Origin of the sequence: Peptoniphilus sp. HMSC062D09, from assembly GCF_001811425.1 — a bacterium.
Taxonomy (GTDB): domain Bacteria; phylum Bacillota; class Clostridia; order Tissierellales; family Peptoniphilaceae; genus Peptoniphilus_A.
Genome location: NZ_KV804745.1, coordinates 82,365 through 140,035, shown reverse-complemented (window position 1 = coordinate 140,035; position 57,671 = coordinate 82,365). Strand labels below are relative to the sequence as shown.

Here is a 57,671-nt window from a genome sequence, read left to right as displayed (position 1 = left end):
AACAGATTTCTTCTTAGCTTTAATTATGGTTATAAATTTAATCGTGATATTATTAAAGAGTAAAGAAATATTTGATATAAGCAATGATTACTGGAAACAGAATGGTGAATAAGGAGAACTTAAATATGAAGAAAATTTTAATTATTAATAATGAAAAGGATGCTGAAGATTATGGTTGGATACCAACTATTAAAGAGGCTATATTAAATATCGGGAATTTTAATTTTTTTGTTTTACATCATAAAGAAATAAATAGTGAGATTATTAAAAAGATAAGCCCAGATTTTATTTATTTAACTGGAAGAGTTACTTTTGACTGGGACATTGAGGAAATAACTAGAGATTATCAAAAAGAATTAGAGTTAATTAGAGAAACTACCATCCCTACACTAGGAGTATGTGCAGGTCATCAACTAATTGCCATAGCATATGGTGCTTCTTTCGGAAAAATGATAGAAGTAGAACCTGGCGAAAAAGATATAAGAGAAGAAGGTTTTATAACTTTAGACATTATTAAAAAAGACAAATTATTTAAAAGACTTGAAAAAATAATTACAGCATACGAACTTCATAGAGATGAAGTTAAAAGTATTCCAAAGGAATTTGAACTGCTAACATCATCCAAAATGTGTAAAATACAAGCTATGAAACACAAGGAGAAAGAAATTTATTCTTTACAATTTCATCCAGAAAAATATAATGAAAAATATATAGATGGAAAAGTTATTTTAGAAAACTTTTTAAGTATATAGTATTTAAAAATAAACTTTAAAAATACAATAAGAACCCTACAACTAGATAATATCTGGGATTTCTTTAAGGCTTATTTCAAATATTTATAAGACCCGTTAATTCAAGTATTATTCTTTATGTAATCATGAAAAAGATTCATCTTCTATGAGGTGAATCTTTTTTTCTTGTTTTTAATTTTATTTCGCAAATCTATAAATCTTTATTTTCAAACTAGCAAGGCTTCCATTACAGCTTCGTATGAATCTACAACTTTTTCAAGTTCAGAAATTTCTATATACTCGTTTACAGTGTGTGCCAAGTTTTCTCTTGATGGTCCAATGCCAAGTGTCTTTATCTTTGCTTCTCCTGCATAGTGACTACCATTTGTACAGAAATTATATTGAGTTATTTCTGGAGTTTGTCCCTTGTCCTTTAGTTTTGCAACAACTTTTTCAACCCAATCTTCGTCTTCATCAAAGATCCATCCTGGGAAAAATCTCTCTCCCTCAATAATTTCATTAGTGAAACATTTTTCGTCTGCCTTTGTATGGTAAGCTCTAACCTTAAGTTCACTGTCTTCTTTCATTAATTTTTCTAAAAGTTCATTTATTGGAGCTAAAACTGACTCTTTAGTTTCATTAACCAAAAGTCTTCTGTCATATGTTGCCACGCATTTTTCTGGCACAACTGATGCTCCTGGGAATGGACTTGATTTAATGTCAACAAGTTCTAAAATTCCATCGCCAAGTCTATCGTGATGAGTTGGTTTTAAAGTTTTTATTGCTTCAATTACCTTACACATCTTATAAACTGCGTTGATTCCCTTTTCAGGATTTGCTGAGTGAGCTGGCTTTCCTAGAACTTCAATTTTGATTTCAGCTCTTCCCCTTTGTCCAATCTTAACATTGCAGTTTGAAGCTTCACCAATGATTACATAGTCAGGTTTTGCATAGGCACTCACTTCTCTTGCAGCAACACCTTCGAAACATTCTTCGTGTACAATTCCTGCAACAAAAATTTCTCCAGCAAAATCTCCGCCTGTCTTTTCTTTGAAATTGCTTGCTGCAACTGCCATTGATGCCAGCGCACCCTTCATGTCACTAGTTCCTCTTCCATAAATCTTTCCGTCGTGGATTTCTGCTTCAAAAGGTGGATATTGCCACTCGCTTTCGTCAGTTACTGGAACTGTGTCCATGTGTCCGTCGAATACAATTTTTGGTCCCGGTTTAGATCCCTTAATATGACCAATTGTGTTTCCATACTTGTCAACATGAATATCATCAAAACCATTTTCTTTAAAGAATTTTGTAAGTTCTTCTGAAACACCCTTTTCATTACCTGAATAACTTTGTCTTCTTACTAACTTTTGTGTTAGTTCTACTGCATTTACCTTGCTCATTTTCTGCCTCCTGTACTTTCATATTTTCCATCCCATACAATGTCTAAATAATTTTTAGCATCTGTATCGCCTTCTGTTGAAACAAATATTAAATTTGAATCTTCATTAATGTTTAATTTCTTTCTTTCATCTTCATATCTATCGTCAGTTAGTATTTTTAAAATTGCGCCAAAAGGAGCTGCTCCACTTTCTCCAGAAATAATTTTTTTATCATCCTTATAAGGGTTTCCTAGAACTCTCATGCCAAAGGCAGCAAATTCGTCTGATGCGCTTATAAAATGTTCACAATTATCTAAAAGAACTTTTAGCCCAAAAGTATTTGGTTCGCCACAAGCAAGACCAGCCATTATTGTCTTATGGTCTCCACCAACTAAAACTCTTTCATTTGCTTTTGCTGACTCATAAATACAAGCCACTGTATCTGGTTCAACTATTGTAATAATTGGCTTGCCATCCTTATACATATTTGTAAAGAATCCTGTTGTTGCAGCGGCAAAAGACCCAACGCCTGCTTGTAAAAATACATGAGTTGGTTTTATATTCTTCTCTTGCAAACTTTCGTACATTTCCCAAGCAAGAGTCATGTAACCTTGCATGATCCATTTTGGAATATCTTCATAACCATCCCAAGCTGTATCCTGAACCATGATATAGCCTTTTTCTTCTGCCAGTTGATTAGCTTGTCTAACACATTCGTCGTAATTTAAGTCTAAAACTTTTACTGTAGCGCCTTCTTTTTCAATATTCTTAACTCTTTCTTCGGCTGAGCCCTTTGGCATATATACAATTGATTTTTGATTTAATTTATTTGCAGCCCATGCAACTCCACGACCGTGGTTACCGTCAGTAGCCGTTATAAAAGTTACATCGCCTAATTTATCTTTTACCTCTTGTGATGTAAGCTTTTCAAAAATTAAATCCTTAATATCCATATTTAACTTTTCTGCAATTACCTTTCCTATTGCGAAACTTCCACCAAGAACTTTAAATGCATTTAATCCAAACCTATAAGATTCATCTTTAACTAAAATATTTTTTACACCAGTTTTTTCTGCAAGATTTTTTAATTCCACAAAGGGAGTTTCTTCATACATAGGGAAGCCATTGTGATAATCATGAACCTCTCTTGCTCGCTTTTCATTTAAGAATCTCGTATCGTATTTCTCTCTCTTGTCATCTTTAAGTCTCGTAAAAATTTTTAACATCCTGTATCTCCTTTAATTAGTAAAAACATCTAATAACCTGTATGTCTTTATCTTAAGTTATTAGCCCAATAAAAAGCAAGACAAGATTAGAAAACAAATTATTATGGCCTACAAGCTTAGTTAAAATCCACTGGACCTATTTCATTTCAAGTTTTTCTTCAATAAAAAAGATTCACCCTAAGGTGAATCTCTATTCTTAATTCTTATTTAAACAAGCCAACTATAAAGTCTATTAACTTTTCCAAGAAGCTCTTTGTATTCTCTACTGCCTTTTCCCCTTCAGGTGAGTTTAAAAATTTTGATGCCTGGTCCTTATATTTTACTGCTGTGTCTGCCACTCTATTCCAATCTACATCAGCATCTTTCATGTTGTTAAAGAGGCTAACAAGCTTGTCTTCTTGGCTTTCTGTTAAATTTATATTGTAATTATTTGTCACAGTATTTATTATAAATCTAACTTCCTCTTCGTTCTTTGGCATATTATTTGCCATGGCATCTTTGATTTCGTAAATTATGTCGTTAGTTTTTTCGTCGCCGAGTTCTTCAGAAAGTTTTGTCTGCACAACTAATTCTTCGTTGGCAACTTTTTTCAAATTTTCTGGAAGTTTTTTGCCAGTGTTTTCTTCATAAGTTTTTAAAATTCCTGTTAGGGCAGCTGTGCCGCTTACCTTTCCTGGTGCTGTTACATAAATGTCGGCGTCTTCTATTCCTACAGTGTTTAGGGCATTTAAAAAGGCATCTTCACTTACAACACGAATGTTGTCTGAAAGCTCAATATTTATTCCACTGCCTGTCTTTTTGTATCTTACTATGGCAGAAGATATTGCCTTGTTTCCAATTTCCTTTGAGGAAAGGACATCGCCTAAGTACTTGTACTCTTCCTTGTTAGTGACTTCAATTATCTTTGCCTTGTCATCAGCCTTCATCTCGCGAAGCATTTCACTTTTTTGCTCTTCACTTAAGTCTGCGCCAAGTGTTACTATTTCATCTCCTGCACTAGCAAAAACTGCACTTGGAAGTAACAAGAGTGAAAGGGCCGCAGTCATAATTTTATTTTTTATCTTCATAATCTCCTCCATTTTTCTATATCTTAACATAAGTTTATGTTTAATTTTTTAAAACTGTGTGAAATTTACTTTTCACACACTCATGTCACAATAAAAAAGAACCTTGAAGGTCCTTCTTTACTTTATTTTTCCTTGTGAAATCTCAATATGTCTTCAAAGATAAACCACATGTCCTTGACTTCATCTTTTTCTGATGAAGAGAAGGGAATTATATTTTCTCTGTGTTCTACGCCAAGTTTTTTTGCTATGACAGAAATGTGCTTATCTACTTGAGATTTTTTTATCTTGTCCTTTTTTGTGGCAATGACTATGCCAGAAAAGCCTGAGTGAAGGATGTAGTCATACATCTGCTTGTCTAAATCTGTTGGCTCATGCCTAATGTCCACCAAAAGAATTGTCTCCAAAAGATTTTCTCTATTTTCAAGATACCTATTGATTATGCCTGCCCACTTTTCCTTTTCAGTCTTTGCAACTTTTGCGTAGCCGTAGCCAGGTAGGTCCACTAGGCGAAGGTCGTCATTTACCTTGTAAAAATTAATTGTCCTAGTCTTTCCTGGCGTTGATGAAGTTCTGGCTAGATTTTTTCTATTAAGCATGGCATTTATAAAGGATGACTTGCCCACATTAGACCTGCCTGCAAAGGCAAATTCAGGAAGATTTGCCACAGGATATTGCTTTTCCAAAACTGCAACTTTTTCCAGTTCTGCCTTATTTATCTTCACTAAAATCACCTATCGCAATCTCTGCAACTTCCTTGAAGTTTGAAACAGTTTTTATCTCCAACTTTTCAACAGCCGCTTCTTCGATTTCCCTTAAGTCCCTCTTGTTCTCTTCAGGAATGATTACAGTCTTAACTCCATACCTTTCTGCCGCCAAAAGTTTTTCCTTAAGCCCCCCTATTGGAAGTACTTTGCCGCGAAGGGTAATTTCTCCAGTCATGGCAACATCACTTCTCACTGATTTTTTTGTAAGGGCTGATAAAACTGATGTGGCAATTGTAATTCCTGCTGAAGGCCCATCCTTTGGCACTGCACCTTCTGGCACGTGAATGTGGATGTCCTTTTCACTTCTAAAGTTTGGGTCGATTTTAAAGTCTTCTGCATTAGATGCAATGTGAGAAATGGCAGCTATGGCTGATTCCTTCATGACATCTCCAAGAGAACCTGTAAGTGTTAGTTTTCCCTTTCCCGGCATAACCGTTGTCTCAATGACAAGTGTAGTGCCGCCCACCTCTGTCCAGGCAAGTCCATTAACTGAGCCCACTTCAGAATTTTTTTCTCTTTCATTTATTAAATAAATTTTTTCGCCAAGGAAGTCTGAAATATTTCTCGTGGAGACAGAAACTTTATCTAAATCTTCTTCCACAATTTTTAGGGCAGACTTTCTCACGATTTTTGAAATTTGCTTTTCAAGACCTCTAACGCCAGATTCACGAGTGTAGTAATCTATTATGTCCCTTAGGGCCTTTTCAGAAATATTAATATTTTCCTTCTTCAAACCATTTTCAGAAATTTGTTTTGCAACTAAATATTTTTTTGCAATATTTAATTTTTCATTAGGCGTGTATCCACCAATTTCTATAACTTCCATTCTGTCAAGAAGGGGTCTCGGTATAGTCTGCCTTGTGTTTGCCGTCGCTATAAAAAATACATTGGATAAGTCAAAGGGAAGCTCCATATACCTGTCCGTAAAGGAATTATTTTGCTCTGGGTCAAGGACTTCTAAGAGTGCTGATGCAGGATCGCCCTTAAAGTCATTTCCAATTTTATCTATCTCGTCAAATAAAAATACTGGATCATTTTTGCCAGCTTTTTTCATTAGAGAAATAATTCTGCCAGGAAGGGCGCCGATGTAAGTCCTTCTGTGTCCTCTTATTTCTGCTTCGTCAGTTACACCGCCAAGGCTCATGCGGACAAATTCCTTGTTGAGGGAATTGGCAATGGACTTGGCAATGGAAGTCTTGCCCACTCCTGGAGGTCCCACAAGGCAAAGTATGGGTCCCTTGTTTTTGTCGCCAGATAAAATTCTCACGGCAATAAATTCTAGTATTCTTTCTTTTACATTTTTAAGTCCGTAATGTTCTTCATTTAAAACTTTTCTCGCGTCACTTAATTTTACTTTTTCCTCTCCAGCATCAAGCCAAGGAAGGTCAATTATCCAATCAAGATAATTTATGAGCATGGAATAATCTGGTGACTGTGAATTTAAGTTGCCAAGTTTTTTTATTTCACTTAGGGCTTTTTCCCTCACTTCATCAGGAAGGTTTTTTTCTTCGATTTTTTTCTTGTAAACTTCTGTGACTTCGCCCTCATCTTCGCCATCGCCAAGTTCCTTGTGGATGACGCGAAGTTGTTCCTTTAAATAGTACTCCCTTTGGATGTCATCCATTTTCTTTTTCACTTGGTCGTTGATATTTTTTTCTATGGAAAGAATTTCTATTTCCTTTTTCATTATCTCGTGGAAGGCAACAAGTCTTTCGTAAATATCAGTTGTCTCAAGTAACTTTTGGTACTCTTCAAGTTTAAAGTCAAGATAGCCAACAACAGTGTCGATAAACCTTGATGGGTCGTCTGTGTCTGCAATGTTAGATAAAAGTCCTGGGAAGAATTTTTCATCAAGAGAGGCGTAGGATTCCAAGTCATTTAAGGCAAGTCGAAGTGCTGCCTCAATTTGGTCGTCTTCTGTGTAGTCAATTTCCTCTTCTTCTAGGATTTCTATGTCAGCCTCAATTATTTCGTCACTAATATCAAGGCTTGAGATTCTTGCCCTCTCTTCACCTTCAACTAGGACCCTGACAACTCCACCTGGGAGTTTTAAAATTTGTTTTATAGTTGCCACTGTCCCAACATCAAAGAGGTCTTCTCTCTTTGGGTCTTCAACTTCCAGTTCTCTTTGCGCCACCAAAAATATTTTTGAGTCCTGCATTTCCGACCTTTCAATTGCGTTTACAGAAATTTTTCTGCCGCAATCAAAGTGCATGACCATGTGGGGAAAGATTACTAAGTCGCGAAGAGGGATTAGTGGTAATTTTACTTTTTCCATTTTTCACCTTCTAAAAAAGCCGTGTCAACCACGGCTAAATTTATTTTTATTTTTTTATTAATTCAGCAGATGCTGTGCCTTCTACTGATTCCTTAGTTATTTTTACTGCCTTGATGTCATCTCTTGAAGGAATTTCGTACATGACATTCATAATCGTGTTTTCGATAACTCCTCTTAAGCCTCTAGCTCCTGCCTTCTTTTCTATTGCCTTCTTTGCAATATAATTTAGGGCTTCGTCGTCAAAAATTAAGTCAACATCGTCAAACTTTAATAGCTCCTTATATTGCTTTACAAGGGCATTCTTTGGCTTAGTCAAAATTTCTACTAGAGCATCTTCGTCTAATTCTTCAAGAGTTATAGTTACAGGAAGCCTGCCTATGAGTTCTGGTATAAGTCCAAACTTTAACAAGTCTTCAGTTTCAACTTTTTTAAGAATATTTTCTCTATTGGCCTTCTTGTCAATAATTTCAGACCCAAAGCCCATAGAGGACTTGGCAGTTCTATTTTCAATAATTTTGTCAATTCCGTCAAAGGCACCACCAACAATGAATAAAATATTTGTGGTGTCAACTTGAATAAATTCTTGAGAAGGATGCTTTCTGCCACCTTGTGGTGGAACATTGGCAACAGTGCCTTCGATAATTTTTAAAAGTGCTTGTTGCACACCTTCTCCACTTACATCTCTTGTAATAGATACATTTTCAGATTTTCTGGCAATTTTATCTATCTCGTCAATGTAAATTATTCCCTTTTCTGCCCTTTCAATGTCGTAGTCAGCATTTTGAATTAGCTTCAAAATAATATTTTCAACATCTTCGCCAACATAGCCAGCCTCAGTTAAAGTTGTGGCATCGGCAATGGCAAAGGGAACATTTAAAAGTCTGGCAAGAGTTTGTGCAAGTAAAGTTTTACCTGAACCAGTAGGTCCAATCATTAAGATGTTGGACTTTTGAAGTTCAATATCTGGGTCAAGTTTTTTGGAAGATGAAATCCTCTTGTAGTGGTTATATACGGCAACGGCAAGGGCACGCTTGGCATCCTCTTGCTTCACCACATATTGGTCCAAAATCTCTTTGATTTCAGCTGGTTTTTTTAGGTCGAAATCCTTATTTATCTCATGGGGAATTTCTTCTTCTAAAATTGCGTGACATCTCTCGATGCACTCGTCACAAATATTTACATTAGGTCCGGCGATTAATCTATTCACTTGGTTTTGCGTTTTGCCACAGAATGAACATCTCAAAATTTCATCTGTATTTGACATATCTCACCTCAAACCCTTTTTTCTATAACTTTATCTATTAAACCATATTTTTTTGCTTCTTCAGAATTTAGCCAATAATCTCTATCTGTATCTCTTTCGATTTTTTCAAGATCTTGACCAGTTCTTTCAGCTAAAATTTCATTTAATTTGTGCCTAATTTTTAAAATCTTTTCTGCATTGATTTGAATGTCACTAGCTTGACCTTGTGCACCACCAGAAGGTTGGTGAATCATAATGTCAGAATTTGGAAGGGCAAATCTCTTTCCCTTAGCTCCAGAGGCAAGCAAAAATGCTCCCATAGATGCAGCCATTCCAATGCAAATTGTAGAAACATCTGGCTTAATATAATTCATAGTGTCGTAAATGGCAAAGCCTGCAGACACAGAACCACCAGGTGAATTTATATAAAGTTGGATGTCCTTATTGGGATCTTCAGATTCTAAAAATAAAAGTTGGGCAACGATTAAGTCTGCCATGACATCATTTACTTCGCCACTTGCAAAAATAATTCTATCCTTTAAAAGTCTTGAATAAATGTCATAGGACCTTTCGCCCCTATTAGTTTGTTCTACTACCATTGGCACTAATGCCATGTAATCACATCCTCTGATTATTTATCTTCTTCTTTGTCTTTTTTTACTTCTTCTTTAATTTCTTCTTCAGTAGTTTCCTTTGGTTCAACAAATTTTGCCTTTTCAACAAGAGTGTCAATTGCCTTTCTCTTTTCAAGGTCGTCTCTTACAACTTCCTTGTTTTGATTTAGCATGTAGTCTCTCATCTTTTCCATGTGTTCTTTGTCGTCTTTGAAGTATTCTTCAACTACCTTATTTACTTCTTCTTCGATTTCTTCGTCAGTGATTTCAATTGCTAAATCTTTTACAAGAGCTTCAAGGGCAAGATCGTTTTTAACAGTTCTTTCTGCTTCAGGTCTCATAGTGTTTTTGAAGTCGTCAAGACTTTGACCAATCATCTTGATGTAATCTTCAAAGCTAATGCCTTGAGCTCTAAGACTTTGGTCGTAATTTCTAATCATGTCGTCGATTTGAGCATTGATCATTGCTTCAGGAATTTCAACATCTACCATTTCGCCGATTTTGTCAATGGCTCTTCTTTGTTTTTCCATTTCAGAAGTTGTCTTGAATTCTTCTTCCTTCTTCTTTCTGATGTCAGCTTTAAATTCTTCAAGTGTGTCAAATTCAGAAATATCTTTTACAAATTCGTCATCAAGTTCTGGAAGTTCTTCATAAGAAATGCTGTTTAATTTAATTTCAAATTTTGCATCTTTTCCAGCTAAATCTTTTTGGTGGTAATCTTCTGGGAATTTAACAGTGATGTCAAATTCTTCATCAATATTGTGACCAATTAGTTGTTCTTCAAAGCCTGGGATAAATGTGTTGGAACCAATTTTAAGGTCTTGGCTTTCAGCTTCGCCACCTTCAAAATATTCTCCATCAACAGAGCCCTTGAAGTCGATGTTTACAGTGTCGCCATCTTCTACAGCTCTGTCGTCAACATTTATAATTCTTGCATTCATGGCTCTTTCGTTTTCAACTTCAGAATCAATAAGTTCGTCAGTTACTTCAAGAGTTGGGTCTTCGATTTCAATTCCTTCGTAGTCCTTAAGTTCAACTTCAGGTTTAACATCAACAGATACCTTAACAACAACATCATTGTCATCTTTTATGCTTTCTTCGTCAATGTCAATATTAGGTTGGTCAACTACCTTTAAATCTAATTCCTTAATAGCTTTTTCATATTCAGCTGGAAGAAGTTCGTTAATAGCATCTTCAAAGAATACATCTTTGCCGTACATATTTTCGATCATCTTTCTAGGAACATGACCCTTTCTAAATCCTGGTAATTGAAAGTGCTTTTTGTTTTTCTTGTACACTTCTGTTTCAGCATTATTTATATCTTCTCTTTTTAAAACAAGGTCAAAAAAGACAGTGTTTTTTTCTTTCTTTTTAATTTCCATTTTAATAGCCTCCTCGCTCTATGGCGTTTTTTTACATCTCTACATTATAACATAAGTTATTTTAAAAATATATTAAATCCCTCTGTCCTTTAGGATTTTAGAGAGAATTTCCATCTCTTCGTCATTAAGTGTGACACCCTTTGACATTTTTTCGTGGTTGGGGTCCCACTCTCTCAAGTCGTACTTAGCTGGTCTGTCGTTAAAAGAAACCTTGTTAAGCTCCTTAGTCCAGCCCTTGGCACTTTCAGATAAAACTCCCAAGTGCTCAGTAATTTCAAATTTAAAGTCGCTCATACTATCTAACCTTTTCTACTTCCTTTAAAACATTTTTTACTGCATCTTCAGAAGAAATTTCAGAATTTTCCATTTCTCTTCTAGTTGAATACTCAACTAGGCCTTCAGAAGATTTCTTGCCGCAAGTAATTCTTAGTGGAATACCAATTAAGTCTCTGTCCTTAAACTTAACTCCAGCCCTTTCCTTTCTGTCGTCAAGAAGAACTTCGATTCCCTTAGCCTTTAAGTCTTCGTAAATCTTTTCTCCAAGCTTAACTTGGTCTTCATCCTTGACATTTACTATTGTGACAATTGCTTCATAAGGTGCAACAGCCATTGGCCAGATGATTCCATTGTCGTCGTGGTTTTGTTCTATGACTGCCGTTACAGATCTTGTAACACCAACTCCGTAAGAGCCCATGTAAAAATAGTTTGCCTTGCCATTTTCGTCAAGATAAGTTGCGTTTAAAGCTTCTGAATATTTTTTACCCAATTTGAAAATATTTCCCACTTCAATGCCTCTGGCGAATTTATATTCTTCGTCAGTTCCAGGAACCTTGTCACCTTCAGCAACAAGAAGAAGGTCATCTACAACTTCGCCCTCAAAGTCTCTGCCATAATTTGCATTGATGTAGTGGTACTCATCAAGGTTGGCTCCAACAACTAGGTTATCCATTTCTGTAAGTCTCTTGTCGAAGATCATTCTAACATCAAGTCCAATAGGTCCTGTGTAGCCTTTTTTAGTCTTAATAGCCTCAATGTCAGCTTCTTCCATCATTCTTATGTCGTGTTCAGCAGTACCAGTATAGGCTACAAGCTTTGCCATATTTAATTCTCTGTCGCCAGGAATAAAGACTAAAACTGGTTCGTCTCCTAGCATTAAGTCAATTGCCTTGGCGCACTTCTTTGGGTCAACTTTTAAAAAGTTAGAAACTTCTTCGATTGTGCTTGCATTAGGCGTATGAACTTTTTCTAAGTCTTTTTTATCTTCTCTTTCTGGAAGGATATATTCAACAGGAGCCTTTTCTTCAGTTGCTCCAAACTTTCCAGACTCAGCATAAACAATTACGCCTTCTCCAGTTTCAGAAAGGGCAATAAATTCGTGGGAGCCAGTGCCGCCCATGGCGCCATTGTCACCTTCAACAATTTTATAATCAAGCTCTAATCTGTCAAAGATTCTTTCATAAGCCTCATACATATTCATGTAAGCCTCGTGAAGTGTTTCTGGTGAAGTGTCAAAGGTATAGGCATCCTTCATAGAAAATTCTCTTGCCCTATTTATTCCAAATCTCGGTCTCTTTTCGTCTCTGTACTTAGTTTGAATTTGGTATAAATTTAGGGGAAGGTCCTTGTAAGACTTAACTTCATCTCTAATAAGAGTGGTAAAATATTCTTCCGCAGTTGGTCCAAGGCAGAACTCTCTGTCATTTCTGTCCTTTAACTTAAACATTTCGGGACCAAACTTTTCCCATCTACCAGACTCTTTCCAGATTTCAGCAGGTTGAATAGCTGACATTAAAATTTCCATTGAGCCAGCTCTATCCATCTCTTCACGAACTATATTTTCAATTTTTCGAATGGATCTATAGCCAAGTGGCAAGTATGTATAGATACCACTAGCAGATTTTCTAATCATACCAGCTCTTAGGAGAAACTTGTGTGATGCAATCTCTGCATCTTGTGGATCCTCCCTAAGAGTAGGCATATAAAGTTTTGATAATCTCATATTACCTCCATAATAAAAGTATTATAATAAATAAAATAAATTTCCACAAGTTTTATGAAAAAATCTCGTGGCACGCTATTTTTATTATACTATAAAGCTTGTAATACTTCACATTTTTGTGGAAAATTTTTAGATTTTTAAGGCTTAAATCAATTCTTTTGCAAAAGTCACAAAAATTTTTCCCCTTTTAATGTATAATAGATAATTGTTTCATAAAATATAAATAGGAGGACCTTATAATGAAGAAAAAAGATATAAGTGGAATTTTATTTTCAGCTCTCATTGCAGCTTGCGCCTATTTTTTTGGCAAAAAATTTCCTGTAATTGGTGGACCTGTCTTTGGAATACTCTTTGGAATCATCTTAAATAATTTCAATAGACCAGAGTCTCTTGAATCTGGCATAAAATTCACATCAAAAAAAGTTTTGCAACTTGCCGTAGTTCTCTTGGGCTTTGGACTAAACCTTAGTGAAATAATAGTTGTTGGTAAGTCATCTCTACTTATTATTCTCTCTACAATTTCCACTGCACTTATAATTGCCTTTGCAGCAGCAAAAGTTTTAAATATTGATTCTGACATTGCCACCCTAGTTGGCGTTGGCTCATCAATTTGCGGCGGCTCTGCCATTGCTGCAACAGCACCAGTTATTAATGCCAAGGACGAGGACATTGCCACATCAATTTCTGTAATATTTTTATTTAACATAATTGCTGCACTGATCTTCCCAACTCTTGGCGTTAAGCTTGGCATGACTCACACAGGCTTTGGCATGTGGGCAGGCACAGCCATTAACGACACATCATCAGTTGTTGCAGCATCAGGCACTTGGTCAACAATGTTTAATGACGACACTGCCCTTAACTACGCAACAATTGTAAAACTAACTAGAACTCTTGCAATTATTCCTATTACCCTTGTCCTTGGAATAATAAAATCAAAGGACAGCGTGGAAAAAGTAAACCCACTAAAGGCTTTCCCAACATTTATTTTATTTTTCCTACTTGCATCAATCATCACGACACTTTTGCCCCTTCCAGAAACTTTCTTGTCAAGCATGAAATTTTTGTCAAAATTTTTCATCATAATGGCAATGTCAGCAATTGGACTTAACACAGACATAAAAAAATTAATTTCCCAAGGTGGCAAGGCAATCGTGGAAGGTGCCCTATGCTGGATAGGAATAATTTTTGTCAGCCTCTTGATGCAGCACATACTTAGTATTTGGTAAAAATTAAAATTGATAAAAGAAAAAGAAGTTTAACTTGTAAAAGATAAGTCTAAACTTCTTTTTTTGTGGTAATTTTTATTTTTTAAGAAAAAATAAAAGCCCTCGCGGACTTTTACTTTTCACCTTTTATATTTTTATGAATTAAATTCTTTGTACTCTCTCTTTGCCTCTTCTTGTTCTTCTGGTATGACCTTGATGCTTGCCTTGACTATTCTCTTGTCTGCCACTGCAAGTTCTGTCAAGATGCAGCCTGAAGTCTTTACGCTAAGCTTTTTCTTTTCATTTTCTTCTGGTATAAATCCAAGCTTTTCAATTATAAGCCCAGAAATTGTCTCGTGGTTTTCTGAATAAAGTGATGTGTCAAGTTCATCGTTTATGTCTTCGATATCCATGGACCCGTCAACTATATATTCGTTGTCAGAAATTTTTTCTAGGGAGTGGTTTTCCTTGTCGTACTCGTCTTCAATTTCACCTACGATTTCTTCTACTATGTCTTCCACTGTAACCATGCCTGAAAATCCACCGTACTCGTCAATTAGTATTGCCACATAATTTTTGGAAGATTGAAGTTCCTTTAAGAGCATGTCAATTTTTTTGGTTTCAGGCACAAAGTAAGGTGCCTTTATGCACTTGTCCAAGTTTATAGACTCATAATCATTTTTTGCATATTCTACAAAAAGGTCTTTTATATAGACTGTTCCCAAAATGTTATCTGTGTTTTCTCTAAAGACTGGCATTCTTGAATAGCCCTTCTTTAAAATTTCTGTAACTGTGTCTGTGTTAAATTCGTCATAGTCCACCATGTAAATTGATGTCCTTGGCGTCATTATTTCGTATGCCAACTTGTCGTCAAAGTCCATTATATTTACAATCATTTCTTCACCAGCTGAGTTTATTACTCCTTGCTGAGTGGAAACCTTTATATAGGATTTTAATTCTTCTTCTGAAATTTTTTCTTCAACATCTTCAGAATACTTGCCCATCATCTTTAAAACTAATGCTGTTGAGAAAGACAATAGCTTTACAAAGGGATAAAATATTTTTGATGCAAAGGCAATTATATTGCTGGATTTAAGGGCAACTTTCTCTGAATTTTGAAGTGCTATTCTCTTTGGCACAAGTTCTCCAAAGACAAGTGTTATATAAGATAGTAAAAATGTCACTAAAATAAAGGACACTGTAAATCCATAAGGTAAGCCCATCTTACTTAAGTAGACTCCAAAAACTTGTGAGATACTTGTAGCTGCAGAACCAGATGAGAAAAATCCCGCTAGAGTTATTGCAACTTGTATTGTAGATAAGAATCTCGTCTGGTCAGATGAGATAGATAGTAGGGTCTTTGCCCTCTTGTCTCCCTCTTCTGCCAATTCTTTTATTTTATTATTATTAACTGAAACCATTGCCATTTCTGCTGAGGCAAAAAATGCGTTAATTCCTGTAAGTATTGCGATTAATATTAGCTTAGCCCACAAGGCGCCATCGTCCATTAACATCTTCCTCCATATCTTTTAGACTAATTATATCAAAGAATTTGTGATTATAACAGAAAAGATTGTCCATAAGAAACTTTTTATTGAAAATTTTTATGTTATAATTATTTCCATGATGGAGGTGTATAATGAAAAAATTTAAAAGAATAATAATTTTGGTTCTCCTACTTGCAGTGGCACTTTTTGCAACTTTCTTTGCTGGCAAAAAAACTATGAAAGCTGAAATGGAACCAGACATCACTTCGACTTTAATTTTTAATAAATTAGTTGGCGCCAAGGAACTTACAACATTAAAATATCACTACACAAATATGGGACAATTTGAAAATCAAAATACTTTTTACGGCTATAAAATTCCCTTCACTTCAAAAAAATTCATAGTCTCCTACGATGGAGTCATAAGCGCAGGTCTTGACCTGGAAAAAATGAAGGTGGACCTTGAAGGCAAAAGCATTGAAATAAAAATTCTACCGGCAAAAATTTTGAGCCACGAAATTTACGAGGACTCATTAAAGGTTTTTGACGAGAGAGAATCTATTTTTAATCGAATTGACATTGAGGACTACAACAATTTCTCCAAGGATCAAAAGAAAGAAGTGGAAGAGACTGCCATTAAGAGAGGTCTCTTAAGAGACGCTGACGAAGAATCTAAGAAGGCAATAGAAGAAATCCTCTTGTCTGACACTCTTTTAAGTGACTACAAAATCAAGGTCACAAGGGAGGATTCTTTAAAATAAATTTAATAAGTCAAAATAAAAAGGGCATTCTTTTTCGAATGCCCTTAATTTTTTTATATATTTTTTCTCTCTTTATAAGTTTTTTCTATGCCCAGCAAATTTTTTACTTGATCCATGTCCACATCTTCTAGGGACCTTGCACTCCACTTGGGTTGGTAGTCCTTTTCTATAACTTTTGATCTTACGCCTTCATGCATTTCCCCAAGATCAACTGAGTGATTTAAAACCTTTAGGTCTAGGTCCACAGTTTCATGGTAGGTCAGATTTTTGCCATGGAAATATTTTTCAAATTGGACTGCAAGCATAAACTGTGACCTGGACTTTAAGTCATAGTAGATTTCTCTTGCAAATTCATCTTCAAGATTTTCTTCTAAGACCTTATAAATTTCTTCTAGGCTATCCTTATTAAAATATTTTTCGATTTTGTCAAAATTTTTATCTACAAAAGTTTCTTTTAAGGGCAAATTATATTTCTCGCCATAGATTTTTAATTTTTCAATTAATTCTTCTCCCTCATAAATTTCTGAAAACTCAAAAAGTTTTTCAATTATTTTTTCATAATCCTCTGAATTTATATAGACATGGGCAAAATTATATTTAATTAAATCTGAAGCTTCAAGGCTTCTTCCGAGAAGGCCCACATAATGACCCAAAGCCCTTGGGAGTTTAGAGATAAATTTTCCCACACCAACATCTGGCACAAAGCCGAGACCAGTTTCTGGCATGGCCCAGTTTACAGAGTCATGGCAAATTATATAATCGGAGTTTATGCTAAGGCCAAGACCGCCGCCCATGACTATGCCCCTCCAATTGCTTATTATTGGTTTTTTGTAGGAGGCAATGTACTTGTCTAGCTCAAATTCTGTGGCGAAAAACTCATCTTTTTTCTGGCAAGAATCATTATTAATATAGTTGTTGTAAAGGTCCTTTAAATCTCCGCCAGCACAAAAGGCCTTTTCACTTAAGCTGTCAAATAAAACCGCCCTAATATTATTATCATCTTCCCATTTTTCTAAGAACTCTCTAATTTTTATTATCATTTCAAAATTTAGGGCATTTAATTTTTCAGGTCTATTTAAATAAATTACGCCCAGCTTATTTATAACTTTTGAAATAACTAATTCCTTCATTTCATCACCATCTTTTCCTTATAAGTATTTTTACCCAAAGAATAAAGAATAACAAAAAAAATAGATCTCAAAGGTGTGAAATCTATTTTCAAAATTTTATTTTTTAAAATTATTTTCCAAGAAAAATTTTAGAATTAAATAATATAAGACATAGGAGACGCCTGCCACTGGCCAAATTATCCAAGACCTGCCCCAATTATTTGTGGCAAAGGAATATCCAATATAAATTGCCACCATGAGAATCCAATAGGCGCTTATAAAGGGATCAGCCTTCTTCTTAAGCTCCTTGTTTGCTCTAGTGAAGTCCTCCTCTTCCAAAAGTGCTTTTAAGGCGCCCATAGGAATATTGGCTCTCAGCAAAAAATTTACGCCAAGGGCAACAAGTGCCAATAAAAAGGCCGTTGATATTGCCATAACCATGTCTTCAGCTGAAAAAATCATGCCAATAAAAAGTGGAAGGACTGAGGCGACTATAAGTAAGATGCCAATTATGTTGTTCTTGACAAAAGAATCGTGAAACTTTTCCATTCTATCCCTCGCCATGCCGTCAACTCCATAATCAGTATCAATGGCTTCACTTTCTATAAATTCATATTTTTTTAAGGTCATCCCTTCTCTTACAAAAATCCCAACTGCAGCAATTATAAATAAAAATAATACTGTAAGAGAAAGTCCAACAACTACATTTTCTGACACTGGCAAAAGTAAGCTTTCATAGGCCTGTGAAAGAATTACTAATAAAATTGGAGAAATTATGCAAAGAGAAACTCCAAGGGCAAGGTTTTTTGCTGAAATTTCCTTTAAGGCTAAATAATCACTTGCCATCTCCATGGAAACTTTTCTCGTCTTGCTTTCTTCATAGTCCTCATCTAAAAATTCTGGGTCTTCTATTTCATCCTTGATGAGATAATCTGTCGTCACGCCAAAAATTTTGCTGAGCTTTAAAATTTTATCCATGTCGGGAATGGATTGTGCTCCTTCGTACTTTGAAATAGATTGTCTGCTTACGCCAAGTTTTTCTGCAAGTTCTTCTTGTGACCAAGAATTTTTCTTTCTAAGATTTATAATTTTGTCTGCTAAAATCATAGCCTTACCTCCTTTTCTGAATAAATTTTATAAAAATTTATGGTGGCAAGCCATAAATAGTGCTTGTCAATTTGTAAACTCATGGTTGCAAGTATGCTAATTTTCAAATTTTTACCTTTTGCCTTTATTTTACAAAGTATTTTTCTATGAAATATATATTTTATTTAAAGATAGTGTAAATTTTTTATAAATTTTTCCCATAAAAAAATCCCGACTCTCGTCAGGATCTTATTTTTTATTTTGTGACATATCTACAATTAAATTTGCCACGCTTTCGAAGTCAAAGGCAGATGAATCTATTAAGAGGTCGTAACTGGCTCTGTCGCCCCAAACTTTTCCAGTGTTTCTGCCGTAATGGTTCGCCCTTCTGTTGTTTTCTCTTTCAAGCTTTAGCTGGAGCTTGTCTTCTTTTACCTTGTAAGTATTTAAAATTCTCTCTTCCTTAAATTCTTGAGAAGCATAAATAAATACAGATAACTTTGGGAAATCTTCTAAGACAAAATCACTGCACTTGCCAAAAATTACAGCCTTTTTATTTTTTGCAATTTCTCTTATAGTTCGTGAGTCCAAGAGAAAGGCTGCGTCATTTGTTGCAATGTCCTCTTGGGAGTAGGAATAATTTTGTCTATATAAGTCGTAAATAGTTCCCTGCAAGAAGGAATCGTCTTTCTTTATCTCATCAGGTTTTACCTTTCCTTCAAGGCTCATGAGCTCAATTAATTTTTCGTCGTATAGTTCATAGTTTAATTTTTCGGCAACTTTTTTTGCAATTTCGTTAGCACCGCTGCCATACTCTCCGTCAATGGTGATTATCTTCTTACCAGCCTTTTGGAAAATTTTTTCAAATAGTGACATATCTTCACCTCTCAAAGATTGTATATCATAAATGTGAAATCTATTTTAATTAATATAAAATTCTTGTGAAAAATTTTAGCGCCCTTCCAGTTTTTTCTGCAAATAAACTTCTATTGGCAGTTGGGCAATAAGTGTGGCAAGAAAAATAATTATGGCGCCAATAATTTCTCTCTCACTCATGCTTTGTGAAAGAATGAGCCAGCCAAAGACTGCTCCAAAAACTGATTCAAGGGAGGAAATCATAGAGGCAACAACTGGGTCCAGTTCCTTTAGTGCCATTAGCTGAATTGTAAATCCAACGCCTGATGACAAGATCCCCACATACAAAATAGCTAGGTAGGACTTTAAAATTGCACTCATATCTATTCCCTCAAAAATAAGAGCAGCTATTAGGGAGAAAAATCCACAAACTGCAAATTGAATTAAGGAAACTAAAACTGCATTAGTGTCCTTGGAAAACTCTGATAGCATTAAAATGTGAATGGCAAAAACAATTGAACCAAAAATTGTAATCAAATCGCCAATATTCATGCTAAGGCTTCCCTTTACTGACATGAGATAAGTTCCAATCATGGCAAGAACTATACACAATTGAAGTTTTTTATTTATTTTCTTTCCATAAAAGAGTCCAATTATTGGAATGAATACAATGTAAAGGGCTGTGAGAAAACTTGCCTTGCCTGCAGTTGTATAAACTAGGCCAATTTGTTGAAAGTTAATGCCAAAAGTAAAGACAAGGCCACAAAGGACTCCACCCCTTATGGTTCTCTTCATGTCAAATTTTTGCTCTCTATAGGATTTTGATGTTTTATTAAAAAATACATAGGTTAGGTACAAAAAAATTATAGCAACAAGAGACCTAGCTGCTGTAAAGGTAAAGGGCCCTATATGTTCCATGCCCTGAGCCTGTGCCACAAAGGCAAGTCCCCAAATTATTGATGTGATAAATAACATTATTGAAGCTTTTAATTCTTTACCCATTAAAACACCACCCAAAAAAACACCAATCCAGCGTTATCAACTAAATTGATGCTATTATTTTATAATTTAATAATATCATAATTTATCCCGAAAAAACAGTGATGTATTAAGTATATTTTCCTCTTATCTTTAATTATTTAGATTAGACCTTTTGCAAATCTCATGTATAATTAAGGTAGAGGTGAAATATGATTAAATTTAATTTGTATAAAGAAGGGGGACTCAAAGTCCACTTTGTAAAAAAAGATGGGGAACTTCCAGAAGAGATTAAAGAATATCTCGAAAAGAAAAAATTTTCTTATAAGTTTAAGGAAAATTTATACCTTCCTAGTTTTCTTGAAGAATCAGAAATTTTTATGGGATTAGGTGAAGATGAACTTGACCTTGAAGATGTGAGAAATCTTTTCTTTGAGCTGGGAAATATTTTAAGAGACAATGAAGAACATGAAGTTGAAATTAAAATGCCAGACCTTGGTATGTGCAACAGAAAAACTATAATGGCAGCCTATGAAGGTCTTCGCCAAGGTGAATATGAGTTCACTAAAAAAACTGATGTGAAAGAAAAAAAGGCTGACTTTGAACTTACAGTGAACTACTCTGCCTTTAAGGGCCCTGAAGAAAAACTTCGTGCTGGCTTAAATAAAATGGAAAATATTATGGATGGAGTCTTTCTTGCAAGAGACCTTGTAAATGAAAGGGCCAATGTAATTTATCCAGAAAGTCTTGCTAATATTGCAGTTGAAAAATTAGAAGACCTTGGTGTAAAGGTAAGGGTTTATGAAGAAGATGAAATCGAAAAAATTGGCATGAAGGCCTTTTTAAGAGTGGCAGCAGGTGCTACTAACCGTCCAAGACTTATTGTAATGGAATATAAAAATGCTGAGACAGAAAAAATTGCCCTAGTTGGCAAGGGACTAACTTACGATTCTGGTGGCTACAACATAAAATCTCCAGCTGGCATGAACTATATGCACTGCGACATGGGTGGTGCAGGCACAGTTATTGGGACAATCTATGCCCTTGCAAAGAACAAGGCCAAGGTAAATGTAGTGGGAGTAGTTGCCGCTTGCGAAAATATGATTTCAGGCACATCTTACAAGTCTGGCGATGTAATTGACTCCATGAAGGGACTTACTATTGAAGTGGCAAACACTGACGCCGAAGGAAGAATCACCCTTGCCGATGCAGTCCACTATGCCACAAATGATCTTGGAGCAGAAAAAATTATTGACCTTGCAACACTTACTGGCGCAGTTACAATTGCCCTTGGAGAAGTTTACACAGGAGCTGTTACAAATAATGAAGACTTTTACAAGGAAATCCTTGATGCAGCAAAATTATCTGGCGAAAAAATTTGGGCCTTCCCTTATGATGAAGACTACAAAAAATTAAACAAGTCAGAAGTTGCAGACATCAAAAACACTTCAGGTAGAGATGCAGGCTCTGTTACAGCAGGGCTATTTGTTGGCGAATTTGTAAAAGAAGGTACGCCTTGGGTCCACCTTGACATAGCAGCAACAGCCTATAGAAATAAAAAATCAGGCTACCTTCCAAAGAATGCAACGGGAATTCATGTAAAGACATTAAACAATTTACTGGACCCAACAGATTGCTAAAATTTTTAAATCACAACCACTGGTTAAGGTCAGTGGTTTTTTTCAATTAAAAAACTCATCTTATTTCTAAGACGAGTTCTCATATATCTTCTATATTTATTTCACCGTGCAAGCTATAAATTTCCGGACCATTATTTTCTGATTTTCCCATATTTTCCCTTATAGAATAAGTAAGATAAAAGCTAAAGCCTTCTATACCTTTATAGTCTTTAGCCAATTCAAAATCTTCTGAAAGAATTTCATATTCATAAAATTCTTTATTATTTTCATCTTCCAATAATCTAAAATTAATTTCATAATCTTTAGGGTCTTGGAATTTTATTTTATCATCTTTATCCAGTAATAATGTAAAAGAAAACTGGCTATTCAATTTTCTTCCATGAAAGTCGTTATCTTTACTAATGATTACATCTCTATAAAGGTCATTAGAATTTTTATTGATAATATTTGCTTTTACTTCTTCGCTCATAACATTGGAATTATTCTTATCATCTATTTTTTCATTATTAGTTTTATTTCTAAAGTATATTAACAATGATAAAGATAAAATAATTATCAAAGCTATTCCTACTTTTTTTCGCATCAATAATACCTCCATTAAAAATAGCAAGCTGTCTTATCTCTTTATCTAATTAAACTATATATAGTAGCCCTCTGCTTGTCAAATTTATTCTTATTCTTATTTATTAATCTAATTTAATTTGTATTTTTAAGAATTTAAACCACAAAATTTTTATTTTTATGAAATTGCTGGTGCTATAATATTTGGAAAAGGAGTGATTTTTATAAATAAGATACATATTGCAAGAAATTCCATCCAAGAAACTTTAATTGTTCCCTTGTATGGTAGGAAAATTTGCTCTGAAAAGTTTCCAGACCTTTATTCGGATCCTTCTGCTAATCAATTATGTAATAGTTTGGACTACGATTTTTCTGAACTTGAAAGAAAGAAAAATTCTCTTTTATACGAATTTGGTGCTTTAGAAGCCGCTATGCGTCAATTGGATTTTATTTGGGAAATTAAAAAATATTTAGAAAAATATCCTTATGCAACAATTGTCAATTTAGGCTGTGGTTTAGATGAAACAGGAAAATTTTGCGACAATGGTCTTTGCAAATTTGTAAATATAGATTTCCCAGATGTAATTTCTCTTCGAAATAAATTAATCCCTTCAGGTCCTAGAGAAGTAAATATGTCTTGTGACTTAAAAAACTTTTGCTGGATGAATAAACTAAATAATAAAGATGGAATTATATTATTTGCAGCAGGAGTATTTCATTATTTTAAGAGAAGTGAAGTAGAATATTTATTACTTGAGCTGTCAAAAAAATTTAAAAGCGCTTGTATTATTTTTGACACTGTTGGAAAGTTTGGAATAAAGCTTGTGAAAACAACTTTAAAAAATGTGAATATTTCAAATGTAAATGGACTATTTTATTTAGATAATCCAAAAAGAGAGCTGAATTTTTCTACTAATATAAAAGTTTCATCAAGACCTTATATGTTGGGATATTATAATATGAAATGTAAAAATATAAAAATATATCACAGAATTCTTGCTAAATTCTGTGACAGCATCCTTAAAATGAATATAGTTAAAATTGATTTTATTTAAAAAAACCTCTCGAAGATAATCTTCAAGAGGTTGATTTTTTTATAGGAATACTCCGCCGTATGCAACAAATAGTGGTGCGAATACAAGGGATACAACAGTAATAAGTTTAATTAGAATATTAAGAGAAGGTCCTGATGTATCTTTGAATGGGTCACCAACAGTATCTCCAGTTACAGCTGCCTTGTGAGCTTCTGAACCCTTACCACCGTGTGCTCCACCTTCGATGTATTTCTTTGCATTGTCCCAAGCTCCACCAGCGTTTGACATAAAGATTGCCATTAGTACGCCTGTTACAAGAGCTCCTGCTTGAAGTCCACCTAGGGCTTCAGTTCCAAGTAAAATTCCCACTACTATTGGAACTACTACTGCTATAAGTCCTGGAACGATCATTTGCTTTAGGGCTGCTCCTGTTGAGATATCTACACATCTTGCATAGTCAGGAGTTCCTGTGCCTTCCATGATGCCAGGTATTTCTTTAAATTGTCTTCTTACTTCGTCGATCATTTCTGATGCTGCGTTACCTACTGCTGACATTGTTAGTGCAGAGAAGGCAAATGGTAGCATACCACCGATAAATGTTGCAGCTATAACTTCTGGCTTAGAAATATCAATTCCACTTAGTCCAGTTGCGTTGATATAAGAAACGAAAAGTGCAAGGGCAGTAAGTGCTGCTGATCCAATTGCAAATCCCTTTCCTATTGCTGCTGTTGTATTACCAACAGAGTCAAGTGAGTCTGTTATTTCACGAACATCTTCTGGTAGGTCGCACATTTCTGCAATACCACCAGCGTTATCAGCGATTGGTCCGTAAGCATCTACGGCAATTGTCATACCAGTTGTTGAAAGCATACCAACAGCTGCTAGTGAAATTCCGTAAAGTCCAATAATTGGATCTGCGCTTCCGCCAGCTCCAAGGAAGGATGCTATAATTCCAATAGCGATAACAATAATTGGTCCAACTGTTGACATCATACCAACAGAAAGTCCAGCAATAATATTTGTAGAAGCTCCAGTTTGTGATTCTGCGCCAATTCTCTTTACTGGTGCATAGTCATCAGCTGTGTAATATTCTGTGAATTTAGAAATAATAAGACCAACTGCAATACCAATGATTACTGGTGCAAATGGTGCAAAGCTTCCGAAAATTACATTTGATAAAATAGCTGAAGCAACCATAGTAACAGCTGCTGCTACATATTCTCCTGCGTTAAGAGCCTTTTGTGGGTTCTTGTCTCCCTTTACAAAGAAGGCAGCTACAATTGATGCTAAAATACCAACTGTTGCAACAAGAAGACCAAATTTAACTCCATCTTCTCCATAAGCTACTACTCCAAGAGTGATAACTGATAGAAGAGCTCCTACATAAGATTCAAATAAGTCAGCGCCCATTCCAGCTACGTCCCCAACGTTATCTCCTACATTATCAGCGATAACTGCAGGGTTTCTTGGGTCGTCTTCTGGGATTCCAGCTTCAACCTTACCTACAAGGTCAGCTCCAACGTCTGCTGCCTTAGTGTAAATACCTCCACCTACTCTTGCGAAAAGTGCAATAGAAGATGCTCCAAGTGAAAATCCTGTAATAATTTCAGTTTGTCCATTTGTAAGGAAGTATGCGCAAGTAATACCAATGATTCCTAAACCAACAACGCACATTCCCATTACAACTCCACCTGAAAAGGCTACATCAAGTGCTTTACCTAGTCCACCCTTCCATGCTGCATTAGTTGTTCTAACATTTGCCTTTGTGGCAACTTTCATACCAACATAACCAGCAGCTACTGAAAAGATAGCTCCAACAACGAAACAAATAGCAGTTGGGATTGATTTAAGTCCTACTGCCAAGATAATTGCAAGTACAATGACAAAAACAACAAGAGCCTTATATTCCCTTGTTAAAAATGCCATAGCTCCTTCTGAAATGTAAGAAGAAATTTCCTTCATTCTTTCATTTCCGGCATCTTGTTTTGACACGAAGCTTGCCTTATAAAAAGCAAATAGTAGTGCCAAAACGCCGACTATAGGAGCTAGATATAAAGTATTCATTATAATCCTCCTTAAATTTTAATTGCAATGTATTTATAAAACACTCGCCAACAAAAATACAATTGCAATAAAGACCACTATAGGAAGTAGAAAAAATATCATTTCTATTTTCTTCCTAATTTTAATTAAATTGCAGCTAAAATAATAAGTGCAAGTGCAAAAACGATGCTTGAAATCATTACAATTTTATTTTGGATGTCTTTTTTACTAGAACCTTTATGTGAGCCCCACATAGTAGTTTCTTCACCTTGAAGTGTTCCAAGACCAGCTTGATCTGATTCCATTTGTGCCACTACAGCTATTATAATAATGCTTGAAATAATAATTATAATAGATAATAAAGTTTGCAAACAACTACCTCCCTTAAATTTCTATAACATATAAATTCTAACACAGCAAGCCATTCTTATCAACGAATTTATACGATTTTTGACGATTTTTGGCAATTTTTTAAGATCTTATCTCATTTTTTAAAGAATTTTCAATTAAATCTTCCCTATCTTGCATGGCAAGAAGAGTTTTTTCTATTAACTCATCAAGTTCCCAGCCTAAATTTTCTGCTCCCTTTTTAATAACATCGCGAGAGCAGCCTTCAGCAAATTTTTTGTCCTTAAATTTTTTCTTCACACTTTTTAAATTCATGTCCTTAGTGCTCTTAGATGGTCTCATGAGAGATGCAGCGTAGATTAAACCTGTAAGCTCGTCTACTGCAAAGAGGACCTTTTCCATAAAAAGTTCTGGCTCCACGCTTGAACATAGACCGTGACCGTGAGATAAAATTGCGTGGACTAATTCATCACTTCCACCTGCACCCCTTAAAATTTCCGGTGTATTTTTGAGATGCTCTTCAGGATATTTTTCATAATCAACATCGTGAAGGAGACCTGCCATTTTCCAAAAGTCCACATTGTCCTTGTCAAATTCCTCTGCAAAATATCCCATTACACTTTCAAGAGTTAGGGCATGTCTTATGTGAAAGTCTTCCTTGTTATATTCCTTTAAAAGTTTTAGGCCATCTTCTCTACTTATTCCACTATTCATATCGCCACTTCCTTTTTACCTATATTATCACAATAATTTTTGAATTTCACTTTTTTCTACTTGTGTTATAATGAATATAAGAATGCAATGATTACGGAGGTTTTTATGAAAAAAAATGTTGGCATAATGGGATTTGGAAGAATTGGTAGAGATGCTCTTAGAATCTGGGCTCTAAGAGAGGATTGTAACTTCGAAGTTACTCATGTAGCCGTTAGAAATTTAGACAAAACTTTAAAGGAAAGAACTCACTTATTTAAATTTGATTCTATTTATAGAAGATTCCCTGGTGAAATTGAATTTACTGATGACGGAATGATTATAAATGGAAAGAAAGTTACTTTTGTTGAATCAAAAACTCCAGACCAAATGAATTGGAAGGAACTTGGCGTTGACATTGTCATCGACTCTTCAGGTGCCTTCAAGGACGAAGACAAGGCTAGAGGACATCTAACAAGCGGAGCAAAAAAAGTTGTCTTAACTTCTCCAGGCAAGGGCGACATGCTTACTGTTGTAATGGGAGTTAACGACGACAAGTATGATCCAGCTGCCCACGACATTATTTCCAACGCATCATGTACTACAAACTGTCTTGCTCCAGTTACAAAGGTTATTTTAGAAAACTTTGGCATCAAGAAGGGACTTATGTCTACAGTTCACGCCTACACTAATGACCAAAATATTCACGATGGCGTTCACAAAAAGGACATGCGTCGTGCAAGAATGGGCGCTGAAAATATTATTCCTACTTCAACTGGTGCAGCTAAGGCTGTTGGAAAAGTTATTCCAGAAGTTGACGGAATTTTAACTGGCTTTGCCCTAAGAGTTCCTGTTCCAACTGGCTCTCTTGTTGATGTTACTTTTGAACTTGAAAAGGAAGCTACTGTTGAAGAAATCAATGCAGCAATGAAAAAGGCAGCTGAAAATGAATTAAAGGGCATCCTTGAATATTCTGAAGACGAACTTGTTTCATCTGACATCATAGGCAACACTCACTCTTCTATTTTCGATTCACTTCTTACAACAGTTAACGGAAAAATGGTTAAATTAATTTCTTGGTACGACAACGAATGGGGTTACACTGAAAGAGTTATTGATTTGACAGAAAAAATTGCAGAATCTCTATAATTTTTAAAAAGGCTTGCTGGAGCCAGCCTTTTATTTTAAAAGGAGCCAAAGTTTTTACACTCTGGCTCCTTTTTTAGTCTTTAATAACTGTTCCGTGATTTCTAGGATTATTTGTGTTTAAAATTTTTATCATAATATTTTTTTCTTCAACGGGCTTTATGGCATCGCCTTGGTAGACCTGGGCGCCCTTATCTATTATTTCCTTTAGCTCCTTAAAATTTAGCTTGTCAATTGTCTTAGCGTTAGGATCCTTATTGGGGTCTGATGTCATTATTCCATTTACATCAGTCCAGTTTTCGTAGACCTTGGAGTCCAGCGCGTAGGCTATAAGGCTTCCTGTGTAGTCGCTGCCGCCCCTTGTGAAAGTTACAATGTCGCCATTGTTGTCGCTGCCATAAAAGCCTGGCACCACTGCCTTTTGGTTGTCTCCAATGTGGATTCTTATTGCCTCTCTTGATTTTTTTAAATCAACTTGTCCTTCCTCGTCAAAAATTATTATGTCCTTGGCATCTATGAAGTCGTAATCTAAATATTTTGACAGAAGTTTTGCATTTAAAAACTCGCCCCTGCTGACGATGAAGTCCTTGTTATTTGAATTTTTTATCTGGTCAAAGACAAATTTTAGTTCCTCGTCCCAAAATTCTTCAAGCTTCAAATCCTCTGCAATGTCAGAAAATCTTTTTTCAATTTTTTCCAGTTGGGTGTCCCTATAGGCTCTTTGGGCAGCAAGCTCTTCTTCAAGAGACTTTATAATTTTTTCAAGGTCCTCAATTTTTGAATTTTTATCAGATAGAGAAATTAATTCGTCTGTGACCTTTGTGTCTTCTTTAAATCTTCTTCCCGGTGCAGAAACTACAATTACATCTCTGTCTTCCTTGGAGAAAATAATTTTTTTCACCTTGGCAAATTGTCCCGCGTCCTTTAAGGAGCTGCCGCCAAATTTTGAAACAGACTTGCCTTCTATTGTTTCAATGGCAAAAGGTGTCTCTTGATATACGCAGTAGTTTAGCCAGTTGGAGAAGAACAAGTTTCCTGCAGACCTCCACCTAATTTTTATTTCTTTCTTAGGGTCATTGTCCTCATAATAATTTTGTGGTGGGGCAATTTTCTTGCCCTGAGAAATGTCTCTGATGTATTCACTGTGTAGGGTGTCCTTGTCGTATTCCCAGTGGCCAAAGTTAAATACAAAGCGGTTGTCCTTTGTAGTGGCAAGGGAAACTCCAGTGTCAGGTCTTGCTGCAAGGACTTCTAAGTCTTCTATGTCCTCCAAATCTTCTGCCTTAACATAAGTGTGCCTTGATGTAGGAACTAAAAATGTGTCGTCAAAGCCCTTGACGATTTTATTGTCCTTTAGCTTGTCAAATTCAAAGACACCAAATATTTTTCCATCAGCCACCTTGTGGTCAATCTTGTAATAGTGATAGAGGGCTGCTTGAGCTGACCAGCATATAAACATTGTGGAGTAGACATTTTCCTTGGCAAATTCAAAAATTGTCTTTAATTCCTCCCAATACTTTATTTTTTCATAGGCAATAGTTTCAATTGGGGCTCCAGTTATTATCATTGCGTCGTACTTCTTGTGCTTAATGTCCTCATAGGTTTTGTAGAAGGCCCTTAGTCTTTTCAAATCGCTATTTGCTGGATTGTAGGACTCCATTCTCACAAGGTCAATATTTATTTGAAGGGCTGTGTTAGATAACATTCTCAAAAGTTGAAGCTCTGTCTCTTCCTTTTTTGGCATTAAATTTACAATGGCAATTCTAAGGGGTCTTATGTCCTGCTCCTTGGCAGATGAATCTCTCATTGTAAAAATATTTTCTCTCTCTAAAACTTCTTCAACTATTAAATCTTTAGGTATTATTAAGGGCATTTTTTATTCCTCTCCTCTATAAAATTTGTACTTGTGAGTAAATTTAATTTTTTAGGTGCCTTTATAAAATAAAAAAAGCTCTCGTCCCATAAGGACGAAAGCTTCGTGTTACCACCTTAATTCTCCCTTATCTCGCAATAAGGGACTCTTCAAGTACTGCCATACTCTATCGCTATAACGGGCGAGCCCGTACTCATCTAAATATCGACAAGCACTCGAGAAAGACCATGTTCACTTATTTTTCTTCTACTTCTTTCACCAAACGAAGCTCTCTGTAATCAGTCCAACAAGTTACTCTTCTCTCTGTTGAGTTTAAATTTTATACTATGATAGCATCTAATATTATTTATGTCAAATAATTTTATTTAAAAAACAAATATACATAAAATCTTATTTAAAGATTTTATAAAACCTCATTAAAAAAACCGAGGTCGCCCTCGGTCTTAAATTATTCTTTTTAGATTATTTATGAATATTCTAATTTGTACTTTTCAAGTTATAATTTTTTTTAATTTTTATAAAAGATTATTTGATTTCAATCTTTTTATTTTTCTTTTCTTCAGTTTTTTTAGGAATTGTAATTTCTAGAATTCCACCTTCAAGTTTTGCAGACATATTTTCTTCGTCTATATCTTTAAAGAACATCCTTCTCATCATCTTTGATGACTTTCTTTCTCTGTGAATGTAATTTTTTTCCTTGTTTTCTTCATTAACTTCTTCATTTTTTTCAGCTGAAATTGTAAGTTTGCCTTCCTCAAATTCTATGTCGATTTCATCTTTAGAAAATCCAGGAAGTTCAGCTTCAACTTTGTAGTCCTTGTCTTCGTCAATAACATCAACCTTAAAAGTTGCAGCTCTCATTGCCTTTTGAGGTGTGAAGTCGTCGTTAAAGAAAGAATCTATCATGTCATAAAAATCATCAAATCTTGTATCTCTCAAATTATTTTTTTCATATGGTCTAATACTCATTTAAAAACTCCCCTTTGTATTTAAATTATTAGCAGCCGATGAACTCATCTGCTAACTATTTATAGTATAAGACATTGGTCAAAGAATGTCAATGGCATTTTTGACTTTTTTTGACCTTTCTTTAAAAAATTTTTTAACTTTTGTGCAAAAGAAAAAAGAGGGCGAAGCCTCTTTCTCTTTAAGCTATTTTATTTAAAATTGTGTGTCGTTATAATTTGCCTTAAATACATAGAAGTCTTGGTTTAGGGCTGTTATTATTTGCTCTTGATGTGCCTTGTCCTTTGTGTCAATAACTATGCTAACTATCATAGAATCAATTGTATCTCCAACTACATCTATGTTTTGACCAATTTTAACTATATTTGCTCCTTCTCTTTCAAGAAGTTTTGTCATGCGAGTCATTTCTCCTGGTTGGTCATTTAATTTGATCTTAAGTTCCATTCTTCTGTTAGTCTTGTAAAGACCCTTTTCTATAACCTTTGAAACTCTTGTTACATCAATGTTTCCGCCAGAAAGTACGCAGCAAACTTTTTTGCCCTTGTGGTTAAATTTCTTATACATCAAAGCTGCTACTGTTGATGCAGCTGCTCCTTCTGTTATAATTTTATTTTTTTCAAGAAGGGTAAGAATTGCGGATGAAATTTCTCCTTCAGTTACCAATACTATTTCATCAACATATTCCTTAACTATGTCAAAAGTAAGTTTTCCTGGAGTTTTTACTGCAATACCGTCGGCAATTGTTGAGCCGCCCTTTACTGTTAAAATTTTTCCCTCTTTAATTGATTCATACATGCTTGGAGATATTTTTGTTTGAACTCCAATAATTTTTATGTTAGGATTGATGCTCTTCGCTGCTACTGCGATACCAGAAATAAGTCCGCCGCCGCCGATTGGCACGACTATTATGTCTGTGTCAGGAAGTTTTTCCAAAATTTCAAGTCCAATAGTTCCTTGTCCTGCAATAACTTTTTCGTCGTCAAAAGGTGCTATAAAAGTGAAGCCTTCTTCCTTGGAAAGTTTTGCTGCATAAGCTGCTGCATCGTCAAAGGAATCCTTAACAAGTTCTACTTCTGCTCCATAGTTTCTTGTTGCTTGAACCTTGGAAAGTGGTGCGTGGTATGGCATACAGATGATAGATCTTATTCCTCTTTCAGTTGCTGATTTTGCAACACCTTGAGCGTGGTTACCTGCAGAGCAAGCTACAACACCTTTTTCTGCTTCTTCATCAGTAAGTGTTGCAATTTTGTTATAAGCTCCTCTTAGTTTAAAAGAGCCTGTGTCTTGCAAAACTTCTACTTTTAAGTAAACATCTTCTCCTAGATTTGGGGCATAAACTACTGGTGTTTCCTTAATGTGACCCTTTAATCTTTCTTTGGCATCATAAATTTCTTTTACATCCATTTTTATTCTCCTTCTTTCTTGTGATGGATTATGCTAACAAATTTATCATCTTCTAAAATTTTTCTAACCCTTTTTTCAAAATCCATTCGGCTCATCCAAATGATTCTTTCACAACCTAGGCACTTCAACTTTATGTCGGCGCCCTTTCTTACTATCTCCCATTTATTTTCGCCACAGGGATGTCCCTTTTTTAGCGTAACGATGTCACCCAAGTTATAGTATAGCATCACTGTCCTCCCTTTGTATCAATTTATTTCTAATAATTGGCATTTTTATTTTTTCTCTTTGCATAGTTTTTAAAATCTCTGCCCTTATTGCATATTCAAGGTCGTATTGGTCGCCCTGCCTTGTATAGTAGACAAGACTCATCATGTAGGCATCCTTGCCATTTTCAGTAACTCCCCAAAGGTTTGGTCCCAGGACCATGTCCTCGTGGTCCCTATATTTTTCTAGGGCTTTACTTATTTTCTCACTTACAAAGGATGGGTCGCAAGAATTGTCCACATAAAAATCAATTCTCGTCCTCACATTTGCCCTTTCCTTGTTGGATACAATGGAGATATTGCTGTTGGGAATTATGTGAAGAATCTTATTGAAGTCGCGAATTTTTGTAACCCTAAGGCCCACATCTTCAACTACACCTTCAATGTCTCCTATCTCAACTAAGTCGCCAACAGAATACTGGTCCTCAAATATAATAAAAAATCCATTGATGAGGTCCTTGACAAGGTTTTGGGCGCCAACACCTATTGCCAGTGAAAAAACACCTAGAGTTGCAAGTATGGGCGCAATGGAAATTTCAAAGACGCTCATGATTATTGTTACGCCTATAAAAATTAAGACAACTTTGATTATTCTCTTTATTAAATTTGCAACTGTGACAATCCTGTTGTAGGATCCCTTTTCCTTTATCTTTCCCGAATTTAATTGTCTATTAATAAAACCATCTATAATTTGTAAAATTATAAAAATTCCAATAATTATGGCGGCAACTACAGCAAACCTCTGCCAAGAGCCCAGACCTCCAAAGGTAGACTGAAGGGCCGCGTCAGCTTCATTTGCAACAGTGCTTGTATTTTTCTCTAAATTCACCTTACACCTCTTTATAAGTGGTTTCTATTCTATTTTCATCTTCTCTCACTGCATTTGAATTGACAACGGAATAAAGATTTAGCTCGCCATTTCTAAGGGCGCCAATTAAAAGTCCGTTGATTTTAATCTTGTCAAGAGAGTAGCCAAGTCTCGTGTAAAACTCTCCACGATTTCCTATTTCTCCACCAACATCACTAGGTCCATAGACATAAATTGAGCCAGAGACATTTTCCATTTTGTTTACATTGGCTGCAATTATTTTTTTCTCGCCAGGCTTTAGAGCATAATCATACTTGGTGATAATGCCTGAGTGAAGGAGATAAGTGTCCCTGCCTTCCACTAAAACATCGGAGACATTGGGGATCTTCCCTTCATACTTTTTGCCTGCGTCCATAAACCTATAAATCGCCTTATCTGTAAGGGCGAGGACAGACCTCTTGTCCTTTTTCACAAAAAAGACTATCTCGTGATTTAGGACCTGGCTCTTTTTATTTCCCTTGTGGAGAGAATAAAGAAGAGAAGAGTAGCCACTGGCGTCATTTTTTATCTCAGCAACAGAAAGATTTTTTGAATCTAAAATGTCGTGAGTTAAAATTTGATTTCCCGTCCTGTAAATTTCTGTGAGAGTGGAGTCGTTGCCCATTAAGTATAAAATTTCATTATTCTTATCAACTACATGAAAGATAATATTTGCATTTTCGTAGGAAATGTTAAAGACCTCTCCCTTTACATCTGTTGTGGAAAGGAGCTCGCCCATTTCAGAATACATGTGGACCTTGCCCAAGTCCTTCTCATACAAGAAGGCGTAGTTGTTGGCAAAAAAGGCCTCAATATTTTCGTCTTCTCTCTGAATTTTTTTTATTATGTTGCCGTCTCTATCTGTTATGTATAAAACAGGATCAGCCCACAAAAAAACTGACTTTGATGAAATGGAAAAGTCCTCTATGGGCTCATTGACACTTACACCCTTAAGCCTAACAATGGTTCTGTCCTTGGAAAAATTTTTGTGGTTAAAATATATAAATCCAAAAAATATTAATAATAAAACTAAAATAATTGTGTGATTTTTCTTTAATTTCAAAATATCACTCCCGACTTAATTATAACATTTATAAAATTATTTTTACATTTTTTTGCAATTAAAAAGAGATGCCTTAAACATCTCTTAATCCTTTATTTTTTATTTAAGACCACTGCGCCAAGTAGGACAAAGATTAGTCCAAGTATTATATATATTGTGAGCTCTTCGCCGAGGACGAGGACAGATAAAATTGTTCCGAAAATCGGAATAAATAATTTGTAAATCCCAAACTCACTGGCACTGTGGGCCTGAAGGACTGATGTCCAGATTGTAAAGCTAGTTGCTGAGATAAAAGCGCCGTAAGACAGCATGATAAAGAGCTTAAGGTCAAAGTTCACAAGGGATGTGTGAGTCAAGGCACCAATTATTATAAGTGGAGTCGCCCCAATGAGAAATTGTGTCCCCGTCATCAAAAAGGAATTTTGATCTCTTCCATATTTTCTTATTAAAACTGATGCAAAGGCGTTAAGTGTTGTGGCGATTAAAATAAATCCTTCACCTGTTAGCTTAAAGTGAAAGCTCCCTCTATCCTTTAAGTTTATTATTATTAAGCCAAGAGAGCCAATAATTAGGGCTGCAAGCTTTCTCGCCGTAAGTTTTTCGTCGGCAATTAAAATTACAGAAATTATTACAGTTATAAAGGCATTGGATGCCTGGATGACTGCTGCGAGTGAGCCCAGGGTGTTGGAAAGACCGATGTAGTAGGTGCTGTACTGCAGTGTGGTCTGTATTAACGCCAAAATTATTATGAATTTGAAATTTATTTTGTCCCTCTCAACTTTTTCCTTGTTGAAAAGAAAAAAGTATATATAGGTCAAGAGCCCCGCCATAAAAAATCTAATTCCTGCAATAAAAATTTTTCCGCCAGGATCATCGGGGAGGATGCCTGCATGAAGGTAGGTCAGCTTTATGAGGGGAATGGCTGAACCCCAAAGGAGCATGGCCATAAGAGAAAAAATTATCGCCCATCTTTTTTCTTTAATTAAGTTCATCTTTACCTCTCAGTTTTTCCTAAACAAAAAAGGAGGTCGCCCTCCCTTTTATTTTTTATTTTAAAATTCTTCTATCTTTCTCTTAATATTTTCTGCTGTGAAGCCAAATCTTTCAAAGACTTCTGATCCCTTGCCACTTGCGCCAAAGGTGTCAATGGAAATTGCCATGCCCTTTGTGCCAATGTACTTGTGCCAGCCAAAGGATGAAAGTGCTTCAAGAGAAATTCTCTTTTCTATTTTTGAAGGTAATATTTTTTCCTTGTAATCAGAGGATTGCCCATCAAAAAGTTCCATAGAAGGCATTGAAACCACACGCACTCCCTTAAGTCCTTCTGCTGCTTTTAGAGCAAGAGAAACTTCAGAGCCTGTTGCAATTACAATTTTTTCTAGTTCGCCCTCTTCTTCTTTAATTATATAGGCGCCCTTCATAATATCCCTTGATGAATTTTCAAGTTGTGGCAAGTTTTGTCTTGAAAGGGCAAGAACAACAGGTGTGTTCTTAGAATTGAAGGCAAGATTAAGTGCCGCTGCAGTCTCTCTTCCATCAGCTGGTCTCAAAACAATGATGCCAGGAATTGATCTTAGCATTGCCAAGTGCTCAATTGGTTCATGTGTTGGGCCATCTTCGCCAACTCCAATGGAGTCGTGAGTGAAGATATAGACATTAGGCAAGTTCATTAGGGCAGCAAGTCTAATTGTTGGCTTTAAGTAATCGCTAAATACTAAAAAAGTTGCAGCATAAGTCTTTAATCCGCCGTGAAGGAGGATTCCATTAGTGATGGCTCCCATGGCATTTTCACGAACGCCAAAAGTTAAGTTTCTGCCAGATCTATTTTCTGCTGAAAAATATTCTTCGCCCTTTAACATAGTCTTATTTGATGGACCTAAGTCTGCAGAGCCGCCAAAGATGTGGATGTTGTCTTTTGCAATTTTATTTAAAACTTCTCCAGAAACGCTACGAGTTGCCATGTCCTTAGTGAAAGAATCGTAATAAGAATCTTCTAATAATTCCTTCTTTTCTGGATTAAAGGAAGCCCTGTAGTCCTCATATTCCTTTGGATATTTTTTAGCATACTCTTCTTCAATTTTTTTCTTTTCAGTAGCTTTTTTTGTATTTTCTTCCACGATTTTTTTGAAGTGATCTCTCACATCATCTGCTACATAAAAATCTTGGTCAGGAAGTTCAAAAAATTCACGAGTTGACTTTCTATTTTCTTGACCAAGTGGTTCGCCGTGAGCCTTTGCAGAGTCTTCTCTAGGTGAGCCGTAGCCAATTTTTGTCTTCACTTCAATAAGTGCAGGCCTTTCTGATTTTTTTGCTTCTTCAATTTTTTCATTTATTTCATCTAAATTATTTCCATCTTCTACAAGGAAAGTGTCCCAGCCAAGGGCCTCATATCTCTTTCTAACATCTTCTGAGAAGGCAAGGTCAGTTGAGCCTTCAATGGAAATTTTATTTGAATCGTAAAGAACAATTAATTTACTTAATTTTAAGGTGCCTGCAAGGGAAGATGCTTCGTTGGAAATTCCTTCCATTAAACATCCGTCGCCAACTAGGGCATAAGTATAGTGATCTACAAGTTTTAAATCATCTTTGTTGTAAAGGGCTGCAAGTTTTTCTTCTGCAATAGCCATACCAACTGCCATGGAAATACCTTGACCAAGGGGACCAGTAGTTGCTTCAACACCTACTGTGTGACCATACTCAGGATGACCTGGAGTCTTTGAGTCAAGTTGTCTAAAGTTTTTTAAATCATCAAGGCTTAGACCGTAATCAAATAGATAGAAAAGAGAATATAAAAGAGCAGACCCATGTCCTGCAGACAAGATAAATCTGTCCCTATTTTCCCAATCTAGGTCCTTAGAATCTCTCACTAAATGATTTTTAAAAAGTGTATAAGCCATTGGGGCAGCACCTAGTGGAAGACCAGGGTGACCTGAGTTTGCACTTTCAATTTGATCCACTGACAGCATTCTTATAGTATTAACTGCTTTATTTTCGATATTCAAAATTCCACTCCTCACTCAACTGAATTTTTATCTCTCATAACTGCTAACAAAAACTTTGGCAAATCAATTTGCCTCTTTAACCTAGATGGGTTTTTTATAAGCCTGTAGAGCCACTCCAGCCCAAGCTTAATAAAAATCTCTGGCGCCCTATTTGCCCTGCCAGATAAAATATCAAGGACGCCACCATTTCCAATAATAACTTTTGCCTTTAAATCATCTTTAAATTCGTCAATCCACTTTTCCTGACGGGGAAAACCAAAACCCACGAAGATGATGTCAATGTCCTTTGAATTTATCTCTTCAATTATCTTTTTTTCTTCCGGCGAAGTTTCGCCATCTATCCTAGAATTGAAATAACCATTGTGATAACCTGCCACATGAAGATTTTTATACTTTTCATTGACGGACTTTGCGGCATCCTCTGCCACACCTTCCTTGCCACCTAAAAAATATAAATTAAGTCCCATCTCATCTGCCAGCTCAAGAAGTTTAATAGAAGTATCAAAACCTGTGACCCTTTCCTTTAAAGGCTTCTTTCTCATCTTTGATGCGTGGATGAGACCAATGCCATCAGCCAAAATTAAATCGCCAGAATTAATTAGATGCCTAAGCTCTTCGTCTCTCTTGGCTGCCATGACAATCTCTGTGTTTGGCGTGTAAATTTTTTTAAGATCCTCTGCCTTTAAGAAGTCCCTTAAAATATTTTCACACTCTTTATTATCAATATTAAAAATTTCAACTCCAAAAATTTTTACTTTTTCCATATATCTCTCCGCTAATAAGTTTATCACATAGTACTTTCCTTTTCTATATAGAAATATCTCCTGAAATTTAAAAAAGAGACGAAATTTCGTCTCTTTAAAATACTTTTTATTAATAAACTTGGTCTATTGAGAAGTTCTTAGAAATTCTAATGTAGAAATCTAAAACATCTCTAATAGCTGCTAGAGGAACAGGTCCAACTAATTCAGTATCAACAATATTTACATTGTATCTACTTGCTTCTGATTTGATTGTTTCGTAAACTCTGTGAATAGGAGTCTTTTCATAATTTATCATATTCATAGAAACTTGAACTTGCTTTTGCTCTTCAAGTGCTAAGGCAATAGCTCTCACAAAAGTATATCCACCAGCTGCTGCTCTTACAGATTTTACTATTTCCTTACCAATTTCAAGATCTTCTGTATCTAGGTTTATGTTGAAAGCTACAAGTGGAAATCTAGCTCCTGTAACAGTTGCTCCAGATTTAGGATTGAATTCCTTTGGTCCTTCATCAGGTGTCCAAGCTTCGTCTTTCATTTTTTCTTCTAGACCTTCATATTGACCTTTTCTAATTTTTGGAAGGGATTTTCTGTATTCTTTTTCTTGAGCATCTTCGTAGAAGTAAACTGGAACGCCAAGGCTTCCCAAGTACTTACCAAACTCTTTAGCAATAACTACACAGTCTTCAGTAGTCATTTCTCTAACAGGAATAAATGGAACAACATCAACGGCTCCCATTCTTGGGTGTGATCCCTTATGTTTTGTCATGTCAATTAATTCAACTGCTTTCTTAGCAAGTCTTTTTGTTGCTTCCAAAACATTATCAGGACTGCCCTTATATGTGAATACAGTTCTATTGTGGTCCTTGTTAGAGTCGATGTCAACAACTTCTATTTTATCAACTGATAAAAATGCTTCCTTAACTTGATTAATCAAGTCTAAGTCAGTACCTTCGCTAATATTTACTTCCGCCATCAAAATCTTATCCATAATCTACCCCTTAATTTAATTTTCCAACTACTTCTTCAACTTTATCTAAAAGCTTTCCAGATTTAACCATTTCGAAAGTTTTGTCCATTTCAGGATAGAAAACTACATCATTTTCCATAAAATCAACACTTTCTCTTACAAGATCATAAGCTGCTCTTGAACCCTTGCCAAGTTTTTCCACCTCTCTAAAGTCTGCTGCTTGAGCTGCACATAGTAGTTCAATGCTTAAAACATGTTGAGCGTGATCTACTATTGTTCTAGCCTTTCTTGCTCCAATTGTTCCCATAGATACATGGTCTTCTTGGTTAGCAGATGTAGGAATTGAATCTACACAAGCTGGGTGAGCTAAAACTTTGTTTTCAGAAACTAGAGCTGCTGCAACATATTGAGGAATCATAAATCCATCATTTACTCCACCATGCTTAACTAAGAAAGCTGGTAGTCCATGAGATAGTGCAGGGTTAACTAGCTTTTCTATTCTTCTTTCAGAAATATTTGCTATTTCAGAAACTAAAATTCCCAAAGTATCCGCTGCAATTGCAATTGGTTGTCCGTGGAAGTTTCCACCAGAGATACAAGCTCCATCTTCACCGCTAAAAATAAGTGGATTATCAGTAACTGAGTTTATTTCTGTTTCAATAGTTTGTTTTACATAATCAAAGGCAAGTCTTGAGCCGCCATGAACTTGTGGAATACATCTTAATGAATAGGAGTCTTGCATCCTAACTTCGCCTTGTTTTGTTACAAGTTTTGAATCTTTTAAAAGATTTCTAATGTTTTGAGCTGCGTCTAATTGTCCCTTGTGTGGACGAACTAGGTGAACTCTTTCGTCGAAGGCATCGATAATTCCACCAAGTGAATCAATTGTAAGAGATGCAATTATGTCAGCTTCCTTTAATAATTTTTCTGTATCATAAACAGCTAGAGTTGCATTTGCCATCATAGCTTGAGTTCCATTAATAAGAGCAAGACCTTCCTTAGCCTTTAGGGTAATTGTATCAATACCAGCTTTTTTCATGGCTTCTTTTCCTGGTAAAACTTCACCTTCAAACTCAGCTTCGCCTAAACCAATCATTGGAAGAACCATATGTGCCAATGGACATAAGTCTCCACTTGCTCCAACAGATCCCTTGCTTCTTATAATTGGATGGACTCCCTTGTTTAACATTTCCATTAAACAATTAACTGTTGACATTAAAACTCCAGAGAATCCTTTGATAATTGAGTTGAGTCTAAGAACCATCATGGCTCTGACAATTTCTGTATCAAAATTTTCGCCAACGCCACAAGCATCTGAAATGATCAAGTTTTTTTGTAGAAGATCTAGTTCCTTTTCAGAAATAGAAACTGTTGAGAATTTTCCAAAGCCTGTGTTGATGCCATAAATTGCTTCGCCAGCATCTAGTGCATCTTCAACAAATTTTCTCGATTTTAAAATTATTTCTTCTTGACCTTCTGCAAGTTCAACTTTAGCATTAAATCTTGCAACTGCAACTACATCTTCAATAGTCAAACTGCTGCCATTTACTTTTACGACTTTTTTCATATAATCTACCATCCTTTTATTTTATCTAAAATTTCGTCTCTTATTTTTCCCTCTTCCAATTCTTCAAAGGAGTCTTCAATAATATCCATGGCTTTTTCAACTTCAGAGTCATTAATTATTAAAGGAGGTTGTACTCTCAAAGTTTTTCCTGCTAAATAGATAAGTATTAGTCCCTTTTCAAAACATCTGTAACATATTTTTTTAACTAAATCTGAGGAGGAATATTTCCCTGATTTGTCTTCAAGATCTACGCCAATACTTAGTCCTAAACATCTTATATCTCCAATATATGAAGACTTCCTTTGAATTTTTTTGAATCTTTCTTTTATATATTCGCCTACAATATTTGCCCTGTCAAGGAGATGGTTTTTTTCAATAATTTCTATTGTTTTTATAGCAGCTACTGAGGCTACTGCATTACCTTGTAGAGTGAAAAGCTGCCCAGGCATTGGAATTGAATCTATTATTTCACTTCGACTCACAACAGCACTCATTGGAAATCCTGATGCCATAGCCTTTCCCATCACAACAACATCTGGAATAACATCAAAGTGCTCTATGCTAAACCACTTTCCAGTTCTTCCAAAGCCTTGTTGAATCTCATCAACGATTAGTAGAATATGGTTATCATTACAAAATTCCCTAAGTCTTTTCATGAATTTTTTTGGTGGTTTTATTAGACCTAAATCTCCAATTATTGGTTCAATAAATATTGCTGCAACTTCTTCTTTAGGAATGTAGTAATTGAAATTATCTAAAAACTTATTAAATTCAATATCGGCAAATTCATCTTCTGTAATGCTTTTATCTTTCTTTAAAATGTTTGGATAGTCCAAGTGAAAGACTTCTGGTAACAAGGGTCCAATTTTTCTTTTCATATTAGTATCTATTGCACTTAAAGATATCGCTCCATAAGTTGAACCATGGTAGGCGCCTACAAAAGAAATGAGCTTTGATCTGCCTGTATATGCTCTTGCTATTTTTATGGCAGAGTCAATGGCATCGGAACCAGAAAATCCAAATATTACTTTTTTGTCAAAATTACCTGGAGTAATTCTAACAAGTTCCTTTGCCAAATTGACTTGTGGCTCAGTGTAAAAATAATCATTGGTAAAGTGAATGTATTTATCTATTTGCTCTTTAGTAGCTTTCACTATCTCTGGATGATTGTATCCTGTGTTGACAACGCAAGCAGAACTTATCATATCAATATATTCATTTCCATCTAAATCAATTACCTTTACACCCTCTGCTTTCTCTGCAACAAGGGGGAAGTATGCTGCTCTAGTAGACTTGCCAATATATTTCTCGTCAATAGAAACTAATCTTTCATTTTTATTCATAATTATTAAATTAATCTAGACTTTCAAGTTCTTTATTAAAATCACTTACAATTTTTTCATCTTTTATTAATGGAATATTTGCAAGAACATTTTCACGTCCTGCATCAATGCCGACCTTAGCTAGATCAATTCCTGCTTGCAAATCTGTAACAGCAGCTGGATTTGATTTTTCTAAAAGATCTCTTCCAATGTCATAAGTTCTCTTGTTTAATAAAGCATTTGATAGAGGAACCTTTGCTGCTTCAATCCCAGCATTTTGTATAGCTTTCCTTCTTTTTTGTTTTTCTTCTTCCGTTGACTTTGGTAATTTGTAAGCATTAACAATTAAAAGATAAGCCTTGTTATCATTGACGCTTCCTTCTAAGAATTTAGCCTTCATTTCATTAAGTTCCTTAATTATGGCATCGTATTTTTCATCTTCATAGCCATAATCTTTTCCCTTAGAAAGGTTAGCAACCATTCCTATTAGGCCTGTAGCCATGGCTCCAGCTATAGCAGAAGCACAGCCACCACCAACAGTAAAATCATTTTCGTCTAGCATTAAATCTAAAATATCTTTATAGTTCATTACTACCTCCGTCAAATTAATTTTTTACCTTTTTTAATAACTTGCACTACTTCATTAACTCCAACCTTATAAACAACATTTTTATAAGAATCGGAATCTCTTATTTGAATATCTGCGTACTTTCCTTCTTCAATTGATCCATAGTCTTTTTCTATTCTAAGGGCCTTAGCTCCATTTAAAGTTGCTGACCTAATAGCCTGTCTTTCTGTCATCTTGTGATTTCTACAAGCTAGCGTCATTGCTAAATCCATTGACTCAAACCAGTTGCCAGGATTTAAGTTTGTTGCTATAGCAAGATCCATTCCCTCTTCGAGCATATAGGACGGATCAACTGGTTTTGGATGAGCGACACTAAAGTCTGTAGTAGGAATAATTATTCCCACCACATTATTTTCTGCAAGAGCTTTTGCATCTTCTCTTGTCAAATAATTTAAGTGACCTATGTTTGCAGCCTTTAATTTTGCTGCAACTTTTGCTCCTCCAATTGCAGAATAACATTCTGAGTGAAGTGTCGGAACAAGTCCAAAGTCAAGGCAAGCACTCAAGAACCTGTCTGCATCTTCTGCTGTATAATATCCATCATCAACCCAAATATCTGAAAAGTCTGCTAATTTTTCTTCCTTAATTATTGGCAAGACTTCAGAGATCATAAAGTCGATGTATTTTTCCTTTCCCATTTCTAAATCAAAGTAGTGGGCTCCAAGGTAAGTTGAAAGTATAGTTTGAGGCGTCTTTTCTTTTAATTTATTGATTAATCTTAGCTGCCTCAATTCAGTTTCCTTATCAATGCCATATCCTGATTTTATTTCAACAGTTGTTGTACCTGATAAAAGCATTCTCTTTAATTTTGTCAAACTAGACTCAATTAATTCTTCATCGCTTGCATTTTTTGTGTAGAAAATAGATGCTTCCAGTCCCACTAGTTTAACTAATTTTTTTACTTCTGCGCTTGCATTTGTAAGAGATGCAACATATTCATCCACTCTTGATTTTCCAAATAAAAGATGAGTATGTGAATCTACATAGCCAGGCATGACAACTTTGTCACTACAGTCTATTTCTTCAAAATTTTCATCATCAATTAACTTTATTAGGTCCTCATATGCCCCAATTTTTTTTATCCTTTTACCTGTAATTAGGACTGATGTATTATTCATCAGTCCTATTAAATCCTTTGCATCTTCTTTTACTGTTAAAAGTTCTCTGCAATTTTTTAAAATTAACATACCTTTCTCCTAAATAAATAGTGGCCAGAAAATTCCTGCAATCATAAGAGGAATGTCGTAGCAGATAAATTGTGGTACGCAAGTATCCCAAATGTGATCATGTTGACCATCTGCATTTAGTCCAGCTGTTGGTCCAAGTGTCGTATCTGATGCAGGTGAACCAGCATCACCTAAAGCTGCTGCTACAGCTATCATAAATACTATAGCTCCTGGAGAAAAACCAAGTTTTAGTCCAAGCGGCACATATATAGCTGCTACAACTGGAACTGTACCAAAACTTGTTCCAATTCCCAAAGTAATTAAAAGGCCAAGCAAAGTCATAGTAAAAGATCCGGCTATCTTTGAGCCGCCTAGTGCATCAAAGGCAACGTCAACTAAATGGTCTACAGCACCCGAAGCGTTAATAACATTAGCATATCCTGCTGCTATTAACATAACGAAAGCGATGAATCCCATTAATCCAATACCGCCGTCTAGTACTTCTTGAATATCCTTCCATTTAATAACTCTTGTTACTACCATAAATACAAGAGCAGCTAATGCTCCAAGTGGTAATGAACCAGTTTTTAATTGAATCACTAAGGCAATAATACCTGCGCCAAGAGTTAACCAATGTTTTGTTTCTACCTTAACTATTTCTTCAGGCTTTTCTTCAATTTCATCATGAATGTCTTCATACTCTCTATCTCGTGAGAAGTACAAAAGTCCTAGTACAAGACCAATAAGCATTGCAATACCAGCCATCCATGTATTTTTCCAAATCACATCACCTGTTATATTTAAACCAGCTTGGTTTACGGAGTCTTTTATTAAACCGTGAAAAATTGCACCATAGGCAATTGGTATAGTTATATAAGGTGCTTTGAGGCCAAAACCAAAGCATATTGCTGCCATCCTTCTATCCATCTTCATTTTATTCATTAAACTAAGAAGTGGTGGTATTAAAATTGGAATAAAAGCAATATGTACAGGAATTATTGTTCCTGATGCCATTGAAACTAAAACTATAATGATTGCAAGGGTAAATTTATTTCCTCTTACAACTTGTGAAATTTTTTTTGCTAAAATATCTGCTGCACCTGTCTTATTAATAGTGAAAGCCAATGCACCTAAAAGAATATAACTTAGTGCAGTGTTGGCATTTCCTCCCATTCCTCCTACAAAAACTTCCATGGTTCCTGAGAATCCCATTCCACTGACTAGCCCTGCTGTCAATGCTGATATTAGAAGAGCTGCCATAACTGGAAGCTTTAAAAGGCATAGCACAGAAAGAACTATTACAGATATAACGATCGGATTAAATATAATCATAGATTTCCTCCTTTTTAAATATTTATTAAAAATAAATTTAGTATTGCATTTTGAAATCGTTCTCTAGTTTCCTTTTTTTATCTGTAAATTATTTAAAATGTAATATCTAAATTAATATTAATTTGAAAATTTCTATCAGCATAATTTATCTTTTTTGTGTTTAAAAGCTTTATATACAAGTCTGGGACAAACAAAACTATCCTGATTCTTTTGTTTGTCCCATGACTACTGCTATATTAATTCTTCTAGGATATAAACTGTGCTAATATATTAACGATACATTCCTTCTGGTCCAAATGTTACATTTTCAGCTTTTTGCCACCATAGTGGAATCTTGATAGAATCTGTAGTGTACTTGCCTTTACCATTTGCAACTGCTTTTGCTGTTTCGTATCCTGCTTGTGCGTGACGAACAACTCCGATTCCAGAGTCAACTGTTAGAGCTACTGCAAGTCTTCTGTCAGCTTCTTCTGTACCATCAGCAATCATTGTAACTCCAGTGTGAACTGCTTCACCCATTGAATAGTTTTGTTGGATTGCAATAAGGTCACATCCGCCTGCTGCATTAAGAAGTCCATTTAGGTATGGCCAGTCAGAGATATAGTCTCCACCATCTGGCATCTTTTCAGATTCAAATGTAGGGTTAACGATAGATCCTGAGTCAAGGTTATCTCTTGAGAATGCAACTGTTCCCTTAATTCTTCCTTCTCTGATTGCTTGGTTAATTGCAAGACCAAATTTCTTTCTTTGTCCGAATCCCATGTAGCAAACTCTTGCTGGCATTCCTTCAATTGGAAGGTTCTTTCTTGCAAGTTTTATCCATCTTTCAACAAGATTGTCGCCCTTACAAATTTCAAGAGCTATATCATCAGTTTCAATTAAGTCTTGAGGGTCTCTTGATAGACAAGTCCATCTGAAAGGTCCTCTACCTTCGCAGAATAATGGTCTGATGTATTCGTAAACAAATCCGCCAATCTTCATAGCTTCTTCTCTAGGGAATCCAGCATCCATACATTCTTTTCTAATAGAAGTTCCATATTCAAATACCTCAACGCCATCTTCTTTTAGAGCTATCATAGCTGCAAGTTGTCTCTTCATAGTTTCTCTACTTAGTTCTAAGTATTTTTCTCTATCTTCAATTCTTAGTTTGTCAGCTTCTTCTGGAGTGTATCCTGAAGGAATGTAAGAAATAGGGTCGTGACATGGACACATTTCTGAACAGATGTCAGGCCTAAAGTCACTTGCTAAAACTTTTTCATAAACATCAGCTGCGTTTCCTACGATACCAATTGATTTGGGTTCTTTCCTTGCAGCGTGTTCTTTTGCAATTTCGATAGCTTCTTCTAGCGAATCAGCTATCATGTCTAGATAATCTTTTTCAATTCTCTTTTGAAGAATTTTTTCGTTGGCATCAACCACTATACAAACTCCACCGTGCATCTTCATTGCCCAAGTTTGGTTAGAACCCATTCCGCCTGCTCCAGCAGTTAGATAAATTTTTCCGGTTAAATCATCATTGTATTTTTTCATTGCAATTGCTGACAATGTTTCAAATGTACCTTCAATTACACCTTGTGTTCCTATATATTCCCAAGGAGCTGCTGTATATTGTGCAAATATTGTTAAGTTTTTATCTTGTAAGTCATAGAATCTTTCCCAAGTTGCTTGCATTATGTTTGTTGTAGCCATAACTACGACTGGAGCTTCTTTATGTGTTTTAAAAATAGCAACTGGCATTCCTGATTGAACTACTAGTGTTTCGTCATCTTCTAGATTCTTTAGAGAATCAACTATTGCCCAATATGATTCCCAGTTTCTAGCACATTTTCCGTTTCCACCGTAAATAACAAGTAGCTCAGGAATTTCAGCATTTTCCATGTTAAATTCTAACATTCTAAGTATTGTTTCTTGGCGCCAGCCTTTACATCTTAAAGTATCAGTATCTTTGATTCCTCCACCTTGTGCTTTTACTTCATAAAGTATTTCAGGGTTTTCTCTGTAATATAATCCTTTGTTTCCGTTCATTATTTTATCTTCCTTTCTTTATTAAGACTTTTTATAAATGAGAATCATTTATTGATTACATTATATTGAGTCCTCGTTAATCTATCGTTATTATTCAAGTCTTTTTTAAAAAAATGTTAAAAATTTTTTTGTTAACGCTGTGAAATAAATTTTTACTTAATTTCTTTTAAGTTTTCACTTAAAATTTTAAAAGCCAAGTCTTTATCAATGGTAGATAGCAGTCCAATATGTGAAAGTATGTACTTTTCATCTATAAAATAAGATGGATTTTCTGGCGTTAATTTATTCTCTTCTCCATCTTTAATTTTTTCTAAAATTTCTTTTGGATTTTTATTGTTAATAATCACTCCACCAGTTCCAATAACTTTTTTTACAAATCGAAGATCCTTTCCATCTTGAAAATCTATGTAGTGACCATTCAAATATCCTCTTCTAGCACTTCCTGCATGTCTATTTATTGAAACTCTCACACAATTTTCTGCGATTAACTTATCAAACTCTAGTTCTTTTTCATCTTGAAAAATAATTTCTGGATTATCTTGCCTTACCATACATTTTTTTATAATTTCTTCTTCTTTATAGTTATGAGACAAAAATCCTTCTCTATAATTTTCGAAGGCGCTGTAAGCAGAGTACCTCATACCCATATCTCCTTCCACGGTTCTCTTTAAAAAAGATTCTCTGAGCCCCTCTAAAATATTTGACTCTAGCATATGTGGTTCAGATACACTGTGAATGTCTGTAGTCGCCCCACCAATATCTACTACAATTAAATCTCCAAAGCCTTCATATTTTTCTGTGCCCATTGCCATAAGCTCCGCTGCTTTTAAAACTGCAGTTGGCGTCGGCATCAAGACTCTATCTTTTATAACTTTTATCTTGTCCATGCCCTTGGCGTGAGTTATTTTCTCCATAAAAATTTCTCTAATTTTTTCTTTCGCATCCTCTGGAGTAAATCTATTTACATCGGGCATTACATTTTCTGCAAAAATATAATTTGAATTAGATTTTTTTAAAATATTTTCTATTTCTCCCTTTACTGAAGAGTTCCCTGCAATAACAAGGGGAATATTTTTTATTTTGCTTAATTTTTTTGCATTTTCAATAATATAATCTTTGTTTCCGCCATCAGCTCCACCAGTCAAAAGAATTATATCCGGACTTAATTTTTCTATCTCTTCTATATCTCTTTCCTTTAAATAATAGTTATAGGCTTTAACTAGTTTCGCACCTGCTCCCACTAAAGCTCTTTTAGCCGCTTCTGTAGTATATTGTGGAGTTATTCCTATTCCCACCATTTTTAAGCCGCCATAAGCAGAAGAGCAAGCAAGCACTTCTTTTATGTCCAAATTTTTTAAATTAACTTTTCCATCTAATTTCTTTAAAACTTCCCCAAAGCCCTTGTCCACACCTTCTTTTACGCTAGTATGGGCGTTTACTCTTTCAAATAAACGCCCATTTTCAATATCTATTAAGGAAATTTTTGTGTAAGTACTTCCAAAGTCTACTAACATATAAAAACTCATATTAACCTCTTTTCATTATTTTATCTTCTAAGTATTTAATTTCTGCCCTATTTTTGTACTTATCCAGGTATTCCATTGATCTGTAATAATAATATTCACAGTTTTGATTTAAAAACATATCAACATTTCCAGTTAAATCATTTTTTTGCTCATCTATCATTTTTCTCAAAATAGTTTTTACAAAATAAATTTCTCCAATATCCTTTGGATTATTTATGGTTTTAACTTCGCCAATGGCATTTTTTAAATAATTTAAGCTTTTAGCATAATCTTTTTCAATAAAACTGCTGAGAGATAAAAAAGCATCAAGGACTGGAGCTTTCCAATAAGAATCAAATCTTCTTACTATTTCCTTTGATTTTTTTAGGTATTCTTTCATTTCATCAGCATTATCCACAAAGAAAGAAGCCTTTGCTGCATTTATATAGAATATTGAAAGACAAGATGCTCCTGAATATTCGCATAATTCTATAGCCCTTTTGAAGTAGTTCATGGCATCTTCATATTGAAATTGTGAATTTCTAATTTCTCCAATATAATTATAATTTGCCGCCACACTAATTGAGCTAGAGTGTTCTACCCTTCCAGATTTTGTAATTGTTTCAATGGATATGTTGAAAAAGTCTTCTGCTTGTTTTAAATTTCCGTTCATTGTGTAATAAACACCATAAAGTCTATACATAATTCCTGTCTCTAGACTATCTTCTAAGGTTTTCGCGTCTTTTATCCCATCAATAATGTGGCTAAGCATTACACTTGTGTCATTTATTTGAATTCCATAAATTACCATTTGCTTATTCCCTTGAAGTTTTGTCTTATAGTCATTCATAGCTTCGGCAAGATCGATAACTCTTTTCATAACTTTTACGCCATCTTTATACTCTCCAGCTCTTATTAAATATCTTCCCTTGCAGTAAAGAAAAATTAGCTCTAATTTTTCTATCTCTTCACTTTCTTTTTCATTTGTTACTTCATTTTTTAACACAAGTATTCTATCTTCAATGGAGTTTATTTCTGTCAAAACTTCATTATTGTTTATAAAATTTTTTACTTGTCTGCTCACATCATAGTCATCTAAGCTTGGATATACTTCGTGATTGAAATTTAGATAATAATTTAATATGTAAATTTCGTATTTAAGTGTGTTCGTTTTATCCTTAGCTTGTTCATAATGATATTTTAATTTTATATAAGTTGTAACGTCATTGTGACTCCTAAGATCTGTAACATCGATCATCTTTGCTATTTCAGCGTGAATAACTTGTTTTGAGATTTCACTTAAACTATTATAAATATAATTTTTATAAAGACTATTTGTAAAAGATATGAAGACTCCATTTTTAGTGTTTCTTTCCTCAAGAATATTTAATCTTGTTAAATTATTTATTCCATTTACAACATCGAAAACTTTATAGTCTAATAAATTTAAAATATTATTTATATTTACATCGCCATAAAAGGCCGACACAACACTCAAAATCTCTTTCTCTATATCTCCCACCATTGCAAATTTTGTATGCAAAAGTGAATCCATTTTAGGGCTTACAGTTTCCAGGTTTTCATTCTTTCTATATAGTTCTATGTACTCGTTTAACAAAAGAGCATTTCCCTTGCTCATATTATAGATATTATCTACATCTTCATCTTTTAATTCTCTACCTTTCAAAGAATTTTGTAAGATTATTCCAACATCCATCTTGCTAAATTTTTCTAGCTCAATTAATTCTACTTTATTCAATTCTTTCAGCATATTTATAGTCTTTAAAAAGTCTTGCTCGATTTCATTAGAAATAATATTGAAAAATAAAAAATTTTCATTACCCTGTAATAGCATATTTACAAGTAATTTTGCACTAAGTTTATCCATAAACTGTAAATCTTCAAAAACTATTATTGTTTTTTTATTAAAAGATAGTAATTTTAATACTTTTTCTGTTGCTAAATATATTAAATCTAAATTAAAATCTTCTCTATTTTCTAAGATGTTTACCATAGGCTGCTTAAACTTATTAGTATCATAAAATAAATTCTTTAATAAGTCTCCCCAGAGTTCCGGTTTCTTTATTTTTTTCTTTGATAGTTCTTCATCTAATATTTTAATAAGTTTCAACCAAGGAGAATAAGAAAAAATCTTCTCTAAGCTGTAACATTGAACTTCAAAAATATGATATCCATCCTTATTATTTTCAAGTATCTCTTTCTTTAGAGTAGTTTTGCCAATTCCACTTTCTCCAAACAATAATATGGATTTTGTGCTTATATTGTTGTTAAAATCTTCCAGTAATCTTTGTATTCTCTCAATTTCATAATTTCTATCGTACAATTTAATCTTGGAATCTTTTGATTTTTTTTGTTTATCTAAATATTTTAAAGCCTTTCTATAAATATCTTGAATCTCATCAGACGGTTCAATTCCAAGTTCTTCTTCCAAAATGTTTTTTAAATTATAATATTCATTTATTATTTTGTCATATCTTCCCTTAGATTGATAAATCTTAAAAAGATATAAATAACCAAACTCATCAAAGTTTTCAAGTGAAATGAGGCTCATTATATTGGTCTCTAAATCAGAAAAGTTTTTATCCTTATAATCTTTTTCGATTTTTGACTTTATGCTCTTAATATACATGTCTTTATAATAGTTTTTTTGTTCCAAAATCCAATACTCAAACTCAGTACAATCCTTTATATAAAGGCTTCCCAAAAAATCTCCCTTATATAAATTTAAATTATTTATTGGATCTTTTTCAAATTCTATTACATCCACAAAAATATCTAGCTTGTCGTTTATAGAAAGAATTGTCTTATTTGGTGTCTCAATAACATCTTCACCGAAAGCCCTTTTGATTTTATAAATTGCATTCCTTAGGCTTACCTTTGCCCTATTTTCATTGGACCTACCCCAAAAAATAGCAGCAGCTTCATCCCTCGATACAACTTTCTTGAGCAAAATATAATATAATAGGGCGCTTACTTTACCAGGCGGCAAATAAATTTCTTTCCCATTTTCTGTAATTGTTGGATTACCAAATAATTTAAAATTAATATTTGCCATAAACCCTCCTTAATTATTCTTAAAAACTTTAGGTACCACTCCAAAAGCATCTTTGGATTGTAAAACTAGAGCTAACTCTTGGCTCAAAGCAAGAGGAGTTACAAAGGAATCAATAAAGAAACACTTGCCTGCAGTAGACCTTCCAACTTCAATAGATTTTTCAAGTCACTGAGGATAGTCTTTAACTTCATAATCCAAAATTTCTATAAGAGCTAATAAAAGCTCATTGTTATTTAAACCCTTGTCGTAATCAAGCTTATAATAATCAACAAAATAATTATAAATTTTTTCCAACATCTTCAAGTATGCCAAAGAAGTCCAATTAGGTAAAAAATCAATATAGTTTTCTATTCCTTTTTTTGAAAGTCCTTCCTGATCTATGTATATAGGAAGCTTATATAAATTTTCCTCATCTAAAGACTTTTGGTTCACGAACTTAAAAGCTACCAAATCTTCTAAAAGTTTATTTCTAAAATCATCTACCTTGGAAGCTCTGTATCTAAAAATATCCTCTATAAGAACTTTTTTCTTTTCATTAACTTCACTTTCAATTTTTCCATAATCTATTTTAACTTTTCCATCTAAATACTCATCAGAGTTAATTAAACAAATAATTAAATCGCCTAAGGCATCTTCAACATCCAATTTTGAAGAAAGTTTAATAATTTGCTTTTTGCTTCTTTTAATTTTTTCGTCAAAAACAATTTCATCAGCCTCAATATCTCTCGCCTTGTCCAACAAATAATTTGCTAAGTTACTTATTAAAATGAAATTAAATAAATATAAAAAATTTTTTTCCAGTTCTCTTTGAGTGTTAATTTCATAATTTCTTATTATTCTTTCAAAAAATTTGTACTCATCTTTGTCCATGTTTTCAACAACATTATTATAAATTTTCAAATCTAAAACTATTTCTTTAACCTTATCGTAATAAAAATAAATATTACTTTTGTCTGCACTTACATAAATTCTATTCATAATCCACCTCTTTTTATCTTTACTGTATTATATTATATTTACCGTTAATTTACCGTTAATTTATCGTTAATGCCGTTAATTTATCTTTTGTTTTTTCACAGTTTTACAATGGTATATTTTAAAACTTATTTTTCTTTTAAAATTTTGCAAAAATTAAATGTCTTAAAAATTTCTGCAAAAGAAAAAGACTAGATCAAATGAGACCTAGTCTTTTAAATATGTATGCTGTTCAATATTTCATCGCTAAACTTACTTTTACTGCAGCGTCAACCTCATCCATAACGTCTTTGTCGAATTTACCGATTTTCTCTCTCAACCTCTTTTTATCGATTGTCCTTAACTGTTCCAAAAGAATTACAGAATTTTTTGGAAGCGGAACATCTTTAGCTCTCACATTAACATGGGTTGGCAACTTCGCCTTGTTAAGTTGAGATGTAATTGCCGCAACAATTGTAGTAGGTGAGTACTTATTACCAATGTCATTTTGAACAACAACTACGGGCCTTACTCCTCCCTGTTCTGACCCAATAACTGGCGACAGGTCGGCATAGAATATATCCCCTCTTTTTATCATCATAATTTTCACCTTTTAAGGCAAGAGAGATTTTAAAGATTGAACTATGAACAACCTTTATAACATTCTATCACAATTTTCATAAATATATACAAATAATAGAAATTAAATTTATTTTTTACAAATTTTTAATAAATTTATTTCAAATACATGGGCATGACAAAATTTATTGCAATCATAATAAATAAAGGAATTGTATATTTCCTTGTTTCCTTTAAATTATATTTTGTTCCTCCTGGTAGGTAGTGAACAATTGCCGGTGCAAAAACTACTACAAACCAGAGAACTTGTACATAGATTGGCCCTCTAAACTGTTGCAAAAAATGTGCCACTCCAGTGATTGCAAGATATGTATAAAAAAGATCTAGGGCAAATAAAATTATAAAAAGTATTTTTCTATTTTTAAACATAATAACTCCTTTACATTGACATCCTAACCATGCTAATTGTAAATAAAATTAAAACTACTACATAAATACCCATGGCTATTTTGTATCCCTTGCTCCAATTGTCCCTTTCTTTTTTTATCCAAATCAAATTTAAAACAAGAGCCAACAAACCGGGCAAGGCTACAATTATTGGACCTCTATGATTTTTGAGAGACTCTGACATTGTAATTAGGACAAAAATGTTTAGGATCTGCCAAAAGGCATGGACCTTAAATGGATATGATTTCATAAAATTTCTTCATCTACCTTCACTTTTATAATAAATTAATTTTCGGCTCTTTTAATATTTACATGTAAACATTTAATCAGAGTTCGGGTTACCTTACTTTAATTTTATTATAAATCAAAAAAAAAAAAAAAAAACAAATTTATTTTCCTTCAAAATTTTTAAATACTGTGCTTAGGTTTTCTATTAGGTCCCTTGCCCTTAGGCTGGTCTTGGAATTTTTTCTTGCGAAGACATCTCCTGCAAGTCCGTGAACGTAAACTCCCAGTCTTGCCGCGTCAAACAAATCATAATTTTTCATAAAGGCAGAAATTATTCCCGTCAAGACATCGCCTGAGCCTCCACTTGCCATGCCAGAGTTTCCTGTTTTATTTATATAGACTTTTTCTCCATCTGTGACAATAGTCTTGTGTCCCTTTAAAACTAAAATTAGCTTATATTTTTTTGCAAAGTCTACTGCAAGTCTTTCGCGATTATTTTTTATTTCTTCAAGGGATAAGCCAGTTAGCCTAGCAAACTCTCCTTCGTGAGGAGTTAAAATCGTGGTAAAACTTTTTCTCTCTTCCAACAAGTTTAGATTTTGTGACAAAATATTTAAGCCGTCAGCATCTATCAATAGATTTTTTTCCGTATTTATTATTTTTTCAAAAACACCTTTGGCATATTCGCCAAGACCCATTCCCGGTCCCATAGCTATGGCGTCTATGCCATGTAAAAATTTTTCCATTTCATCTAAATCATCAAAGGACTTTGCTATGGGCTCGATGAATTTTATGGACATGATGTCAAAAATTTCTCTGGGCACTATGTTATAGACTAGACCTGCCCCTGCTTTTAGGGCTGCATTAGATGACAGATAGGATGAACCAGTCATGCCAAGAGAGCCGCCCACTATGGCAATCTTTCCGAAGTCGCCCTTGTGAGTGTCCTCATCTCTATTTTTCCAAAGGGCTTTTAATTCTTCATCTAAAATTATTTTTTCCTCAAAGTTTTTTCCCTCAATATCATCTTCACATAATTTTGCCACAGCCACTGCGTAATTTTTCTCGTGACTAATGCATAGATAAAATTTTTTGTCAAAAACTTCTGCATAAGGAAGGTTTTCTATGTATTTTATTTTTATGTCATGAAAGGAAATTTCCCCAATTCCCGTTGTCATTGCCTTTGCCACAGCTTCTTTTGCAGCGTACATGCCTGCTATTCTCTCGTAGGGATTTTTTCTCTCTTCTATTCTTTTTATTTCATCTTCATTAAAAACTTTTGCCAAAAAATTTTCATGGTCACTCATTATTTTTTTTATTCGATTTACTTCTACTATATCTATGCCTATCAAAGTCTCACCCCATTTGACAATTTCTTTATTTTCGATTATTATATCATAAATAGTATGAATATAAGACGGTGAAGATATACAGTAGGCGAAAGCTGAATTACAATATTGGAGTCTAATAAGTTTTGAGGCCTCGGCGAAGAAAGGTGGTACCACGAATGCGTCCTTTCATCCCCTGGTCTCTTTTTATTTTTTTTGGAGGAATTTATGGAAAATGTATATGATATTTTAAGTGAGAGAGGTTACTTAGACCAATGCACTTATGAAGATGAACTTAGAGAAATGCTGGGCAGAGAGCCTGTAACTTTTTATGTTGGCTTTGATGCAACTGCAGATTCTCTTACTCTTGGTCACTTCATTCAAATTAGAGTAATGCAACACATGCAAAGAGCAGGTCATATTCCTATAGCTCTACTTGGCGGCGGAACTACAACTATTGGCGACCCATCTGGCAAGAGCGACATGAGAACTCTTATGGATAGAAAAACAATCGACTACAATGCCAACAGATTTAAGGAACAAATTTCACAATTTTTAGATTTTTCTGAAGGCAAGGGCTACATCGAAAACAATGCCGACTGGCTTTTAAAGTTAAATTTCTTGGAATTTGTAAGAGAAATTGGCGTGCACTTCTCTGTTAATAGAATGCTACAATTTGACTGCTACAAAAACAGAATGGAACAAGGACTTACTTTCTTTGAATTTTCTTACATGCTTATGCAATCCTATGACTTCTTGTACCTATACAGAAAGCACCACTGCAAGCTAGAAGTTGGTGGCTCAGACCAATGGTCAAACATACTTGGCGGCTACGAACTTGTTAGAAAATTAGAAAACGACAAGGTTTATGCCATGACTTTTAAACTTTTAACTACTGCAGCAGGTATCAAAATGGGCAAGACTATGGCTGGCGCAATTTGGCTTGACCCAGAAAAGACTACGCCATACGAAATGTTCCAATACCTAAGAAACTGCGACGATCGTGATGTTATTAAATTCATGAAGCTTTTAACTATGCTTCCACTTGATAAAATTGCTGAATACGAAAAATTAGAAGGTGCAGAAATAAATAAGGCTAAAGAAGTTTTAGCTTACGAAGTTGTAAAAGACATTCACGGAGAAGAAGCTGCTAAGGCTGCCCTTGATGCTTCACATTCACTTTTTGGTGGAGAAAAAGATTCTGAAGACATTCCTGCAACAGAAATGCCAGCAGAAAAATTTGCTGAACCTGTTGGAATTTTAAATTTAATGACTGAACTTGGTCTTATTAAGACAAATTCTGAAGGCAGAAGGCTAATCACTCAAGGCGGAGTTTCCCTTGATGATGAAAAAATAAGTGATCCTAAGCTTGAACTTACTAAGGACAATTTCAAAAATGGAGAAATAATAATTAGAAAGGGCAAGAAAGTTTACCACAAGGTTATTTTAAAGTGAGGTTAATATGAATTTAGAACCAAAAAAAGTTTTTGATTATTTTGAAAAATTATCACAAATCCCTAGAGAATCTGGCAACGAAAAAGCTGTCTCTGACTTTTTAAAAAAATTTGGAGAAGATGCTGGCTATGAAGTTTATCAAGACGATTCTTTAAATATAATTATGGAAGTGCCTGCTACAAGGGGCATGGAGGATAGAGAAAAGGTCATCTTGCAAGGTCACATGGACATGGTTTGCGAAAAGGGCAAGGACTCAGACCACAACTTCGCAACTGATCCAATTGAACTAATAGTTGATGGCGACAAGCTTCACGCCAATGAAACAACACTTGGTGCTGATGACGGCATTGGAGTTGCAATGGCAATGGCACTTGCAGAAGAAGAACATGGTCCACTAAAAATTATTGTAACTGTGTCTGAAGAAACTGATATGCACGGAGCAAAGGACCTTGAGGCAAAATATCTTGAAGGCAAGTATTTGATCAACATCGACTCAGAAGAAGAAGGCATACTAACAGTTTCATCTGCTGGTGGAAAGTTACTTCATTCAAAATTAAAAGTTGAAAGAGTTGACTACAGAGGAGAAGCCTTCTCACTTAAGCTTCACGGCTTTTTGGGCGGCCACTCTGGCATGGAAATTGCCAACAACAAGGGCAACATGATTAAAGTCATTGCAGAAATTTTAAATAAGCTTGAAGGCGCAAAATTAATTTCCCTTGATTGCGGCACAAAGCAAAATGCAATCCCAAGAGAAGGTAAAGTTTCTCTTGTTTGTGACGAAGATAAATTAAAGGATGCCATAGAGTTTGTAAAGGACAAGTTCAAAGGCGTTGAAGGGGAATTAATTATAGAGTGTGAAAAAATTTCTCATGAGGGAAAAGTTGTCACAGCAGAAGACACTGTTAAGCTTGCAAAATATTTACTTGAACTTCCAACTGGACCTCACACATTTATTGACGAGGCTAAAAAAGTTCTTGAATCATCATCAAACCTTGCCATAGCAAAACTTCTTGATGACACAGTAGATGTTTTTGTTTCACTAAGATTTGCATCTTCTTCACTTTCTGAAGACTTTGGAAATATTTATATGGACATAGTGAAAAAATTTGGCGCAGAAGCTGAATTTGAAAACCCATATCCTGAATGGGAATACAAAAAAGAATCTCACTTTAGAGAAATCGTAAAGGACATTTACAGGGAAATGAAGGGAGAGGAAATGGAAGAAGAGTTCACTCACGGTGGACTTGAATGTGGTGTCTTCTTCGAAAAGAATAGGGACCT

Annotated in this window: 51 protein-coding genes and 1 other annotated feature (2 of these 52 cut by a window edge); of the genes, 9 read left to right on the top strand and 42 right to left on the bottom strand. The window is 34.7% G+C overall.

Annotation, left to right across the window (positions count from 1 at the left end; genetic code table 11):
- Both HMPREF2801_RS08440 and HMPREF2801_RS08435 read left to right on the top strand, forming a co-directional pair.
- On the top strand, positions 1-112 hold the final stretch of the coding sequence (locus HMPREF2801_RS08440; RefSeq protein ID WP_070611851.1) for an alanine/glycine:cation symporter family protein. Its footprint begins 1,241 nt before the window's first position; the window shows 112 of its 1,353 coding nt (coding positions 1,242-1,353); the start codon falls outside the window, past its left edge; the stop codon is at positions 110-112.
- Positions 113-125: 13 nt separating this feature from the next.
- Entirely contained in the window at positions 126-752 is a 627-nt protein-coding gene (locus HMPREF2801_RS08435; protein WP_070611848.1) for a glutamine amidotransferase-related protein, read from the top strand.
- 206 nt (positions 753-958) lie between these two features.
- On the opposite strand, the gene HMPREF2801_RS08430 is transcribed toward HMPREF2801_RS08435, so the two are convergent.
- The 10 genes from HMPREF2801_RS08430 to HMPREF2801_RS08385 form a co-directional block, all read right to left on the bottom strand.
- The gene (locus HMPREF2801_RS08430) at positions 959-2,131 is read right to left on the bottom strand and encodes a YgeY family selenium metabolism-linked hydrolase (protein ID WP_070611846.1); all 1,173 of its coding nucleotides are present in this window, start codon (positions 2,129-2,131) and stop codon (positions 959-961) included.
- Complete coding sequence (dpaL, locus tag HMPREF2801_RS08425) at positions 2,128-3,336, bottom strand: diaminopropionate ammonia-lyase (protein ID WP_070611843.1); 1,209 nt, start codon at positions 3,334-3,336, stop codon at positions 2,128-2,130. The genes HMPREF2801_RS08430 and dpaL overlap by 4 nt, the downstream gene beginning before the upstream one ends.
- A 203-nt stretch (positions 3,337-3,539) precedes the next feature.
- Positions 3,540-4,403, bottom strand: coding sequence for a DUF1002 domain-containing protein (locus HMPREF2801_RS08420; protein ID WP_070611841.1), 864 nt, complete (start codon positions 4,401-4,403; stop codon positions 3,540-3,542).
- A gap of 122 nt (positions 4,404-4,525) precedes the next feature.
- Positions 4,526-5,125 carry a ribosome biogenesis GTP-binding protein YihA/YsxC gene (yihA, locus tag HMPREF2801_RS08415; RefSeq protein ID WP_070611839.1) on the bottom strand — a complete coding sequence of 200 codons (600 nt, stop codon included), beginning with the start codon at positions 5,123-5,125 and terminating at the stop codon, positions 4,526-4,528.
- A complete protein-coding gene (gene lon / locus HMPREF2801_RS08410; RefSeq protein ID WP_070611837.1) occupies positions 5,112-7,445 on the bottom strand; it encodes an endopeptidase La in 2,334 nt (777 codons plus the stop codon). Before lon ends, yihA begins: the two co-directional genes overlap by 14 nt.
- A gap of 46 nt (positions 7,446-7,491) precedes the next feature.
- Entirely contained in the window at positions 7,492-8,709 is a 1,218-nt protein-coding gene (clpX, locus tag HMPREF2801_RS08405) for an ATP-dependent Clp protease ATP-binding subunit ClpX (protein ID WP_070611835.1), read from the bottom strand.
- Between the two features lie 8 nt (positions 8,710-8,717).
- On the bottom strand, positions 8,718-9,302 hold the full coding sequence (clpP, locus tag HMPREF2801_RS08400) for an ATP-dependent Clp endopeptidase proteolytic subunit ClpP (RefSeq protein WP_070611833.1): 585 nt from the start codon (positions 9,300-9,302) through the stop codon (positions 8,718-8,720).
- A gap of 17 nt (positions 9,303-9,319) precedes the next feature.
- Positions 9,320-10,684, bottom strand: a complete 1,365-nt coding sequence (tig, locus tag HMPREF2801_RS08395; protein WP_070611831.1) for a trigger factor — start codon at positions 10,682-10,684, stop codon at positions 9,320-9,322.
- Positions 10,685-10,756: 72 nt separating this feature from the next.
- Positions 10,757-10,978 (bottom strand): YdbC family protein, encoded by a 222-nt coding sequence (locus tag HMPREF2801_RS08390; RefSeq protein ID WP_019108034.1) that lies wholly within the window; start codon positions 10,976-10,978, stop codon positions 10,757-10,759.
- Position 10,979: 1 nt separating this feature from the next.
- Positions 10,980-12,683: a proline--tRNA ligase gene (locus HMPREF2801_RS08385; protein ID WP_070611829.1), complete on the bottom strand. Its 1,704-nt coding sequence runs from the start codon at positions 12,681-12,683 to the stop codon at positions 10,980-10,982.
- Positions 12,684-12,922: 239 nt separating this feature from the next.
- On the opposite strand from HMPREF2801_RS08385, the gene HMPREF2801_RS08380 reads away from it, so the two are divergent.
- Complete coding sequence (locus tag HMPREF2801_RS08380; RefSeq protein ID WP_070611827.1) at positions 12,923-13,912, top strand: YeiH family protein; 990 nt, start codon at positions 12,923-12,925, stop codon at positions 13,910-13,912.
- A 134-nt stretch (positions 13,913-14,046) separates the two neighbouring features.
- On the opposite strand, the gene HMPREF2801_RS08375 is transcribed toward HMPREF2801_RS08380, so the two are convergent.
- Entirely contained in the window at positions 14,047-15,399 is a 1,353-nt protein-coding gene (locus HMPREF2801_RS08375) for a hemolysin family protein (protein WP_070611902.1), read from the bottom strand.
- Positions 15,400-15,530: 131 nt separating this feature from the next.
- Here HMPREF2801_RS08375 and HMPREF2801_RS08370 point away from each other — a divergent pair, with 131 nt between their 5' ends.
- Positions 15,531-16,139 (top strand): DUF4230 domain-containing protein, encoded by a 609-nt coding sequence (locus HMPREF2801_RS08370; RefSeq protein ID WP_070611825.1) that lies wholly within the window; start codon positions 15,531-15,533, stop codon positions 16,137-16,139.
- Positions 16,140-16,192: 53 nt separating this feature from the next.
- On the opposite strand, the gene HMPREF2801_RS08365 is transcribed toward HMPREF2801_RS08370, so the two are convergent.
- The 4 genes from HMPREF2801_RS08365 to HMPREF2801_RS08350 all read right to left on the bottom strand — a co-directional run bounded on the left by HMPREF2801_RS08365 (position 16,193) and on the right by HMPREF2801_RS08350 (position 20,191).
- A complete protein-coding gene (locus tag HMPREF2801_RS08365) occupies positions 16,193-17,269 on the bottom strand; it encodes an enoyl-CoA hydratase/isomerase family protein (RefSeq protein WP_070611823.1) in 1,077 nt (358 codons plus the stop codon).
- A 96-nt stretch (positions 17,270-17,365) separates the two neighbouring features.
- Entirely contained in the window at positions 17,366-18,355 is a 990-nt protein-coding gene (locus tag HMPREF2801_RS08360) for a helix-turn-helix domain-containing protein (protein ID WP_070611821.1), read from the bottom strand.
- Positions 18,356-18,583: 228 nt separating this feature from the next.
- Positions 18,584-19,210: a cytidylate kinase-like family protein gene (locus HMPREF2801_RS08355; protein WP_070611819.1), complete on the bottom strand. Its 627-nt coding sequence runs from the start codon at positions 19,208-19,210 to the stop codon at positions 18,584-18,586.
- Positions 19,211-19,285: 75 nt separating this feature from the next.
- Positions 19,286-20,191 (bottom strand): DMT family transporter, encoded by a 906-nt coding sequence (locus tag HMPREF2801_RS08350; RefSeq protein WP_070611817.1) that lies wholly within the window; start codon positions 20,189-20,191, stop codon positions 19,286-19,288.
- A gap of 188 nt (positions 20,192-20,379) precedes the next feature.
- Here HMPREF2801_RS08350 and HMPREF2801_RS08345 point away from each other — a divergent pair, with 188 nt between their 5' ends.
- The gene (locus HMPREF2801_RS08345; RefSeq protein WP_070611815.1) at positions 20,380-21,807 is read left to right on the top strand and encodes a leucyl aminopeptidase; all 1,428 of its coding nucleotides are present in this window, start codon (positions 20,380-20,382) and stop codon (positions 21,805-21,807) included.
- Positions 21,808-21,886: 79 nt separating this feature from the next.
- On the opposite strand, the gene HMPREF2801_RS08340 is transcribed toward HMPREF2801_RS08345, so the two are convergent.
- Positions 21,887-22,390 (bottom strand): hypothetical protein, encoded by a 504-nt coding sequence (locus tag HMPREF2801_RS08340; RefSeq protein WP_070611812.1) that lies wholly within the window; start codon positions 22,388-22,390, stop codon positions 21,887-21,889.
- 193 nt (positions 22,391-22,583) lie between these two features.
- Between HMPREF2801_RS08340 and HMPREF2801_RS08335 the strand changes: the two genes are divergently transcribed.
- The gene (locus HMPREF2801_RS08335) at positions 22,584-23,423 is read left to right on the top strand and encodes a class I SAM-dependent methyltransferase (protein WP_246830008.1); all 840 of its coding nucleotides are present in this window, start codon (positions 22,584-22,586) and stop codon (positions 23,421-23,423) included.
- 39 nt (positions 23,424-23,462) lie between these two features.
- Here the strand turns inward: HMPREF2801_RS08335 and HMPREF2801_RS08330 are convergent, their stop codons facing one another.
- From HMPREF2801_RS08330 to HMPREF2801_RS08320, 3 genes are all read right to left on the bottom strand, one after another.
- Entirely contained in the window at positions 23,463-25,466 is a 2,004-nt protein-coding gene (locus tag HMPREF2801_RS08330) for a sodium-translocating pyrophosphatase (protein ID WP_070611810.1), read from the bottom strand.
- A gap of 125 nt (positions 25,467-25,591) precedes the next feature.
- Positions 25,592-25,816: a preprotein translocase subunit SecG gene (locus HMPREF2801_RS08325; protein ID WP_070611808.1), complete on the bottom strand. Its 225-nt coding sequence runs from the start codon at positions 25,814-25,816 to the stop codon at positions 25,592-25,594.
- Between the two features lie 100 nt (positions 25,817-25,916).
- Positions 25,917-26,507, bottom strand: coding sequence for an HD domain-containing protein (locus tag HMPREF2801_RS08320; protein WP_070611807.1), 591 nt, complete (start codon positions 26,505-26,507; stop codon positions 25,917-25,919).
- 105 nt (positions 26,508-26,612) lie between these two features.
- On the opposite strand from HMPREF2801_RS08320, the gene gap reads away from it, so the two are divergent.
- Complete coding sequence (gap, locus tag HMPREF2801_RS08315) at positions 26,613-27,632, top strand: type I glyceraldehyde-3-phosphate dehydrogenase (RefSeq protein WP_070611805.1); 1,020 nt, start codon at positions 26,613-26,615, stop codon at positions 27,630-27,632.
- A gap of 73 nt (positions 27,633-27,705) precedes the next feature.
- On the opposite strand, the gene metA is transcribed toward gap, so the two are convergent.
- From metA to HMPREF2801_RS08200, 23 genes are all read right to left on the bottom strand, one after another.
- Entirely contained in the window at positions 27,706-29,502 is a 1,797-nt protein-coding gene (metA, locus tag HMPREF2801_RS08310; RefSeq protein ID WP_070611803.1) for a homoserine O-acetyltransferase/O-succinyltransferase family protein, read from the bottom strand.
- 87 nt (positions 29,503-29,589) lie between these two features.
- Positions 29,590-29,818 (bottom strand) — a binding site (T-box leader).
- A gap of 209 nt (positions 29,819-30,027) precedes the next feature.
- Entirely contained in the window at positions 30,028-30,471 is a 444-nt protein-coding gene (locus tag HMPREF2801_RS08305) for an Hsp20 family protein (protein ID WP_070611801.1), read from the bottom strand.
- A 192-nt stretch (positions 30,472-30,663) separates the two neighbouring features.
- Positions 30,664-31,872 (bottom strand): threonine ammonia-lyase, encoded by a 1,209-nt coding sequence (ilvA, locus tag HMPREF2801_RS08300; RefSeq protein ID WP_070611799.1) that lies wholly within the window; start codon positions 31,870-31,872, stop codon positions 30,664-30,666.
- A gap of 2 nt (positions 31,873-31,874) precedes the next feature.
- A complete protein-coding gene (locus tag HMPREF2801_RS08295) occupies positions 31,875-32,099 on the bottom strand; it encodes a DUF951 domain-containing protein (RefSeq protein ID WP_019125222.1) in 225 nt (74 codons plus the stop codon).
- Positions 32,086-32,964, bottom strand: coding sequence for a mechanosensitive ion channel family protein (locus HMPREF2801_RS08290; protein ID WP_070611797.1), 879 nt, complete (start codon positions 32,962-32,964; stop codon positions 32,086-32,088). The genes HMPREF2801_RS08295 and HMPREF2801_RS08290 overlap by 14 nt, the downstream gene beginning before the upstream one ends.
- Position 32,965: 1 nt before the next feature.
- Positions 32,966-34,045 carry a hypothetical protein gene (locus HMPREF2801_RS08285; protein ID WP_070611795.1) on the bottom strand — a complete coding sequence of 360 codons (1,080 nt, stop codon included), beginning with the start codon at positions 34,043-34,045 and terminating at the stop codon, positions 32,966-32,968.
- 92 nt (positions 34,046-34,137) lie between these two features.
- Positions 34,138-35,037, bottom strand: a complete 900-nt coding sequence (locus tag HMPREF2801_RS08280) for a DMT family transporter (protein ID WP_070611793.1) — start codon at positions 35,035-35,037, stop codon at positions 34,138-34,140.
- A gap of 60 nt (positions 35,038-35,097) precedes the next feature.
- On the bottom strand, positions 35,098-37,047 hold the full coding sequence (gene tkt / locus HMPREF2801_RS08275; protein ID WP_070611792.1) for a transketolase: 1,950 nt from the start codon (positions 37,045-37,047) through the stop codon (positions 35,098-35,100).
- A gap of 11 nt (positions 37,048-37,058) precedes the next feature.
- The gene (locus tag HMPREF2801_RS08270) at positions 37,059-37,811 is read right to left on the bottom strand and encodes a WecB/TagA/CpsF family glycosyltransferase (protein WP_070611789.1); all 753 of its coding nucleotides are present in this window, start codon (positions 37,809-37,811) and stop codon (positions 37,059-37,061) included.
- Between the two features lie 109 nt (positions 37,812-37,920).
- Complete coding sequence (ftcD, locus tag HMPREF2801_RS08265) at positions 37,921-38,799, bottom strand: glutamate formimidoyltransferase (protein WP_070611787.1); 879 nt, start codon at positions 38,797-38,799, stop codon at positions 37,921-37,923.
- A 10-nt stretch (positions 38,800-38,809) separates the two neighbouring features.
- Positions 38,810-40,345, bottom strand: coding sequence for a histidine ammonia-lyase (gene hutH, locus HMPREF2801_RS08260; RefSeq protein ID WP_070611784.1), 1,536 nt, complete (start codon positions 40,343-40,345; stop codon positions 38,810-38,812).
- Positions 40,346-40,350: 5 nt separating this feature from the next.
- Positions 40,351-41,688 carry an aminotransferase class III-fold pyridoxal phosphate-dependent enzyme gene (locus HMPREF2801_RS08255; RefSeq protein WP_070611782.1) on the bottom strand — a complete coding sequence of 446 codons (1,338 nt, stop codon included), beginning with the start codon at positions 41,686-41,688 and terminating at the stop codon, positions 40,351-40,353.
- A gap of 10 nt (positions 41,689-41,698) precedes the next feature.
- Entirely contained in the window at positions 41,699-42,256 is a 558-nt protein-coding gene (locus tag HMPREF2801_RS08250; RefSeq protein WP_070611781.1) for a cyclodeaminase/cyclohydrolase family protein, read from the bottom strand.
- An 11-nt stretch (positions 42,257-42,267) separates the two neighbouring features.
- Positions 42,268-43,482 (bottom strand): imidazolonepropionase, encoded by a 1,215-nt coding sequence (gene hutI, locus HMPREF2801_RS08245; protein ID WP_070611778.1) that lies wholly within the window; start codon positions 43,480-43,482, stop codon positions 42,268-42,270.
- Positions 43,483-43,491: 9 nt separating this feature from the next.
- A complete protein-coding gene (locus HMPREF2801_RS08240; RefSeq protein WP_070611775.1) occupies positions 43,492-44,793 on the bottom strand; it encodes a Na+/H+ antiporter family protein in 1,302 nt (433 codons plus the stop codon).
- A 270-nt stretch (positions 44,794-45,063) separates the two neighbouring features.
- Positions 45,064-46,818: a urocanate hydratase gene (locus HMPREF2801_RS08235; protein WP_070611774.1), complete on the bottom strand. Its 1,755-nt coding sequence runs from the start codon at positions 46,816-46,818 to the stop codon at positions 45,064-45,066.
- Between the two features lie 152 nt (positions 46,819-46,970).
- On the bottom strand, positions 46,971-48,344 hold the full coding sequence (gene glmL, locus HMPREF2801_RS08230) for a methylaspartate mutase accessory protein GlmL (RefSeq protein WP_070611772.1): 1,374 nt from the start codon (positions 48,342-48,344) through the stop codon (positions 46,971-46,973).
- 1 nt (position 48,345) lies between these two features.
- Positions 48,346-51,399 carry an ATP-binding protein gene (locus tag HMPREF2801_RS08225; protein ID WP_070611770.1) on the bottom strand — a complete coding sequence of 1,018 codons (3,054 nt, stop codon included), beginning with the start codon at positions 51,397-51,399 and terminating at the stop codon, positions 48,346-48,348.
- A 165-nt stretch (positions 51,400-51,564) separates the two neighbouring features.
- On the bottom strand, positions 51,565-52,377 hold the full coding sequence (locus tag HMPREF2801_RS08220) for a hypothetical protein (RefSeq protein WP_083303739.1): 813 nt from the start codon (positions 52,375-52,377) through the stop codon (positions 51,565-51,567).
- Positions 52,378-52,606: 229 nt separating this feature from the next.
- On the bottom strand, positions 52,607-52,954 hold the full coding sequence (locus HMPREF2801_RS08215) for a type II toxin-antitoxin system PemK/MazF family toxin (RefSeq protein ID WP_070611768.1): 348 nt from the start codon (positions 52,952-52,954) through the stop codon (positions 52,607-52,609).
- Between the two features lie 134 nt (positions 52,955-53,088).
- Positions 53,089-53,361: a hypothetical protein gene (locus tag HMPREF2801_RS08210; protein ID WP_070611766.1), complete on the bottom strand. Its 273-nt coding sequence runs from the start codon at positions 53,359-53,361 to the stop codon at positions 53,089-53,091.
- Between the two features lie 10 nt (positions 53,362-53,371).
- Positions 53,372-53,629, bottom strand: a complete 258-nt coding sequence (locus HMPREF2801_RS08205) for a hypothetical protein (RefSeq protein ID WP_070611765.1) — start codon at positions 53,627-53,629, stop codon at positions 53,372-53,374.
- 139 nt (positions 53,630-53,768) lie between these two features.
- Entirely contained in the window at positions 53,769-54,959 is a 1,191-nt protein-coding gene (locus HMPREF2801_RS08200; protein ID WP_070611763.1) for an NAD(P)H-hydrate dehydratase, read from the bottom strand.
- 204 nt (positions 54,960-55,163) lie between these two features.
- On the opposite strand from HMPREF2801_RS08200, the gene tyrS reads away from it, so the two are divergent.
- On the top strand, positions 55,164-56,390 hold the full coding sequence (gene tyrS, locus HMPREF2801_RS08195; RefSeq protein WP_070611761.1) for a tyrosine--tRNA ligase: 1,227 nt from the start codon (positions 55,164-55,166) through the stop codon (positions 56,388-56,390).
- A gap of 7 nt (positions 56,391-56,397) precedes the next feature.
- Positions 56,398-57,671, top strand: the 5' portion of a protein-coding gene (pepD, locus tag HMPREF2801_RS08190) for a beta-Ala-His dipeptidase (RefSeq protein WP_070611759.1). 118 nt of this gene lie beyond the right edge of the window; only the first 1,274 of its 1,392 coding nucleotides appear in the window; its start codon is at positions 56,398-56,400; its stop codon lies beyond the right edge, outside the window.

Excerpts from the sequence above, each read along its gene's own strand:
- HMPREF2801_RS08435 (WP_070611848.1), top strand. The coding sequence starts at position 126 with ATGAAGAAAATTTTAATTATTAATAATGAAAAGGATGCTGAAGATTAT.
- HMPREF2801_RS08430 (WP_070611846.1), bottom strand. The coding sequence starts at position 2,131 with ATGAGCAAGGTAAATGCAGTAGAACTAACACAAAAGTTAGTAAGAAGA.
- dpaL (WP_070611843.1), bottom strand. The coding sequence starts at position 3,336 with ATGTTAAAAATTTTTACGAGACTTAAAGATGACAAGAGAGAGAAATAC.
- HMPREF2801_RS08420 (WP_070611841.1), bottom strand. The coding sequence starts at position 4,403 with ATGAAGATAAAAAATAAAATTATGACTGCGGCCCTTTCACTCTTGTTA.
- lon (WP_070611837.1), bottom strand. The coding sequence starts at position 7,445 with ATGGAAAAAGTAAAATTACCACTAATCCCTCTTCGCGACTTAGTAATC.
- clpX (WP_070611835.1), bottom strand. The coding sequence starts at position 8,709 with ATGTCAAATACAGATGAAATTTTGAGATGTTCATTCTGTGGCAAAACG.
- clpP (WP_070611833.1), bottom strand. The coding sequence starts at position 9,302 with ATGGCATTAGTGCCAATGGTAGTAGAACAAACTAATAGGGGCGAAAGG.
- tig (WP_070611831.1), bottom strand. The coding sequence starts at position 10,684 with ATGGAAATTAAAAAGAAAGAAAAAAACACTGTCTTTTTTGACCTTGTT.
- HMPREF2801_RS08390 (WP_019108034.1), bottom strand. The coding sequence starts at position 10,978 with ATGAGCGACTTTAAATTTGAAATTACTGAGCACTTGGGAGTTTTATCT.
- HMPREF2801_RS08385 (WP_070611829.1), bottom strand. The coding sequence starts at position 12,683 with ATGAGATTATCAAAACTTTATATGCCTACTCTTAGGGAGGATCCACAA.
- HMPREF2801_RS08380 (WP_070611827.1), top strand. The coding sequence starts at position 12,923 with ATGAAGAAAAAAGATATAAGTGGAATTTTATTTTCAGCTCTCATTGCA.
- HMPREF2801_RS08375 (WP_070611902.1), bottom strand. The coding sequence starts at position 15,399 with ATGGACGATGGCGCCTTGTGGGCTAAGCTAATATTAATCGCAATACTT.
- HMPREF2801_RS08370 (WP_070611825.1), top strand. The coding sequence starts at position 15,531 with ATGAAAAAATTTAAAAGAATAATAATTTTGGTTCTCCTACTTGCAGTG.
- HMPREF2801_RS08365 (WP_070611823.1), bottom strand. The coding sequence starts at position 17,269 with ATGAAGGAATTAGTTATTTCAAAAGTTATAAATAAGCTGGGCGTAATT.
- HMPREF2801_RS08360 (WP_070611821.1), bottom strand. The coding sequence starts at position 18,355 with ATGATTTTAGCAGACAAAATTATAAATCTTAGAAAGAAAAATTCTTGG.
- HMPREF2801_RS08355 (WP_070611819.1), bottom strand. The coding sequence starts at position 19,210 with ATGTCACTATTTGAAAAAATTTTCCAAAAGGCTGGTAAGAAGATAATC.
- HMPREF2801_RS08350 (WP_070611817.1), bottom strand. The coding sequence starts at position 20,191 with ATGGGTAAAGAATTAAAAGCTTCAATAATGTTATTTATCACATCAATA.
- HMPREF2801_RS08345 (WP_070611815.1), top strand. The coding sequence starts at position 20,380 with ATGATTAAATTTAATTTGTATAAAGAAGGGGGACTCAAAGTCCACTTT.
- HMPREF2801_RS08340 (WP_070611812.1), bottom strand. The coding sequence starts at position 22,390 with ATGCGAAAAAAAGTAGGAATAGCTTTGATAATTATTTTATCTTTATCA.
- HMPREF2801_RS08330 (WP_070611810.1), bottom strand. The coding sequence starts at position 25,466 with ATGAATACTTTATATCTAGCTCCTATAGTCGGCGTTTTGGCACTACTA.
- HMPREF2801_RS08320 (WP_070611807.1), bottom strand. The coding sequence starts at position 26,507 with ATGAATAGTGGAATAAGTAGAGAAGATGGCCTAAAACTTTTAAAGGAA.
- gap (WP_070611805.1), top strand. The coding sequence starts at position 26,613 with ATGAAAAAAAATGTTGGCATAATGGGATTTGGAAGAATTGGTAGAGAT.
- metA (WP_070611803.1), bottom strand. The coding sequence starts at position 29,502 with ATGCCCTTAATAATACCTAAAGATTTAATAGTTGAAGAAGTTTTAGAG.
- HMPREF2801_RS08305 (WP_070611801.1), bottom strand. The coding sequence starts at position 30,471 with ATGAGTATTAGACCATATGAAAAAAATAATTTGAGAGATACAAGATTT.
- ilvA (WP_070611799.1), bottom strand. The coding sequence starts at position 31,872 with ATGGATGTAAAAGAAATTTATGATGCCAAAGAAAGATTAAAGGGTCAC.
- HMPREF2801_RS08295 (WP_019125222.1), bottom strand. The coding sequence starts at position 32,099 with ATGCTATACTATAACTTGGGTGACATCGTTACGCTAAAAAAGGGACAT.
- HMPREF2801_RS08280 (WP_070611793.1), bottom strand. The coding sequence starts at position 35,037 with ATGAACTTAATTAAAGAAAAAAGATGGGCGATAATTTTTTCTCTTATG.
- HMPREF2801_RS08270 (WP_070611789.1), bottom strand. The coding sequence starts at position 37,811 with ATGGAAAAAGTAAAAATTTTTGGAGTTGAAATTTTTAATATTGATAAT.
- ftcD (WP_070611787.1), bottom strand. The coding sequence starts at position 38,799 with ATGGATAAGATTTTGATGGCGGAAGTAAATATTAGCGAAGGTACTGAC.
- hutH (WP_070611784.1), bottom strand. The coding sequence starts at position 40,345 with ATGAAAAAAGTCGTAAAAGTAAATGGCAGCAGTTTGACTATTGAAGAT.
- HMPREF2801_RS08255 (WP_070611782.1), bottom strand. The coding sequence starts at position 41,688 with ATGAATAAAAATGAAAGATTAGTTTCTATTGACGAGAAATATATTGGC.
- HMPREF2801_RS08250 (WP_070611781.1), bottom strand. The coding sequence starts at position 42,256 with ATGAACTATAAAGATATTTTAGATTTAATGCTAGACGAAAATGATTTT.
- hutI (WP_070611778.1), bottom strand. The coding sequence starts at position 43,482 with ATGTTAATTTTAAAAAATTGCAGAGAACTTTTAACAGTAAAAGAAGAT.
- HMPREF2801_RS08240 (WP_070611775.1), bottom strand. The coding sequence starts at position 44,793 with ATGATTATATTTAATCCGATCGTTATATCTGTAATAGTTCTTTCTGTG.
- HMPREF2801_RS08235 (WP_070611774.1), bottom strand. The coding sequence starts at position 46,818 with ATGAACGGAAACAAAGGATTATATTACAGAGAAAACCCTGAAATACTT.
- glmL (WP_070611772.1), bottom strand. The coding sequence starts at position 48,344 with ATGAGTTTTTATATGTTAGTAGACTTTGGAAGTACTTACACAAAAATT.
- HMPREF2801_RS08225 (WP_070611770.1), bottom strand. The coding sequence starts at position 51,399 with ATGGCAAATATTAATTTTAAATTATTTGGTAATCCAACAATTACAGAA.
- HMPREF2801_RS08220 (WP_083303739.1), bottom strand. The coding sequence starts at position 52,377 with ATGAATAGAATTTATGTAAGTGCAGACAAAAGTAATATTTATTTTTAT.
- HMPREF2801_RS08215 (WP_070611768.1), bottom strand. The coding sequence starts at position 52,954 with ATGATGATAAAAAGAGGGGATATATTCTATGCCGACCTGTCGCCAGTT.
- HMPREF2801_RS08210 (WP_070611766.1), bottom strand. The coding sequence starts at position 53,361 with ATGTTTAAAAATAGAAAAATACTTTTTATAATTTTATTTGCCCTAGAT.
- HMPREF2801_RS08205 (WP_070611765.1), bottom strand. The coding sequence starts at position 53,629 with ATGAAATCATATCCATTTAAGGTCCATGCCTTTTGGCAGATCCTAAAC.
- tyrS (WP_070611761.1), top strand. The coding sequence starts at position 55,164 with ATGGAAAATGTATATGATATTTTAAGTGAGAGAGGTTACTTAGACCAA.